A 57,671-nucleotide genomic window follows, 5' to 3' on the forward strand; every position below is an offset into this window, starting at 1 on the left:
GCGGACGCGGCGGCCGAGGGGCGCCGGCGGCCGGGGGTGTTGGAGGAGCGGCGGCGTCGGGTCGGTGCGGTGGCGACGGACGCGGCGGCGGAAGGGCATCGCCGGCAAGAGGCCGCGGCCGAGCAGCGCCGACAGGACGAAGAGGCCGCGGCGGAGGAACAGCGCCGGCAGGAAACAGCGGCGGCTGCGCAGGCCCAGGGGCAGCCGGAGGTGAGGCAGCGTCGAAGAGGGCTGCGGCGCCTGGCCGATGCCGGCGGACAGCTCAGGAGGGTCGCCGGAAAGATGAGACAGCTCCTCGCCACGTCGTCCAAGACCGACAAGGCCAAGAAGATCCTCGACCCGCCCGACACGGTGGCCAACCGCATCAACGCGCCCACGGAGGGCGGCGTCCGGACGCAGGCGCAGGCCACGGGCGACACCGGTCAGGTGGAGGCCACCGCGATCGTCGCCCAGGTCGACACCGGGATCAACGCGGTGACCGATGTCCTGGGGGTGGTCAACGACGCGCGCGCCCTGAACACCGCGCGCAAGGGCCGCAAGGGCGTGGGCCCGGAGTCGCACAAGCCCAGGAAGGACATGAACGGGAAGCCGCTCGGCGTGGTGCAGAACGTCGGCATGGTCGCCGGCGATGCCACAGGCATGGCCAACGCCGCGGTGAGGAACGCCGGCCACCTGGGCGGGGTGTCCGCTCTCGGGGAGGCCACCGGCGTCTTCAGCATTTTCTATTCCACCGTGATAGCCGCCCGTGACTCCACCGTCCTCTGGAAGACCTACAACAAGAACCGCGCACTCAAGGGTCTGGTCCAGGGGCCCTCCGGCGACGCGTCAGGGTACGAGGGCCAACTCCAGCACGTACACGACCGGTTGGGGGAGGTGCAGCGGCGGACGGCCGGGGCGGGGCCCGCGCGGGAGCAGGAGGGCGGCGAGTCGGACGTCGTCGCGGCGGAAGTGGGCACGGCCGCCGCGGAACTCGGGGCGGGCGTCCTTGAGGTCAACCAGCTACTGCACGCCGAACTGGCCCAGATCATCCAGTACGCACGGCACAAACAGCACACCAAGATGGGCAAGCGCATCGCCAGTCTCGGCGGAAACACCGTGCGTACCGCGGGCGGTGGCCTCGCGATCGCCGCCGCCGCGGGGGCGATCGCCGGCCCGGCGGCACCTGCCGTGGCCGGCGTGGCAGCGGCCCTCCTGCTCAGTGGCGCCCTCTACAAGGGGGCCAGGGCGGGCAGCAACCGGTATGTCGCCGCACGGCACCCCGACCGGTGGGCCAGGCCCACGCCGGCTCAGGCCGAGGCCGGGACGGAGCGGCCAGACGCAGCCGCAGCGGCGTCCGCGCCCGCACCGGCCGAGCGCCGCGACGCGTTGAAGGAGTTCTTCAAGGTGACGAAATCCGTCCAACAGGGCGAGCGTCACTACATGGCGCAGAAACTGTACGCGCTCGCGGCCGGCCCGGACGTCCCCGCGAGCAGGAACGCCCCCGACGGCGTCCGTGAATCGGCACGCGCACTGCTCGGGGTCCTCAAAGCCGGCCCGTCCCAGCACAGGAAGACGCCGGAGGAGTGGGCGTCATCGCTCAACGACCCCGCACAGCAGAGCGCGTGGGAGAAGGAGATAGCCAACCAGCTCTCCTCGGCCTGAACGGCACGCACGAAGAGAGGGGCTGCCCCGCCTCCCCGGGGGTCCGGCCGCCGTGCTGAGGGAAGCTACTTTCCGGCAGGGCATCGTTCGCCCCTGCGGCCCCGACGCGACGGCAATCCCGGCCGCCGGCGGCTGCGTGTCGCTGCGCGTACGCCCAGCGACCAGGGCCAGGGCTACATCGGGGTGGGCTGCTGCGGGGAGCGGAGGACCAGCAGGGTGATCTCGCTGGGGGCGAAGACGCGGAACGGCGGGCCCCAGAAGCCGGTGCCCCGGCTGGTGTAGAGCAGGGTGCGGGGGCCGTGGTGGGTCAGGCCGGCGAGGGCGGGCTGGTCGAGGCGGACCAGGTGGTGGAAGGGCCAGATCTGGCCGCCGTGGGTGTGGCCGGAGAGCTGGAGGTCGATGCCGCCCGCCACGGCCTGGTCGATGAACTTGGGCTGGTGGGCCAGGAGGAGGACGGGGAGGTCGCCATCGACGCCGTCCAGGGCTCCGTCGAGGTGGGCGCGGTGGCCTGCCAGGCCGGAGGACTCCGCGGTGACGTCGTCCACGCCGGCGACCACGAGGGTGTCGCCGCCGCGTTCGAGCAGCAGATGGCGGTTGCGCAGCGGTTCCCAGCCCAGTTCGTCCATCAGGTCGACCCAGCCCTGGGCCTCGCTGTAGTACTCGTGGTTGCCCGTCACATAGACCCGGGCCCGGGTCGCCCGCACGGTGGCGAGCGGGGCGGCCTGCGCGCGGCGGCGTTCGGCTGTGCCGTCCGCGATGTCACCGGTGTGGCAGACCAGGTCGGCCTCCAGGGTGTTCACCGTCTCGCACACCCGCTGCGACCAGCGGGCGCGGTCGAGCGGCCCGTAGTGGGTGTCGGTGATGAGGGCGACACGCAGGCCGTCCAACCCGGCTCCCAGGCGCGGCAGTTGTACGTCGAGTCGGCGCACGCGCGGTACGCGGCGGGCCTCGGCGTACCCCCAGGCGAGCAGGACGGCGGTCACGCCGAGGACGGCCCACGTGACGATGCGCGCCCTGTCCTGGCTCTCGCCGACACCGGTCAGGGTCAGGGCGAGCCGCAGCAGGGTGCCGAGCAGGACGGACCAGGTGAACAGGATCCAGCCGGCTCCCAGCAGGGTGTCACCGACGATCGCCGCCCGGTCCTGCTGGCGGCGGCCGTGCCCGCGGGCCATGGCGAGCGGCATGGTGACGAGGCCGAGGACGAGCAGGGTGGTGCCGGTCAGGGCGACGGGCAGCGGCCAGTGCTGTCCGGTGTACAGGAGCACCCAGCACGGCACCGCCCACAGCAGGACGGGGGCGATCAGGGGGAGGTAGCGCATCAGGCGGTGCAGTGGGCTCTGCCGCGGGGCCCGCGCTTCCCTGTCGGCTGGGCGGGTGTTGCTGGTGTCCGTCACGCTTGCCCTCCTTGACCAGAACCGGGCTTGACCGGGCTGCCGTCCCGTCCCGCGCACTGTATCCGGTGCCCCTCGGACGGCCGAACGTGGCGTTCACGGTCGCGACCCGACGTTCGACTTCCTGGGTGAAGAACGTTGCGGGCGCCTGGAGTTCGGGACGCCGGTGACGCTCCGTACGGCCGTACGGCCGCACGGCCACGCGGCCGTACGGCCATCCGGCCGTACGGTTCCTGAGACCTGTCAGGAACGCGGGTCCAGTCCGTCGACGACCGTTGACTTGCCTATAAGGAAAGTCAAAGCTAGCTTTCCTTATAGGCAAGTCGAACGGGGAACGGGAGAGCGGTGACGTGAGCACGCACATGGATGCCGAACAGGCGTGGCGGGACCTGCAGCGCGTCCGCGTGCCGCAGGAGCGGGTGTACGACGAGGTCGAGCGGTCCGCCACGGGCGGCTCGGGAAGCCTCTGGGCCACGGCCGCGCTCATGTGGCTCTTCCTGGCCGGGCTGGGCCTGGACCTGCCCGGCTGGGCCGTCGGGCCGGTCATGGCCGCGTACGTCGCACTGCTGGGCGCGCTGGCCGTGCTCGACCACCGCCGGAGCCGGGTACGCCTGCACCGCACCCGGTACACCCGGCGGATGTTCGCCACCTTCGTCGCGGGGGCGGTGGTGACCGGCGGGACGGCCCTGCTGTCCGGCCGGCTCGTCGACTCGCTGGAGCCGATGCCCGCAGGTCTGATCCAGGCCACGGTCTCGGCCACGGTGTTCGTGCTGTTCGTCGGGCCGACGAGCCGCTGGGCGGCCGGGTCGGCGCGAAGCCGCGGCACGCGGGTGGCAGCTACCGAAGCCAGCGGAGCTACCGGAGCCAACGGCGCGGGAGCGGGCCGATGAGCATCCCCGCCGGCTTCGACGAGCTGATCCATCCCGCCACCCGGCTGTCGGTGGTCGCGCTGCTCGCCGCCACCGAATGGGCGGACTTCGCGTTCGTCCGCGACAGCCTCTCGCTCAGCGACTCCGCGCTCTCCAAACAGCTGCACACCCTGGAGGAGGCCGGATACCTGGAGCTCCACAAGGAGGGCGGCGGCCGCAAGCGGCGTACCCGGGTGCGGCTGACGGACCGCGGTCGCGACGCCTTCGAAGGGCATGTCGCGGCCCTCCGCGCGATCGTCGAGGGCGCCGGTGCCGGGGCGGCTGCCGAGACACCGCCACGGCAGCGACAGGACTCGGGGGCAGGACGATGACGCCGAAGGCCGCAAAGGCAACAAAGGATACAAAGGCCACATACGCCGAGCCCGTCGTCTCGGCGCGGGACGTGACGATGACGTACGGAGACGTGGACGTCCTCCAGGGCGTCGATCTGGACATCCATCGCGGCGAGATCTTCGCGCTCCTCGGGCCCAACGGCGCCGGGAAGACCACGACCGTCGAGATCCTGGAGGGCTTCCGGCGGCGTTCCGCCGGTGAGGTGAGCGTCCTCGGCGCGGACCCGGAGCGCGGTGACGACGCCTGGCGGGCCCGGATCGGGCTGGTCCTGCAGTCCTGGCGCGACCACCGCCGCTGGCGGGTCGCCGAACTGCTCACGCACTTCGCCACCTACTATCCCGACCCGCGCGACCCGGCCGAACTGCTCGCCCTGGTCGGCCTGACCGCCCAGGGCGGCCGGCAGGTGGAGCGGCTGTCCGGTGGCCAACGCCGGCGGCTGGACGTCGCGCTCGGCATCGTCGGCCGCCCCGAACTCCTCTTCCTCGACGAGCCGACCACCGGCTTCGACCCTGAGGCGCGACGCGAGTTCCATGTACTGGTCGAACGGCTCGCCCGGGAAGAAGGCGTGACCGTTCTGCTCACCACGCACGACCTGGCCGAGGCCGAACGGCTCGCCGACCGGATCGCCATGCTGGTCGGCGGCCGGATCAGGGCCTGCGGCACGCCCGCGGAACTCGCCCGGCAGGCCGCCGCCCGGGCCGAGGTCCGCTGGACGGCCGACGACGGGACGATCCACCGCGAACGCACCGCGGACCCCTCCCAGCTGGTCTGGGAACTTCACCGGCACGCGGACGGCCCGATCGCCGGCCTGGAAGTACGCCGCCCGACGCTGGAGGACACCTACCTGCACATGCTGCACCGGGAGACCGACGGCACCGACGGCACTGGCGGCATTGACGAGACCAACGGCACCGACGGCACCGACGACACGGCGCGGGCCGCGTGAAAGGGACACCCATGACGAACGTCTGGCGTGCCGGGCTCCAGCGCGGCCGCATCGAACTGCGGCACCTCCTGCGCAGCCCCAAGGAGATGTCCGGCCATCTGACCAACGTGGTCGTAGCCCTCGTGATCGCCGTCTACGTCACCGGCGATGTGCCCGGCACCCATGTCCCGACGGCACATCTCGTGCTCGCGGGCTTCGCCGCCTACCTCCTGTTCCAGATCGGGCTGGTCAACCTCCCGCAGATACTCGTGACCGAACGGGAGGAGGGCACCCTGCTGCGGCTGCGCGCCACCCCCGGCGGGATACCGGCCTACCTCGTCGCCAAGAGCATGCTGGTGGTCGTCATGGCGGCCGGCACCCTGGCCCTGCTCCTGGCTGTCGCGGCGCTGCTGGTGGACGGGCCCCTGCCGCACGGGCCCGGCGGCTGGCTGACACTGCTGTGGGTCACCACGCTCGGACTGCTCGCCGTCGTACCGCTGGGCGCGGCCGTCGGCGCCGTGCTGCCCAACCCGCGCGAGGCGCTGGCGCTGATCATGCTGCCGACGATGGCGCTCCTGTTCACCTCCGGAACGGTCTTCCCGAGCACCTCGCTGCCCGTGCCGGTCCAGCAGGTGGCCGCCGTCTTCCCGCTCAAGTGGATGGCACAGGGCCTGCGTTCGGCGCTGCTCCCCGACACGGCACGGACCGCCGAGGCGGCCGGTTCCTGGGAACTGCCCATGGTCGCCCTGGTCCTCACCGCCTGGGCGGTCCTCGGGTTCCTCCTCGCGGTGCCCCTGCTGCGCCGCGCCGCCCGCCGCGAGTCCGGCTCCCGTCTGTCCGCCCGCCACCGCAAGGCGGCACAGAGCGGCGCGCTGCCCGCGTAGGCGCCCCGGCAGGGCTAGCCCGCCTTCTCGAAATGCGGGCGGAGGTTCGCGGCGAGCACGCGGTCCAGCAGGCGATCGGGCAGGACGCGGGCGAGCCGGGTGAGGGCCGCCGTGTCGCGGCCGACGGTGTAGCGGGTGCGGGGCCTGCGGTCGGTGACCGCCCGGGCGATCACCAGGGCGGCCTTCTCCGCGGAGACCCCGGCGTCGGTGAACGCGTCGATCTGCTTGACGACCGCCCGCATCAGAGGGCCGTACCTCCGCCGGTGCTCCGCGCTCATGTCCGTCGTCAGTTCGCCGGCCTTGGCGAGGCCGCGTCGGCGCATCTGCGTGCGTACTCCGCCGGGCTGCACGACGACCACCCGCACACCCTCGGAGGCGAGTTCGCGGCGCAGGGAGTCGCTGATGGCCTCCAGGGCGAACTTCGATGTCGAGTAGGCCCCGGAGGCGGGCAGGGAGACCTTGCCCAGGACCGCGCTGATGTTCACCACCCGTCCGGAACCGGCCAGCAGGGCGGGCAGCAGCGCCTGCGTGACCGCGATCTGACCGAAGACGTTGACCTCGAACACCCACCGCCAGTCGGCGAGCGGGAGAGCTTCCACCGGCGCATTCGCGGCGACGCCGGCGTTGTTCACCAGGGCCCGAAGCGGTCGGCCCGCCGGGTCGGAGGCGACGCGGCGGAGAGCGTCGCTCGTATGTGTCCGACCGAGCCGCTCCACCAGATGCGTCCACTCTCGATCCGTACACGGGTACCGACCAGGGCATCCGTCGACGGTAGGACCCGTGGTACCCACCTTCGCGGCGCGCCCGACCACCGCACAGTCGTCGGCACTCGTGACCAGGCCTCGGGCGCCGTCCGACGACGCCCGAGGCCCATACCCGACACCAGGGGAGTCAGACCCCGGCCGAACTCTTCGTGTCCGTCGACGTGCCGGTCGAAGTGCCCGTCGACGTGCCGGTCGGTGTGTCCGCAGAAGCAGCCGCCGCGGATCCGGCGGGAGCGGAAGCGGGAGCGGGCGCCGGCGCCGGACCGCCCTCGCTGAGCCCGTACCGTCCGTGGAACGCGCGCAGGAACCCGGGCGCGTACCAGGCCGAGCGGCCGAGCAGACGCATCGCGGCGGGTACGAGGACACCGCGGACGGCGATGGCGTCGAGGAGGACGGCGAGTCCGCTGCCGAGGCCGAACATCTGCATGAAGCTGAGCTTGGCCGTGCCGAAGGCGAAGAAGCTCACCGCGAGCAGGCAGGCCGCCGCGCTGACGATGCGCCCGGTGTGACCGAGACCGTTGACCACCGCGGACTCGTTGTCCTCGCCCTGGTCGTGGAGCTCCTTGATGCGGCTGGTGACGAAGACCTCGTAGTCCATCGAGAGGCCGAAGGCGATGCAGAACATCAGCACGGTCATCGACACCTCCATCGGCTGCGCGGTGAAGCCGAGCGGCGAGGAGAGGTTGCCGTCCTGGAAGATCCAGGTCATCACGCCCAGCGTGGCCGCCAGGCTGATCATGTTGAGGACCAGCGCGCGCACCGGCTGCACGATGCTGCCGGTGAACAGGAAGAGCAGCAGGAAGGTGGTGAGGACGACCAGGGCCACCGCGAGGGGGAGCCGGTCGGCGACGGACTGCTTGGCGTCGACGAGTGCGGCGTCCGTGCCGCCGACCAGGGGATGTGTGCCGGCGGGCGGGGCGAGCGAGCGCACCTGCCCGACCAGGTCCTGGGCGTCGTCCGACTTCGGTGTCAGGCTGCTCACCACACTGATCCGCTGTGCGTCGGGCCGGCCGAGCGCGGAGTCGGCGGGGCCGCTCACGACGGACTCACCCTTGCTGTAGGTTCCCGCACTGGTCTCGACCCGCACCACACCGTCGAGCGCGGCCAGTCGACCCGCGTACGAGGCCAACGGGCCCTTGTCCACGGGCTGGTCGATGGCGATCTGCAGGGCCGAGTCCTCGCTGCCGCCGAAGTTCTGACGCAGTTGCTGCGAGACCTGGCGGCTCTGGGCGTCCTTGGGCAGCACGCGTTCGTCCGGTGTGCCGAAGGTGATGTTCAGCAGCGGGCTCGCCGCGAACAGCAGGACGGCGAGGACGGGCAGCGCGGTGAGAGCGGGCCGCCGCATGACGGTACGGGCCAGCCGTCCCCACAGCGGCGTACGGGCGTCGGAGCGACGCGACTTCGCCCACGGCAGTTGCCCGCTGTTGACCCGGTGCCCCAGCACCTTGAGCAGGGCGGGCATCACGAACAGGGTGCTGAGGGCGGCGATGGCGACCACCCCGACCCCGGCGAAACCGAACGAGCGCAGGAAGTACTGCGGGAACACCAGCAGCGCCGCCAGGGCCGCCGCGACCGTCGCGGCGGAGAAGGCGACCGTGCGGCCCGCCGTGTGCACCGTGCGCCGGACGGCGTCGTCCACGCTCGCCCCGGCGGCGAGTTGCTCCCGGAAGCGGCTGACCATCAGAAGGGCGTAGTCGATGCCCAGTCCGAGGCCCAGGGCGGTGGTGAGGTTGGTCGCGGTGTCGGCGACGTCGGTGACACTGCCGAGCAGGAAGAGCTGGGCGAACGAGCCCATGATGGCGATGATCGCGATGATCAGCGGCAGCAGGGCCGAGACCACGCTGCCGAAGACGAACAAAAGCAGCAGCAGGGTCAGCGGTATGGCGATCGCCTCGGCGAGGATCAGGTCGTCGACCACCTGCTTCGACAGACCGGCGCCGACGGCGGCGCCTCCTCCGGCCTGGACGGTGAGCGTGTCCTTGTAGGTGCCGCTGAAGGTGTCGATGACCTCCTTGGCGTTCTCCCGCTGCTCCGTCGGGTCGCCTCGCACATGGGCGAGCACCATGGCCTCGCGGCCGTCCTCCGAACGCAGGTCGGGGCTGTTCGTCTCCCAGTACGAGACGACGTTGCTGAGCCGCTCGTCCTTCTTGAGGTCGGCCGCCAGGTCCCGGCCGCTCTCCTGGGCGGCGGGGGTGTCGATACGGCCGTCGGGGGAGCGGACCAGCAGGACGAGGTTGACCTCGCCGCCGAACTTCTCGTCGATGACGTTCGCCGCTCGGGTGGACGGGGAGGCGGGGTCGTCGAAGCCGCCGCCCTTCAGCTTGTCGAAGGCGCCTGCGCCCACCGCGCCCATGAGGGCCACGGCCAGGGCGGCGACGACCAGGACGAGCCGAGATCGGCGGATCGCCAATTCGGCCATGCGTTCGAACACGGAATGTCTCCTTCGAGGTTCTTCGGTGAAAGGCGAGGAGTGTCGGCCGGACCGCAGTCGACCGAAGTCGACGGAAGTCGGCACAATGCGCCGCAGAGCCCTTCGCCCCGTCGCAGGGGGCGCGGTTCCGCACTCTTCGTCGCCGAGAACGACGCTAGTGAGACAGGCAGGTTTTTGGCAGGGGGAGATTTACCTGACAGTGTCAGATTTTCCTGACAGGTTTTCCTGACGCGGTTACGTCCTCGGTCGCTTCCAGGGTGATACGCAGCAGGTCCAGCTTCTCCGCGTCGCTGCTTCCGGTGGCCGCCGTGTAAGTGACCATGCGCAGATCGGCGTTGGGGACCACGAGGACGTCGGAGTCGAGCCGGATCTCCCCGACGCGCGGATGCTGGACGGTCTTGCGGCTGCTGGAGTGCAGGGTGGCGGCGGTCTCCGTGTCCCAGTGCCGGGCGAACGCGTCGGAGAGGGCGCGCGACTCCTGCACCAGCCGGTCCAGTTGGACGTCCTGGGGATAACGGGACACGGCGTCCTTCAGGTCGGCGACGATCATCGCCTCGAAGGCCTGTCCGGCCTCGTGCCGGAGCGGGGGCATCGCCGCGTGCGCGGCGCCGTCACCGAAGACCGCACGCGCCAAGTTCCCTTCACTAGGGGGGAGTTGGGAGGCGTCGCCGAGCAGGGCGCTCCACAGGGTGTTCCACCACACCAGGGACCAGTCGGCGGCGAACACGCCGACCGGGACGGACCCCAGGCGCGCGGCGAGCCGCTGGATCCCCGCGGGGACATGGGTACTGACGGTCCCGTCCCGGGGCGGCAGGAGCCCGGCGCCGCGGTACAGCTGGTCGCGCTCGGCGACGGAGAGCTGCAGGGCCCGGGCGATGGCGCCGACGATCTGAGCCGAGGGATTTCTCGCGCGTCCCTGTTCCAGGCGCAGGACGTAGTCGACGGACAGCCCCGCCAGCTGTGCGAGCTCCTCGCGGCGCAGCCCGGGGGCACGGCGGCCGGCCGTCACCGTCAGGCCGGCGTCGGCCGGGGACAGGCGGTCGCGCCAGGCGCGCAGCAGCGTGGCGAAGTCATGACGGGAGGAGGCCATGGCGTCATTCTCGCCGCGGGCCGCCGGATGAGCCTGGGTACTGCCAGTCCCAGGCAGTGGGCGGCAGGGCCGGTCCTGTTCCGGTCCTGTTCCGAGGCGCGAGGCGCCCGCCCGCCATGGCTGTGTCACCGGCCCTCGCGGTGCCGGCCGCGACGGCAGGGGGGCGCGCGGCGCCCGCCGGTCTCAGCCCAGCTCGGTCGGCATGACCGTCAGTTCCGCGATGTTGACCCGGGCCGGTACCGCCACCGAGTACGTGATGGCGTCGGCCACGTCCTCGGCGGTGATGGCTGTGATGGCCGACCGCATCTCGTCGAGCCCGGCCCGGGTGGCCTCGTGTGCCATGTCGGCGCCGAGCCCGGTGACGGCGAAGGCGGGGTCGACGGACCGGACCCGTACGCCGCGAGGCCCCAGCGAGGCGCGCAGATTGCGGGTCAGCTGGGTGACCGCCGCCTTGGTCGCGCCGTAGACCGGGTAGTCGACGAAGACCACCTCCGCCGCGATCGAGCCGAGGTTCACCAGATCCGCGGGCCGGCCGGCCTCCGCCGCGTCGAGCAGGTCCGCGACGAAGGCCCGGCCGGTCGCGAGCAGGCCCCGCAGGTTCACGTCGATCATCCGGTCCCACTCGGTCGTGTCCGCCACGTCGAACGGCGCTCCGAGCATCACCCCCGCGTTGGCGACGACCAGGTCGGGCCTGCCCAGCGCGGCACGGATCTGCGCCGCGGCGGCGTCCAGCGCGGCGGGATCGGTGACATCCACCGAGAGCGCCAGGACGTCGGCGGAGTGCTGCTTCCGCAGGGTCGCGGCGAGGTCGTCCAGCGGACCGGGCCGCCTGCCGAGCAGGGCGACCGCCGCTCCCGCGGCGGCGAAACGGTGTGCGGTCGCGGCGCCGATCCCGGCACCGGCCCCGGTGATCACCGCGATCCGGCCGGCCAGCGGACCCGCGGGCGCGCCGGCAACGGACAGGGAGGGGTCGTTCGAGGCGAGGTTGCTCGAAGCGAGGTTGCGCGAGGCGTCGTCTGTCATGGGAACGATCGTGTGCGCCGAGCCGGAGGCGGGCCAGGGCGGTCTCATCCTGGGTGCGCCACACCCAGGTAACCGGCTCCGTGCGCGCCTATCGTTGCGGCATGGACAGTGGCAATCCCTTGGGAGAGTTCCTCCGCGCCCGGCGAGAGACGACCGATCCGTCCCGGGCCGGACAGCCCTGGTCGGGCCGGCGCAGGACGCCGGGTCTGCGCCGGGAGGAGGTCGCCCAGTTGTCCGGAGTCAGCACCGACTACTACGCCCGGCTGGAACAGGGACGGGAGAAACACCCTTCCGCGCAGGTGGTGGACTCCCTGGCCCGCGCCCTCGGACTGAATCCCGAGGAAACGGCGCACCTGCACCAGCTGGCACGAACCGCGCACGGCCCCGTCCGACGTGGCGGCCGCGTACCCGCCGGCCGTGTCCCCGTCGGGCCGAGACTGCTGCGCCTCATGGACGGCTGGCACCACACACCCGCGCTGATCATCGACCGCAGACTGGATGTGCTGGCGGGCAACCGCCTCGGAAGCGCGCTCTTCGCCACGATGCTGGACCGGGACGAGACCAACCTGGTCCGGTTCACCTTCCTCGACCCGCACGCCCGGGACTTCTACCCCGACTGGGAGCGGGTCGCCCGGTCCGCTCTCGCGGCCCTGCGCGCGGGCAGCGGCGACCTGCTGAACGACCCACGGCTCACCGACCTCGTCGGCGAACTGTCTTTGAAGAGCTCGGAGTTCCGCGCGCTGTGGGCCCGGCACGACGTACGGGGCAAGGGTCATGAGGCCAAGTCCTTCAACCACCCCGAGGTCGGCGAACTGACCCTGACCTACGACTCGTTCACCGTGGACAGTGCGACGGACCAGCAGCTCGTCGTGTACCAGGCCGAACCCGGCAGCACCTCCCAGCAGGCCCTCGCACTGCTCACCACGGTGGCCGCCGAGCTGCCCGGCCCGGACCTCGCGGCCGTCCCCCGGGTGGGTGCGACGGACCCTGCCTGAGCTGCGCCCGCGGCCCTAGCGTCGAGGCATGACCGATGAGAACGACACACGAGCGATCGCGGAACTGCACAACCGGTGGGTGTTCGGATGGGAGCGCGACGAGGGGGACGCGCCGTTCGACTTCCGGCACGCCTTCGGTGAGTTCTACGACTTCAGCTCCTCGGACCTCCGCCTCTACGACGACTTCGACCCCGAGCAGCGCGTGGCGACGACGGCTGCCGGATACGGCTCGATCTGGGAGCCCGCCTTCCGCGAGATGGTCGCCGCACATCATGTCGTCGACGACGGCCCGCACGTCGTGACCGGCCACGAACTGGCCGCGTCCACCCTGACGTTCGTGGCGCGGATCACCATGCCCGACGGCGCCACGGACATCCGCACCACGACCTCGCTGGTCTGGCGCAGGACGCCGGACGGCTGGCGGATCGTCCGCGAGCACAACTCGACCAAGGTGCTGCCCGCCGGAGACCTCGACGGCGTGCTGCGGGTCGGCCCGTAGTACGGCCGTAGGGGGCACCAAGGGGCCGTAGTGCGGCCGTGGTGCGCTCGTAGTGCGTGGGCACCAGGACAGGCGCCTGTCCGGTCCGGGTGCACCAGGAGGAGACGGCGGCCGGGGACGATGCCCGGCAGCGGCGCCGGAGGGAAGTGTGGGGGACGCGTGGATCCCACGCGACCCCACCCCTCCCTCCGGTGTCTGGAGTGATCAACAGGTGATGACAAGAACGTCCCTGCCCGAAGCCGCGCCACCCCCGGTCCGCCTCGGCAGAGTGTCGATCGGTGCCCTCGGCATCCTGGCCCTCGCCCTCGGCGCCCTGCAGTCGGTGGTGGAGCCCGCGCTCCCGCTGCTGCAACGCGAGCTGGGGGTCAGCCCCGCCGAAGGAGCACTGGTCGGCAACACGTTACTGATCACGGGTGCGGTCGTCGCACCCGTCGCGGGCAAACTCGGCGACCGCTACGGCGGGAAGCGGGTACTGGTCGCGCTGACGGCCGTGGTCTCGGCCGGTGGCCTGCTCGCCGCGCTGGCGCCGAACCTACCGGTGCTGTTGCTCGGTCAGGTGCTGCAGGGCGTGATGGTGGGGGCGCTGCCCCTTTCCTTCATCCTGGTGCGCACCCACCTTCCGCCGCAGGAGTCGCAGGTGGCGATCGGCGCGGTCGTCGCACTGTTCACGGGCGGCGGCATGGTGGGCATGCTGTTCGCCGGACCGATCTCCGAAAGCCTGTCCTGGCACTGGATGTTCGCGCTCCCGACGCTCGCGATCGCCGCGACGACGGTGGCCGTGAGCCGGTTGCTGCCGCACGATCCGCCGGCCCGGTCGGAGAACGGGATCGACTGGCCCGGTGTGGTGCTGCTCAGCGGCACACTGCTCGCGTTCATGCTCGGGCTCGTGACGGTGACGAGGGACGGCGGTCTGCCGCCCCTCGCGGTCGGTGCCGTGGCGGTGGTCGTGGCCGCCCTCGCGGCCGGCTGGGTCGCCGTCGAGCGCCGGGCACCCTCGCCGATGGTCGATCTGCGCATGCTGGCGAAGCCCGCGATGTGGCACGCCTGCGTACTCACCTTCGTCATGTCCACCAGTTCCGGGATGGTGCTCTTCCTGCTCCCGCAACTGTTCGCCGTTTCAGGCGACGGCTACGGCTTCGGAGCCGGCACCACCGGCATCGGACTGTTCCTGCTGCCCGGCGCCGTCGCCGGAGCGGTGAGCGATTCGGTCGGCGGGATCGCGGTGCGCCGTTTCGGCTCGCGTGCCGTGGTCGTCGCCGGCTCTGCCGTCACGGCGGTCACGATGATCGCCCTGGCCTGGCTGCACGGCGCGGAATGGCAGCTCGTCCTCGCGAAGGTGCTGACCGCGTTCGCCGCGGGCGTCGGCACCACGGCCCTGCTCGCCGGTACCGCCACCGCCGTCGCGACCAAGGACATCGGCATCGCCACCGGCCTGCTCGTGGTGACCCGCGTGATCGGTGTCGCGCTGGGCGCCCAGGTGGCCGGCGCGCTGCTCGACGCCGGGACGGGGTCGACGACAGGCCTGCCGGCCGAATCGGCCTTCGCCACGGGGTTCGCCGTCGCCGGCCTCGTCGCCGCGCTGTCGCTGCTCGTCGTCCGTCTCACGAAGAAGGGAGCCCAGGCATGACACCGACCACTCCGCCGATGGACGTGAGGACCACCGGGAAGCGCAACGTCCTGATCTCCGGAGCCAGTATCGCCGGACCCGCGCTGGCGTACTGGCTGCACCGCTCCGGATGGGCGGTCACCGTGGTGGAGAAGGCCGGCGCCCCGCGCACCGGCGGCTACCCGATCGACATCCGCGGCACCGCGATCGAGGTGGTCCGGCGCATGGGGATACTGCCGCGGCTGCGGGAAGCGCACATCGACTCGCGCCGCTGCACCTTCCTCGACGCCGACGGCCGCGAGGTGACGTCGGTCAGCCCGAGCGCCGTGGCCGGCAGCGTCGAGGGCCAGGACCTGGAGGTGCGCCGCGGGGATCTGGCCGCCCTGCTCCACGGGCTGGTCCGCGACGACGTGGAGTTCCTGTTCGACGACTCCATAGACACCCTCGACGGCGTCGACACCCCCGACCAGCACGGAGAGTACGGACACGGTGTCGACGTCACCTTCCGCAGTGGCCGACGGCGTACGTTCGACCTCGTGGTCGGCGCCGACGGCATGCACTCGCACACCCGGGAGTTGGTGTTCGGCCCCGAGGAACAGTTCCACCGCCATCTCGGCTACTGCTTCGCCCTGTTCACCCTGCCGAACACCTTCGGGCTCTCCCGGGAACTCGTGCTGTGGAACACCCCGGGCAGAGCGGCGGCCCTCTACGCCGTCGGGGGCGACGACGAACTGCACGCCTTCCTCACCTTCCACCGGCCGAAACCGCCGTTCGACGTCCTGCGGGACCCCGACGCCCAGCGGGAACTGGTCGCCACGACCTTCGCGGGCGCGGGATGGAAGGTCCCTGACATCGTCGACGCCCTGCGCGACGCCGACGACCTGTTCTTCGACACGGCCGGTCAGATCCGTATGCCCCACTGGTCCAGAGGCCGCGTCGCGCTCGTCGGCGACGCCGCGTACGCGCCCTCGTTCCTCACCGGGCAGGGATCGAGCCTCGCGCTGGTCGGCGCCTACACCCTGGCCCACGCCCTGGCCACGCACCGGGATCACAGCGCGGCCTTCGCCGCCCACGAACGCGGGACCCGCCCGTTCGTGGCCATGAACCAGGCCCTGGTCGGCGAGGGCACGGCCACACTCTTCCCCACCACGGCACGGGCGTTGGAGCGACGCGACGCCATGCTGCGCGACCTCGTCACCCTTCCCTCGCCACCGGCCCGCCCGGCCCATTCGGCCCTTACGCTGCCCGAGTTCGGTCGGTAGACGCGCGAACCGCCCGCCCCCGGCAGCCGGTCACGACAGGCCGTCGGGGGTGGCGTGGGCCAGGCCCGTCCGGTAGGCGATGACGACGAGCTGGGCCCGGTCGCGGGCCTCCAGCTTCGTCATGGCGCGCTGCACATGGGCGCGTACCGTGAAGGGGCTGAGGAACATCCGCTCGGCGATCTCCTGGTTGGACAGACCGGTCGCGACCAGCGCCACCATCTCGCGTTCGCGCGGGGTGAGCACGGCGAGCTGTTCGGCGCGCTGGGGCACGGGGTCGTCCGGCGTGGCCAGGAAGCGGGCCACCAGGGAACGGGTCGCGGCGGGGGACAGCAGAGTGTCGCCGGCCGCGATCGTCCGCACGGCGTCCAGCAGGTCCTCGGCCCCGATGCCCTTGCCGATGAAACCGCCGGCCCCCGCGCGCAGCGCCTGAGCGACGTACTCGTCGGTCTCGTACGTGGTGAGGATCAGGATGCGGCTGCTCCGCAGGTCCGGGTCCGCGCAGATCTCCGAGGTGGCGGTGAGACCGTCCACCTCGGGCATACGGATGTCCATGATCACCACGTCGGGGCGCAGCTCCCGGGTGAGTCGCACCGCCTCCCTGCCGTCGCCCGCCTCGCCGACCACGGTGATGTCGTCGGCGCTGTCGAGAAGCATCCGGAAGGCACCGCGGAGCAGGGCCTGATCGTCGGCCAGCAGCACCCTGAGCGTCATGGAGTGTCTCCGGTGTCCTTGGCGGGCGGCAGGGGCAGCCGGGCGGAGACGAGGAAGCCGCCCTCCGCGCGCCTGCCCGCGAGGAGGTGGCCCCCGACCGCGGTGGCCCGTTCGCGCATCCCGATCAGCCCGAAGCCGGACGGCGGACGGTCCGCGGCCGCGGACGCACCCGGTACCGCGCGCGTGCCTCCTCCGTCGTCGGCGACCGTGACGGTCACGTGGTCGCGGTTCCAGACGAGCCGCACCCGGGCGCTGCGGGTACCGGAGTGTTTGGTCACGTTGGTCAGGGCCTCCTGGAGGATGCGGTAGGCGGTGAGGTCGACGCCCGGCGGCAGCGGCCTGGCCGTGCCGTCCTGGTGCACCGACACCTCAAGTCCCGCGCGGTGGAAGGACTCGACGAGCGAGGGAAGCCGGGACAGCCCGGGCGCCGGTTCGGCGGGTGCGGCCTTGTCCCCGGACTGCCGCAACAGGCCGACCGTGGCCCGCAGTTCGTCGAGCGCGTGCCCGGTGGTCTCGACCAACTCCCCGAGGCTTCTACGGGTCTGCTCCGGGCGCGTGTCGAAGAGGTGGGCGGCGACCGTGGCCTGCGCGTTGGCCAGGGTGATCTGATGGGCCACCAGGTCGTGCAGCTCGCGGGCGATACGCACCCGTTCCTCGGCCACTCTCCGGCGCGCCTCGGTGTCCCGGCTCTCCTCGGCCCGCCTGGCCCGCTCCTCCACGGCCGCCAGGTAGGCCCGGCGGTTGCGCACCGAGTGCCCGAGCACGCCGGCCACCAGCGGGGACGCCGACACCACTGCTATCCGGCTCGCGTCCTGCCACGAGAGGTCCCCGGTCAAGGGGATGGAAGCCACCAGCAGTACGGCGGCACTGAGCGACACGGCGCCCGCCGCGCGCTGTTCGGTGCGCGCGGCGAGCGTGTAGGAGTAGGCGGTGATCAGGGCGGGGGCCACGATGAGCGGGCTCAGCAGGAGGCCCAGGGGCTGGACCAGGACGCCGGCCGCGGTCGTGGCCGCCAGGGCGGCCAGGGGCGCCCGGTGTCGCATGGGCAGTACGGCACAGGACACCACGGCGACGAAGTGGGCGGCGACGGACGGCGCCGACAGCGTGTCGTCGACCTGGATCACGCCGCCGAGCAGACAGAGCACGAACGCCGTCGCCGTGACCGCTGCCTCCCGCCACCACATGCCGTGTGATCGCGGGCCGGCGCCCCTTGCGTCCGTCATGGCCGGTTCAGCGCCGGCCGACGGGGAGATGCGGCACCGCCGCACCCGGTCCGGTCGTGGCGGCCGGGGCATGCCCGCTCAGTGCCTCACCCTCGATGTCCACGTTCGGCAGCACACGGTTCAGGATACGGGGCAGCCACCAGGCACGGTGGCCGAGCAGTGCGAGGACCGCGGGGGCGATCGCCATCCGGACCACGAAGGCGTCGAAGGCCACGGCGGCGGCCAGCCCCACGCCCATCGTCTGGATGGTCGGGCTGCTCATCCCGACGAAACCGCCGAACACACTGATCATGATGATCGCCGCCGCGGCCACCACACGTCCGCTGTGCCGGAAGCCGCTGACGATCGCGTCGCCGGGGGAGGCGCCATGGACGTAGGCCTCCCGCATCCGGGTGAGGAGGAAGACCTCGTAGTCCATCGCGAGGCCGAACACGATGCCGATGATGAGGATCGGCATCAGCGACATCACCGGTCCGGTCTGCTCGATACCGAGCAGGTCGGCCGCCCAGCCCCACTGGAAGACGGCGACGAGGACACCGAAGGCGGCCCCCACCGACAGCAGGAAGCCGAGGGCGGCCTTGACGGGGACCAGGAGCGAGCGGAAGACCACCATCAGCAGCAGGACCGCCAGGCCGATGACCACGGCCAGATAGGGGAGGAGGGCATCCGACATGGCTTCGGAGATGTCGATGTTCAGCGCGGTGGTGCCGGTCACCAGGACAGTGGCGCCTGTGTCGGCCTCGACACCGGAGACCGTGTCCCGGATCGCCTGCACCAGGTCCTTGGTCTCGCCGCTGTTCGGCGCGGTCCGCGGGACGGCGGTCAGGACGGCCGTGTCCTTGGTCCTGCTGAGCACCGGATCACCGACCGACGCGACCCCGTCCACTCCTCGTACGGTCCTGACGACCAGGTCCGTGGCGGCGCGGGCGTCGGTGGCCTCCGAGGTGTCCACGACCACGGTCAGCGGCCCGTTGAAGCCGGGGCCGAAGCCTTCCGACAGCAGGTCGTAGGCGCGCCGCTCAGTGGTCTCCACCGACTTGGACTCGTCGCCGGGCAGGCCGAGTTCGAGACTCAGCGCCGGCAGGGCGACCGCCCCGAGGCCGAGTACGGCGGTCAGCAGCACGGCTCCCGGCCGGCGCAGCACGAACCGCGCCCAGCGGGTACCGATCCCGGGCCGGCCGGCCGCGGGGGCCACCCGGTGCACGCGCTCGCTGCCCGGCCCGTCGGCCCTGCGGACGGCGCGGGACAGCACCCGTCGGCCGAAGAAGCCGAACAGCGCGGGGACCAGGGTCAGCGCGACGAGTACGGCGAGGGCCACGGCGCCCGCGCCGCCCAAGCCCATCTTGGTGAGTTCGGGGATGCCGACGACGCCCAGTCCGACCAGCGCGATGAAGACGGTGGCGCCGGCGAAGACGACGGCGGATCCGGCCGTGCCCACCGCCCGGCCCGCGGCCTCCTCCGGGTCGCTGCCCCGGGCGCGCTCGTCGCGGAAGCGGGAGGTGATGAAGAGCGCGTAGTCGATGCCGACCGCGAGACCCAGCATCAGCGCCAGGATGGCGACGGTGGACGTCAGGCCCAGCGGCGCCGCCAGCGCGGAGACCAGGCCGAAGGCGATGGCCACACCCACGACGGCGGTCAGCAGCGACAGGCCGGCCGCGACCAGCGAGCCGAGGGCGAGGACGAGCACCACCGCGGCCACCGCCACGCCGACGATCTCCGTCGTACCGCCCGGCTCCTCCTCCGAGTCCAGGGCGGAGCCGCCGATCTCCACGGTCAGCCCCGCGTCCCTGGCCCGGTCCGCCGCGCTTTCGAGCGCGCTCTTCGTGGGCCCGGTCAGGTCGACGGCGTCCGCGGTGTAGGTGACCGTGGAGTAGGCGATGGTGCCGTCCTCGCTGACAGCGCCGGTCTCATAGGGGTCGGAGGCCGACGCGACCTGACCGCCCCCGTCCACCGAGCCGAGGGTGTCCTCGACGGCCGCCCTGTTCCGCTGGGCCGTCACCCGCTGCCCGTCCGGGGCCCGGAACACCAGACGGGCTTCTGCACCCTGGGAGTTGCTCTCGGGGAAGCGCTCGTCCAGCAGGTCGAACGCCTGCTGCGACTCGGTGCCGGGCATGGAGAGGTCTTCCTCCTCCCCGGCCGGCGCCAGGGCGGCGGCGGCCACGGCCAGCACCAGGGCACCCAGCCACAGTCCGCCCACGAGCCGCCGGCGCCGGAAGGCCCACCGTCCGATCCGGTAGAGAAAAGTTGCCACCTGTGATCACTCCAGACACCGCGAGGAAAGGGGAGACGCGTGCGATCGACGCGTCTCCCACACTTCCCTCCGGCGCCCCCGCCGGGCATCGTTCCCCGTCGCCGTCCCCGCCTGGTGCGAACGGACCAGCCACCCCCATGGCCTGGTGCCTACGCACTACAGGCCCTCGGGGTCAGTGGCCGAGCGTGGCCCGCAGCGAGGGCTGGAGGAGCTCCGCGTGGGCTCGTACCATGTCGTCGCACAGGTCCCAGATACGCTCGACCGGCAGGGCTGCGGCGGTGGCGGGATCGGCCATGGCCGCCTGGCGCACGGACCGGGGGTCGTCCTCGACGGCGGCGCGGACCACGAGCTCGTTCATGCTCAGGTAGTTGCGGTTGAGCGCGGCCAACTGTGGTGGCAGCGCACCGACCTTGGTCGGCTGGACACCCAACCCGTCCACCAGGCAGGGCACTTCGACGGTTCCGGTGGCCGGGAGGTTGTCGATCAGGCCGTGGTTGGGGACGTTGCCGTAGACCGTGCGCGGAGTGCCGGTCACGATGCTGTGGATGATCTGCGGGGCGTACTCCATGGTCCCTTCGACCGCCAGGGGCGTACCGGCGGCGAGTGCCCGGCGGGTCTCCTCGTAGGCGGCGACGTTCTCGTCGACGATGCCGAGGTAGGCGCCGACCGGCAGCCGGAGCCTTTCGATCTCGTTGTCGTGGTGCAGGTACCAGGGGACGTACTCGGAGGAGTGCTCGCTCGTCTCGGTCGGGTAGAAACCGAGGCGCCGGTACATGTCCACGCGGACCCGGCGCCGCAACTGCGGGTCCTGCTCGATCAGTTTGTCGAGGAGCGGGTAGAGGTCGGTGCCCTGGTGCTCCAGGCGCAGCACCCACGCCTGGTGGTTGACCCCGGCGGCACGGTAGGTGATCTCCTCGTACGGAACGCCGAGCAGTTCGCCCAGGTCGTGGATGGTCCAGTACACCGAGTGGCACAGGCCCACGACACGGGTCAGACCGGTGGCTCGGGTCAGGTACTGGACGTTCATGGCCATGGGATTGGTGTAGTTCAGCAGCCAGGCGTCCGGGCACAGCTCGGTGATGTCGGCGGCGAGCGACTTCAGCACGGGGAAGGTGCGCAGCGCGCGGAAGATGCCGCCGATCCCCAGGGTGTCGCCGATCGTCTGGCGCAGGCCGTGACGCTGCGGGATCTCGAAGTCGGTCCGGGTGGCCTCGCCCATGCCGACCTGCACGATGTTGATGACGAAGTCGGCGTCCTGCAGAGCCGCGCGGCGATCGAGATGAGCGGTCACCCGAGGGTGGGGGGACCCGCCCCCGGTCCCGGTGAGCCGGTCCGCGATCTGCCGGGCCGCACCCTCGGCGGTGGCGAGGCGTTCGGTGTCGATGTCGTGCAACGCGATGTGGGCGCCCCGCAGTTCGGGGAAGGCCAGCAGGTCGGCCAGCAGGCCCTGGGTGAACACGACACTGCCCGCGCCGATGAACACGATCTTCGGGGTACTGAGAGTCATCAGAGGTTCTTTCCGTTACGGGAGAGGGCGGCGACGGCCTCGTCCCAGGTGGGCTGGGACGGAGTGCCCCCATGGGCGCGGGTGGACAGCGCGCCGCAGGCCGCGGCGAGGGCGAGGGCGTCGGCGGTGGACAGACCCCGCAGCCGGGCGGCGACGAACCCGGCGTCGAAACTGTCGCCGGCCCCGACGGTGTCCACCGGCCTGGCGGGGATGCCGTCCGTGCGCAGCAGGGTGGAGCCGTCGTGGGCGAGGGCTCCGTCCGCGCCGTTCTTGACGATCACATGCGGGTCGTACGCCGCCAGGGCCGCGGCCGCCGCCTCGACGGACTCAGGGGCCGTTGCGGCGGTGACGGCGGCCGAGCCACCGAGGGTGAGCAGTCCGGAGTCGACGAGTTGCTCATGCTGCCCGAAGGCGAGCGGTGCGTCGAGCGGACCTAGGACGACATCGGGGTTGGCGTCCCCGATGACGAGCAGGTCGAAGTCGAAGGTGTGCGGCATACGTCTTCCTGAGAGGCGGGTGCGGAGAGCAGTGCGGTCGGCGGGCAGAGAGCAGCGAGCGGAGAGGGCAGCGGGCAGCCGACAACGGGCGTCAGGGCATGGGGTGTTGATGTGCGAAGTGGGTTGTCGGCCGTTGGCGTCGTCGTCGGTGCCGGCGCCGGCACCGGGCGCGGGTCAGCCCTTGAGGCCGCTCGACGTGATCGACTGGATGAAGGTCTTCTGGGCGAACAGGAAGGCCAGCAGCACGGGCAGTACGGTGATCATGTTGCCCGCCATGACCGCGGACCACCGGGTGTGGTGCTGGCCCTGGAAGGTCGTCAGGCCCAGTTGCAGGGTGTACTGGGTGTCATGGTTGATGGCGATCAACGGCCAGGTCAGGTCGTTCCACGTGGTGAGGAACGTCAGGACGGCCACGGTGCTCAGCGCCGGCCGGGACAGCGGCAGCACGATCCGCCCGAGCACGCCCAGCCGTGAACAGCCGTCGAGCCACGCCGCCTCCTCCAACTCCCTGGGCAGCGACAGGAAGAACTGGCGCAGCAGGAACACCGCGAACGGCGTGACCAGCGAGGGGACGATCAGTGCGCCCAGCGAGTCGATGAGTCCCAGCCGCTTCATGACCAGGAAGGTCGGGATCATGGTCAGCTGGAACGGAATCGCCATCGTGGCCAGCATGAGGGCGAGCAGGAGCCGCGAACCGGCGAACCGCATACGGGCGAAGGCGTAGCCGCCCAGCGAGCCCAGCACCAGGTTGGACGCCACGGCGGTCAGGGACACGATCAGCGAGTTGGCGAACCACCGGGGGAACATCGCGTTGCCGATGACGTACCGGTAGCCGTCCAGGTCGATCCCCGACGGCCACAGCGCGGGCGGGAAGCGGTTGATCTCGGCGTCGCTCATGACGGAACTGAGCAGCAGCCAGAGCAGCGGGACCGCGAAGACCAGACAGAGCGGGGCGAGCAGGAGGTGCCAGGGACTGAACGGCAGCAGTCTGCGGCGCCCGGCCGGCGCGGGGGATGCGGTGGTCATCGTGCGGCTCCTTCGAGGTGCCGGTCCGCGCGGGCCCGGGCGCGCGGGGTCCGATCGGGCGCGAACCGGTCACGCAGGGCCCGCGCCAGCCGGGGCACGGCGGCGAGCAGCAGCAGGGCGAGCGCCAGGGCGTACGCCGCCGCCGCGCCGTAACCCGCCGTGAAGTTCTTGAACGCCTGCTCCCAGATGAAGTAGACGATCACCGTGGTGGACCCCAGCGGGCCGCCCTTCGTCGTGACATAGACCAGGTCGAAGACCTGCAGAGAGGTGATGGCCTGCCACAGCAGCAGGAAGACCATGACGGGTCCGAGCGAGGGCAGGACGACGTGGCGCAGCAGCCGCAGCCGCCCGGCCCCGTCGAGGCGGGCCGCCTCGACGAGGGAGGGCGGGACGTCCTGCAGCGCCGCGAGCAGCACCACCACGCAGAAGCCGGTACCGCTCCACAGGGAGATCGCGAGCAGGGCGGCGAGCGCCTGGCCGGGGTCGTTGAGGAAGCCCTGGGGGGAGATCCCGAACTTGTCCAGGACGGCGTTGGCCGCTCCGAACTCGGGGTCGAGGATGAAGGAGAACAGCACGCCCTGGGCGGCGGCCGAGATGACGAACGGCACGAAGATGAGGGTCCGGTAGAGCCCGACGAGCCGGATGCGCCGGTTCAGGGCGAGGGCGAGCAGCAGCCCGAAGCCGATGCTCAGCGGTACGTACAGCAGCGTGTACACGAGGGTGTTGCGCACCGCCTGGTCGAAGTGGGGGTCCTGTGCGAGCGCCCGGTAGTTGTCCAGGCCGACCCACCGGCTCGGCGTCACGAGATCGTCGGCCTGGAAGGACAGCAGGAGCGACCAGATGACGGGAACGACACTCAGTCCGAGGATGACGAGGACGGAGGGCGCGACGAACGCCCAGGCGGTCGCCGTCTCCTGCCGCAGCCGCCGGCGTGGCGTGTGACGACCCGGCGGGGTGTCGGGGGCCGCACCGCCCTTGCCGAGGAGGGGGCGTGGTCGCGTACGGGCGCTGCGCTTCTCGCCCCGGTCCGGGAGCGTCACAGGGGTGGGCAGGCGGGGCATGACAGGTCCTCTCAACGCGGGATGAGCAGGGCGGCGTTGGCTTCGTCCACGCAGTCGCGCAGGGCCTCGGCGGGGGAGCTGCGGCCGAGGAGCACGGCGGTGATCGCCTGGCCGAGCGACTGCGAGATCTGCGGATACGCCGGATGGACCGGCCGCACCCGCGCCGACTCCAGGGACTTGGTGAACACCCGCAGCCCCGGGGTGTCAGCCTCCTGCTTCTGCCACTGGGACAGCGCCTGTGTGCCCCGGCTGAGGGGCAGGCTGCCGGCCTTGATGTCCCACCGCACGTCGTGGGCGGGCTGCGACAGCCAGGTCACGAAGGTGCGGGCCGCCTCGACGCGGGCCTCGCCGTTGTCGAAGACGGTCCAGGTGTCGGGCCCGGAGATGGTGATGGGTCTGCCGCTGTAACTGGGCAGCGGTACGACGTGGTAGTCGACCTTCGCCTGCCGGATGTCGGGGAGTTGCCAGGGCCCGGTGACGGCCATGCCCATGCGGCCCGAGAGGAAGACCCGGTACATCTGCTCGCTGCCGCTCTTGGCGTCGATGTAGACGCTCCGTGCCTTGACCAGGGCTTCCACCGTCCGCAGGGCCCTGAGACCGGTGTCCTCGAAGCCGACCCTGCGGCCGTCTTGGCTGGTGACGTCACCTCCGAGGTCCCAGATCATCGGCCACAGCCGCCACACGGTGTCCTCGTCGCCCACGCCGGGCCAGCCCGTGCCGAAGACGCCGCGCGCACGATCGGTGAGCTTGGCCGCCGTCTCCGTGAAGTCGTCCCAGCTCCAGCCGGGCCGGGGCAGCGGCAGACCGGCGTCACGGAAGAGCTTCTTGTTGCACACCACCGCCAGTGAGTCGATGAGTGCGGGGGCGGCCCGCACCTGGCCGTTGAGGGTGACCGCCTCGCGGGCCGGCGCCCAGAAGTCCTTCCAGGGGACAGGACCGGAGTGGAACGTGTCCGTCAGGTCCACCACGGAGGGACTGCGGGCGACGTTCGCCAGGTCGGAGCCGAAGATGTAGGCGATGTCCGGGAACGAACCGGAGGCGAGGGCGGCGGTGATCTTCTGCAGCATCGCGTCCGAGAGGACGCCGCCGCCGAGGTCGACCCGGATGCGCGGGTGGGTGCGGTTGAACTCCGCCGTCAGGGCCTCGATCGCGGCCCGGCCGGTGTCGGTCTGTCCGTGCCACACCTCGATCCTGACCCGGCCGTCGGCGTCGACACCGCTGCCCGGTCCCGCGCATGCCGACACGGCTGCCGCCGCGGCGGCGCCTCCCGCCACAGCCGCGCTCCGCCGCAGCACCGTGCGGCGGGACGGTCGTGCGGGAGTGCCGCTCGGACGAGGTGCTGCGGCCATAGGAGCCCCCAGGAGTACGTGCGTGAGGCGGTTACGGGACGTTGTTGCGGGGCGCCACGACACGGCCGGCGGTGCGGGTGGGCGAGGTGACGCGGGTCGGTGGGTGACGCGGGCCGCTACCCGGCAGTGCGGGCGGTAGCGGCACGACTGGCAGTACCGGCATGAATGGCATGACCGGCAGCGCGGGCTGCCCGAAGTGCGGAGCGCGAGTGCGCGATGCGCAGGGCACAGACACGCGGCGCGTGGCGCGCGGGGTGGCGCCGGGGCGATCAGCGCCTACGGTGTCGCACGCGCGGAGAGGCCGAGTCCTGGCACCCGGCCGCACTCACTCGGTCGCCGAACGAGGTCGTTCGGTGGGGGAGGGGGAGGAACATGATGAGCTCCAGAGACCGGGGGGTACGTCCCCGCCTCGGAATCCGCCGCTGTGCGGCCGTCCTGGCGACTTTGTCCGGGCTCACGGTGCGTGGACCGTCTACCGGCTGGGCGTCCCTCTCGCGCCAGGTGCTCGGCTGGCGTTGGATGGAGTAAAGCGACCTGGTCCGGGCGTGTCAAGAGCCCTTGGGCAGACCTTTATCGAGCGTGACGGGTGCCGCCGTCCCAGGTCGCGCCGGGGGACGCGCTTGCTCCCGGGTGCGTACGGCGGGGATCAGCTCCGGCCGAGCAGGCGGTGGAGGGACGCCTTGAAACTGCCCACGAACGCGTCACGGGTCGCGTCGTCGAGGAGGTCCAGGGACAGGTAGGGGTTGAGATCCTCCAGCTCGACCAGCAGCAGTCCGCCGTCCGGAGCGCGGCAGGCGTCGACGCGCTGGATTCCGTGGTCGATGTCGTTCCAGTCGATGAAACGCGCCGCGAAGTCCAGGTCGGCGGGCGTGGGTTCGTAGCGTTCGAGGTGCCAGCGCCGGTCGGGGCTGGGCGCGTACAGGGCGTACTGGAAGGTGTGGTCGACGTAGTAGAACGACACCTCGTACCGGAAGTCGACGCGCGGCTGGACGAGGACACCGGGGCCGTCGTCGTACGCCAGGTCCCGCAGCCGTTCCGGAGGGACGAACTCCAGGCCTATCGAGTCCGCGCCGAGCTTCGGCTTCACCACGTACTCGGCCGCTCGCGTGAGCAGCCCGAGATCTTCCGGCCGGTCGACGGTCGGGATCACGGGAAAGCCCTGGGCGGTGAGGTCGACGAGGTACTGCTTGCCGGCCTGGTCGCCCTTGCCCGTCAGCTGGGTGCAGACCGGTATGCCGCGCCCCGTCGCCCGGTCACGGAAGGCGTCGTACGCGGCCTGGTGGTGCAGGACGGGCCCGCTGTTGCGGACCACGACCGCGTCGAAGCCGGGGGAGTCCACCAGCGCGGGCGCGTCGAGCGGGTGGCACAGCGCGAGATCGAAGTCCTCGCGGAGCCGGGAGGTCAGGAAGATGTCCTCGTCGCAGTACCGGCGGCCCTTGGCGGGGTAGGCCAGATCGGTCACGAACAGCAGTCTGGACCGGTCGGCGGCCATGGACACTCCTGGTGGTTCGGTCCGGTGCTTCGGTCTCTGACCTCCCATTACACACCGGACGATTCCACTCGCCGGACGGCGGGTTCCGGTGCGGAGGGGGTGCGGGCGGGGTGTGGACGGGCTTCCGGGCCGTCTGGCCACGGGTGGGGCGGAGTTGGCCGGATGCGGACTACGCGAGCCGTTGACTAGAAAGCGCTTACCGAATACGTTCCGGTTCATCAGCGTGACCTGCGTCCGGCACCTCGAACGTGCGTTGCGCCTTGCGGTTCTGCCCGGCAAGAAGCTCCGCCCCGGACGGTGATTCCGGCCCCACCCGGAAGCGCCGGCCCGGACGCCACCACGAACGTGCTGACATCCGGCGACCGGTCGGACCTCTCTTCCCCCATGGAGGTCCGCCCGGCCACCGGACACGCGTGTGCCGGGCGGCGGGTGGTCGCTTCCAGGCCCGGTTCGCCCCGCGGCCAGGTTGAGCCCGCGGCCTCGGTTGTCCTGCGGCCCGGTTGCCTTCAGGTCCAAGCGGTCGAGACGGCTGGTCGCTCAGGTGCGTCAGGTCGAAGGGTCACTCGGCGGCCGGTGACCAGGGTCCATGTGTCCCCGCTCTGACGCCGCCGCGGACCTGGGTGGCCGCTCACCGTGCTGCGCCGCCCCGCAGCGGGACGGTACGCGGCCTGCCTCAGACATCCAGGCATCCGCGCCCTGCTTGCCGTGCTGGACCGGAGCGCTGCTGCCGGAGACGGGAGCGTGGAGCGGGTCGAGCCGTCCGCCGCAACTCGGCGCGGTCCTGGCGTAGTCGACCGGGCACACGCAAAGACGAGTACTATCGCGTTCTGAAAGGAACGCGATAGTGTCGCGTTCGGTTCGATGCCGGCCTCAAGTGCCCCACCGCATCGACGAGTTGACGAGTCTCCGAGGAGTCCCATGGCTACCCTGCTCTCCCCCCTCCTGGACCTGCTGACGCTTCAGGGCACGGTCACCGAGACCGAACCTGTCGCCGCCCGACTACGTCGCCTGCGCATCGAGGGCGAGGCCCTGTCCGGGCTGACCGTCCGCCCCGGACAGCAGGTGAAGATCTTGGTCGGCGACGGACTGACTCAGCGCACGTACTCGATCTGGCGCTACGACCCGGAGGGCGCCGTCGAGTTGTGCGTACTGGATCACCCTGGGGGTGGCCCCGGAGCACGGTGGGGGAGCGGGGCCGCAGTCGGCGACCGGGTCCGCATGCGCAAGCCGGAAGGGACGTTCACGCTGCGGCCCGACGCCGCGCACCACGTGTTCGTCGGGGAGGAGACGGCGTCGGTCGCCTTCGGCGCGATGCTGGGCGCGCTGCCTGACGGGGCGCGAATCTCCGGCTGCATCGAGACGGAGACGGCTGCCGACCGGCTCCCCCTGCCGTACTCGGACCGCCTCAACTGGATCATCAGGAGTGGCACTTCGCTGCCGGATGCGGTGCGACGCCTCGCCCCTGAGCCAGGCGGGATCGCGTACGTCGCCGGGGAGGCGCGGACCGTGCAGCATGTGCGGCAGGTGCTCGTGCGAGAGGCCGGCTGGGACCGACGGGCGGTGCTCACCAAGCCGTTCTGGGCACCGGGCAAGCGCGGGCTGGAGTAGGGCGGCATGTCGACTGGATGGGCACTGCGGTCCAGGAACTGAGCGAGACCCGGGCGGTCGGATGCCGTGTCGGCTCATGTTTCGTACCAGCCCAGCGCTCCCGCGCGGTCGGAGGGGTCGAACGACTGGTGGAGCCCCACGAGCGCGGTGACCAGGCGAGGGTCCCAGCCGGGCGTCAACACCCGGTAGTCGTCAGCCAGACCGCGGAAGACGAGGTGTGCCCGGCCCGCGCCGTCGCGCCAGATGACACGGCGGGGAGGCCCGAACCCGCCGTCGCCCTCGCCCAAAAGGGAGGTGATCCCCCACAGCAGGCTGACCGGCAGTCCCGCCGGCCACCACAGCGCCCACCACACCAGGCGGCCCCGATAGCCCCGCAGGGCAGGACCCACGGCCGGCTCCACGGTCCACCGCGTCCGGCCGAACCGGAGAAGGCGGCGACGCCGCAACGTGATCCGCCCGAGCAACATGCCGGACGGGTCCTCGACACGGTAGACGGCGGGATGCCCGTTCACGCGCGGGCCCAGGGGCCGCTCGGTGGTCACCCGGGCCGGCGGGGCCTGCCCGTCAGGGACGATGTGGAAGGCGCGGACGGAGCGATACCGGTCCGGGGCAGGGGCGTCGGCATCACGGCAGAGCCGAACAGCCCCGCCTTGCTCGTCCTGTTCACCCCCGCTGACGACGGCCGGCGGAAACACCGCGTACCGCATCTCATAAGTCATTCGCCCCTGGGTCACGCTCTCCCTCTCCCCGCTCCATCAGTCCAGCGGCGATGCTCTCACCATGGTGCTGGGGAGCAGCGCGGGGGTTCTCTCACCGCCGCTCGGCGGGTGCGCGAATCGGGTTCCCCCTACGACCCGACTTGGTGCACGAAGGGAAAGTGCACCAGGTCGAGCCGTCACCGGTCGGCAGAGTAGGAGGCAGGCGCGGCTGTGGCGCAGGTCAGAGAGGGTTCACCGCCACGAATGAACTGTCCTGGCGGAAGAGGTCGGTGCCGTCCGACGGGTCCACGCGCAGCTGGTAGCTGTAGTGGCGCAGGTAGCGGCCGGGATAGTTGTACGACTCCAGCCGCACCGAGCCACTGGCGCTGCCCGTACGGACGATGAACGTCGCGTCCCTGGCGAACGTGGACGAGCCGTCGTTCGCGTCGAAGCGGGCCCGGAAGTCCCAGTGCCGCAGGTAGTTGCCCGCCGCGTTGCGGAAGGAGTAGCCGTTCCCGTCGGCGAGACCCGTCACGACGGTGAACGTGGACGCCAGCTTCTCCGCGGCCGTGCTGGACGCGGTCACCACGGGGAGGTTGAGCAGCGCGGACTGGTCCTGCCAGTAACGGGTGGTGTAGTTGCCCGACCGGATCGAGCGGGTCACCCCCGTCGGCAGGCTCACCCCGCCGGAGACCGTCTCCTTGAGCACGGTGAAGTGGCGCGCGGTGCCGGAGATGCCCGGCAGGGCCCGGGGCGCGCTCCAGGTGGCGAAGCTGTCGTAGCTGTCGCTGTAGTAGTAACTGCCGTCGCCGTACCCGTCGAAGAAGATCCGCCACGCGCCGTTGTCGAGCTGGATCAGCGCTGCGCCCTCACGGGTGCCGCCCCAGCCCGCCCAGTTCCCGGTCCGGCTGATGGTGTACGGCCCGGTGAGCGCGCCGGCCGTGGCGTACTCGATGTACTTCGACGTCTCGTTCTTCGTGAAGGCGTGGTAGGTCGAGCCGGTCCTCACCACGAACGTGTCGATGTGGTTGGCGCCGATGCCGGACAGCGCGACCGGTGAACTCCATGCCGTGAGCGCCGAGTTGGTCGCCCTCAGGCGGTACGGGGTGAAGATCCACTCGTCGTCGGCGGTCGAGCAGGACACCAGGATGTTCACGCTGCCGTCGCTGTCGACGAACCACTCCGGCGCCCAGGCGCGCGACAGGTTGGTGATGGGGACCGGGTAGTCGTACAGGAACGTCCAGTTGCTCCGGTCCGAGCTGCGGGCGAAGCCGATGGTGGTGCTGGTGTCCTGCCAGGTGTGGGTCGTGTAGGTGATGTAGTAGTAGCCGTCGGTGTGCTTGAGGATGCTGGCGTCACGGATGCGGCCCGCGGGCGGGGTGTACGCGGAGGCCCTGAGGAGCCGGAAGTCCGTCGCGTCGTCCGACTGGTAGACGTTCACGGTGCCGTCGTTGCTGTTGAGGAACGGCACGATGGTGTAGCGGGTGGCGGAGCCGCTGGGCGGCGCGGCCGCCGCGGCCGGACCGAGCAGGCCGGGCAGCCCGCCCACGGCGAGGGCCGAGACCGGCACGGCGGCCATGGCCCGCAGCAGGTTCCGGCGCGAGGGGGCGAAGGGCCGGGGCGAACCGGTCGCCTCCGGCACGGGGGTGGATCCGCTGAGTCCGGCGGGTCTGTCTGGCGTGATCATGTGCGGCTCTCCTAGGGGACGCGTGCCTGCCGGCTGGTCGAGCAGGCTGGTCGATGCGGGGTGGTTCAGAACCTGGCGCCGATCGGTGTGCCGTCCCGGGGGACCAGGAAGTCGCGGGCGGGCGGCAGCGAGCCGTCGGACGTACGCGGGCCGGTGACGGCGCCCGTGTCCGTGCTCACGACCGACGACTCACCCCAAGTACCGCCGAGGTCCCAGGAGTTGCCCGAGGACGTGGTCGTCGGGCCGAGGGCGGCGGCCCGCGAGTCCGCGACGGAGAGGTTGGCGGTGAGGACCGCCGTCCCGCCCGAGCCGTCCGCGTCGAAGCCCGTGCCCGCGTTGCGGAACGTCGTGTTGCGGCTCAGGGCGAGCGCGCCGGGATTGCCGTTGTCGGTGACGCCGTGCGCCGCGTTCCGGTACGCGACCGAGTTGCGCAGCGTGTGGGCCACCGCGGGGGCCGGACTCCCGCCGCCCAGCTTGAAGCCGTTGCCGTCACCGGCGAAGTCGGGGAAGTCCCAGCGGTTGTAGCCGTTGCCGTACGCGATCGTGTTCTCCACCACGACCGGCGAGGTGAACTTCCAGGCGTCGTACCCGTCGTCCACGTTGTTCCAAAGCCGCGCGCCCCGCACGACGTTGCCGGTCCCGCCGCCCTCCTTGATGGCCAGCCCGTCGGCGCTCTCGCCGTTCTTGCGCGGGTCGCGGTTGCCGTAACTGTCCAGGTTCAGGATCTGGTTGCCCGCGGAGGCGCCCTGGAGCTGGAAGCCGGACTCGTAGTTGTCGTGCGTGGTGAGCCGGGAGAACACGTTGTTGGTGCAGCCGTCGCAGTAGTAGCCGTACGGCCCGTTGACGATCTCCAGACCGGAGACCTTCCAGTACGAGGCCTCCTGGTGGATGGCGCCACGCTCGGCGCGCGGGATGCTGCCGCCGACCGGGGTGTGACTGGCCGGCAGCCGTTCGCCGTCGATGACGACCCGTTCGCCCTGGTAGGCGCCAAGGGAGATCGGCTGGGACGCCGTTCCCGAGGTGGTGACGGTGATGTTGTCGGTCAGGGGGTAGGTGCCGCCGCGTACGGCGATGACGTCACCCGGTTTCGCCCTGTCGACGGCCTGCTGGATGGTCCGCAGCGGTTGTCCGAGGGTGCCCGCGGCGGAGTCGTTCCCGTCGACCGCCACCACGATGGTCGTCGCGGCCGATGAGGCCGACGCAGCCGGTACGGCTGGTGCGGCCGTCGCCGGGGTCGCCGCCGTCGTCAGCACGGCACTCAGCACTGTCCCTGTGAGCATGCCCGCAGTGCGCACGGGGCCTCCTTGTCTGCCGATCCGTACGTTGTCGCGGATCAGTGGTCGCCCGCACCGGGTTGGTTGCCGGGGCACACGCACGCCGTGGCCTGTCGGTATCCGGTGATCGCCATCGATGTTGTCGATATATCGAACGAGGTTCGGTGAGCCGGTCAGAACGTAGAGCGCGGTCGTGACCACGTCAATAACTTGGACGCACTCGGCGCACTCGGCGCACTCAGCGCACGCGGCGCACTCGACGCGCCGGCCGCGCGCGGTCCGCTTGTCGCCCGCAGGCCGGCACCGGGTTTGGCGCGGCGGCCTCCGGCTACCCGGACCATGTGTCAGTAACTGAGCTTCAGGACCTAGTTCGTTTCCTTGAGGGCCGTTTCGCCTGTGCGCAGGCCTGCACCGAGTGCGCGAGGGCGTGTGCCCTGCGTGCGGGCCTCGCCGACATCGACGGTCCCGAGGACCAGCAACTGATCCGGCGCAAAGGCATTCTCTGCACGGAGGTCTGCGACGCGACGTGCCGTCTCCTGGCGGAGCAGGCCACGCAGTCCGAGGACGTGCTGCGCTCCCAGGTCGAGTGGTGCCGCACCGTCTGCCTCGAAACCGCCCACGTCTTCGACCTCGGCCCCGGTTCCGAGGAGGGCGCCCAGGCCTGCCGCGACTGCGCCCGTGCCTGCGCGGAATTCCTCACCCGGCTGAGGTGACCACCCGGCTGTGGTGACGCACCCAGCCGCGGTGGCCCGCCCGGCCCTGTCGCCGGCATTCCCTATTTCTGGAACACGTTCTACGGTGTGCGCCGTCAGGTCCGGGCGCCCGCGGCAGCGGGCCGGGGAACCAGGGAGGCGCCGTGCATCTCGAATACACGCCGGAGCAGCAGCGGTTGCGCACCGAACTGCGCGCCTATTTCACCGAACTCGTACCGGACGACGTGCACACCCGGTACGGCGACCCGGCCGCGCAGAAGCGCTTCTACCGTGACACCATCCGCCGGCTGGGTTCCGACGGCTGGCTCGGCGTGGGCTGGCCGAAGGAGTACGGCGGACGCGGTCTGACGCCGATGGAGCAGTTCATCTTCTTCGACGAGGCCGCCCAGGCAGGCGTACCGCTGCCGCTGATGGCGCTGAACACGGTCGGTCCGACGATCATGAAGTTCGGCACGGACGAGCAGAAGGCGTACTTCCTGCCGAGGATCCTCTCGGGCGAGATCGACTTCGCGATCGGCTACAGCGAGCCCGACGCGGGCACGGACCTGGCCGCCCTGAAGACGAGGGCGGTCAGGCAGGGCGACGAGGAGAGCGGCGAGTACACGGTCGACGGGCAGAAGATCTGGACGACGAACGGCGACACGGCCGACTGGGTCTGGCTCGCCGTCCGCACCGACCCCGACGCCCCGCCGCACAAGGGCATCACGATGCTCCTCGTGCCGACCTCCGACCCCGGCTACTCCTGCACCCTCATCAACACCCTCGCCTCGCACGACACCACTGCCAGCTACTACGAGAACATCCGCGTCCCCGCCTCCCGCCGCGTCGGTGAGGAGAACAAGGGCTGGCGGCTGATCACCAACCAGCTCAACCATGAACGCGTCACGCTCGCCGCCCACGGCACCATGGCCATCCGCGCCCTGCACGACGTACAGCGCTGGGCCATGGAGACCAAACTCGCCGACGGCCGCCGGGTCGCCGACCTGCCCTGGGTGCGCCGGACCCTCGCCCGGACCCACATCAGGCTCGACGCGATGAAGCTCCTCAACTGGCAGATGGTGAACGCCGTCCAGGAAGGCACCCTCACTCCGCAGGACGCCTCCGCGGTCAAGGTGTACGGGTCCGAGGCCCGCCGCGACGCGTACGCCTGGCTCATGGAGGTGGTCGCCGTCGCGGGCGTCCTCAAGGAGGGGTCGGCGGGCGCGGTCCTCCACGGCGACCTGGAGCGCGGCTACCGCTCGGCCGTCATCTTCACCTTCGGCGGCGGCAACAACGAGATCCAGCGGGAGATCATCTCGTGGATAGGCCTGGGAATGCCGAGGGTACGGCGCTAGCCGATCATCGGCGGCCAGGCCGTCGGTCGGGTCCGTGTACTCGCGGAAGCCGCGCAGCAGAACCGGCGCGGGGGTGTCCGGGCCGTCAGATGGAGGTGCCGACGAGGAATTCGTCCTGGGCCTCGCGGACGCGCGCGGTGACGTCGTCAGCGGCGAGCGGCCGGGGCGCGGTGGCGAACAGCGCGGCCAGACCGTCGACGCCCCCGTCGGCGTGGGGCCGCCACTTCGTCACCCAGTCGTCGAGCACCCCGGCCAGCTCCGGGCGCCGCTCGATCGCGTAGCCCGTCAGCGCCTGGGTCCAGTCCTGGCTGCGGCGGGCGTCCCGGGCGAACTCGGTGCACAACTCTGCCAGGAACCGGTCCCCGTTGGCCTCGGCCAGCTGCCCGAACACCTCGTCGACCAGGGTGTCCACCGCGGGTTTGACCACGAGATTGAGTCCGGCGAAGGCCTCACCCCAGTCGTACGCGATCAGGAGGTGTTCCAGGGTCTGCCGCAGCGGCTGCCACGCGGGACCGTCCTCCCAGGCCCGGCGGGCTGTGGCGGTCCGCGCCAGGTCGTCGGCATGCGCGTCGGCCAGCACCCTGGTCCAGTAGGCGATCCGCTGGATCCGGCGCATCTCGTCGGCGGCCTGGAAATGGGCACAGTTGGTGATGTACGACGAGGGCGCCATCTGCCCGACGTACAGGCCGACCATCTGCAGTACGTGCAGCGGGAAGCGCAAGGGGACGAACAGCGTCCGTAACGTGTCCACCCAGCCGGGGTCCAGCGCCGTCGCGGAGTCGTTCTCCTCGTACCGGTCGACGAGCGCGTCCAGGTAGATCTCGCGGTCGTGCTGGAGCGCGACATAGTCGCGGTAGGTCAGCTTGGCGGGGTCGCGGAAACCCTCCCAGTCATCCACCTGAAGGGGCGATCCCTCCCGGTGCGCGAGGTACCACTGGTTCAGCGTCCACTCGGGGTCCATCTCGAACGGGACCGGATCGCGCCGGAAGTGGTAGTGGAACCTGCCGGTGACCACCTCGTACGGTGTCGGCCGGCGCCGGACGTCGCCGAACATGCTCCACGTCTTCTGCTGCCGCCTGGTCGATGCGTTCGACGCGTTCGATGCACTGGTCACGGCTCAGTCCTGCCTCTCCAGGTACCAGACCAACTGCTCCTCGGTCTGCTTGAGGCGCCCGGCGAACGCCGCCAGCGCGGGCTCCAGTTCGCTCAGCCGGAACGCCCGGCCCAGCTCCTCCTCCAGGCTCACGCGGGTCAGCACGCACCGCCGGGGCACGCTGATCCGCACGTAACCGCCCTGATCGTCCACGACCACCTCGGCGTCGGGATTGTCCCGCTCGATCGCGGCGGCCACCGCCTCCGCGAGGTCCCCGTCGATGCCCCGGATCACGGGTCCCACCAGCTTCTCGGCGACGGCGACGGCGGCGGTGACGGCGGCGGCGTCCGCGTCCGCGTCCGCGTAGGTATGGGTGCCTGTGTCAGGTGCGGTCATCGTCTCGTCCTCACGTCTCTCGGCAGCGGTGGTGGTGCGCCTCGCCGTCCTGTGGGATCCCGATCCGCACCGCACCCGCGTCGGTGGCCCGGACCGGATAGCGGTAGAGCCGGCATCCGGACGGGTTGACGCCCGCGCCGGAACCCAGGTCGAACTCCCAGCCGTGCCCCGAGCAGGTCAGGGTGCCCTCCTCCTCGTCCCACTTGCCGTACGCCAGCGGGAAATCCTGGTGCGGGCACACCCCTTGGTACGCGGCGAAGGACCCGTCGACGTGGTGCACGACGAGTACCCGTTCACCTGCCACCTCGGCCTCCACGAGATCGCCCTCCCACAACCCCTCGGCCTCCGGCACGTCGAACCAGCGCACCGGAGCCTCGCTCATGACGCGTACCCCACGACCACCACGTCCAGTGGCTTCACACCCGCGCTCACCACCGTGGCGTCGTCGGGCAGCGTCCTCCCGTCGTGCCGGACCGCAGCGGCCGGTCCCGTGCCGCCACCCGGTGGTCGACCACATGGTGGGCCACCTTGTCGGCGACCACGGTCATCGGGTCCCCGTCGTCCACCGGTACCAGCAGCACCACCAAGTCCCCCTCGAACAGGGCCTGCAGAGGAAACAGCGCCATCGCCGAGCCTTCCCTTCCGTACCCTTGCGTGCCCCTCGGTTCCCGTCCGTCTCCCTCGGTACCGCAGCCGTCGGACCCGGTGTCAGCCGTGGGTGGCGGTGCGGTCGCGCGGCGCGGCATGCGCCCAGGCGTAGTCGGTGGCGTCCCGGCCCATCTCCTCGGGCGACAGCCCCATGTAGGCCAGCGCGCCCTCCATCGTCGGCGGCTGGATCTGCCCGCCGAGGAACCGGTCGATGATGGTGGTGTGCCCCTGGAACCGCCGGGGAGCCTGTTCGAAGACCCACTGGCAGGGCGCGGAGCAGAAGACGTACCGGCGCCCGTCCCGGTCGAGGACCCTCGGCAGCGGGCTGGCGAGTTTGCCCGCCCGGTACCCGGCGGGCGCCACCACCGGGACGTGACACAGGTTGCAGATCATCGGGAACGTCTCGGGCAGGGTGGCCTCCGGACGCCCTTCCCTGAGGTTGGTGGCGATGACGTCCCAGTGCCCGCCGAAGTTGTCGTGCCAGCCCGGGTACTTCTCTTCGAGCCAGTCCCGCTCCTCGGGAGCGACACCCGCGTCGGGGTTCCACCAGACGGTCGGGCGCCAGTACCAGATGCCGAGCTGCAGGGCGTGGTGGTACCAGTCGAGTTCCGGCAGGAAGTGCTCGTCCCAGTACCAGGGCTTCTCCAGGCCGAAGTCGCGGAACTGGTCCAGGAACTGCTTGCAGATCCACTCCCGCATGAACTCCTTGAACGAGTGGCCGCGGTGCTCCAGCGGTGTGTAGTAGTCCATCGACAGCCCGGTCAGCAGCGCGAAGAGCCGCCACGACCGCCAGAACATGTGGTCCACCAGTTGCTGGGCGACATCCTTGCGGCCGTGCTCCACCAGGAGCTTGATCGTCGGTTCCCCCTGCTGGGAGTGCCGGGCCTCGTCGGTCTGGATCGAGGAGATCAGCGCTCCGAAGTCCACGTCCCCGACCTTCACTGGCGTCCGCGGCCATCCCGAGGAACTGCAGGTTGGTGAACCCGGTCTCGAAGGTGAAGGTCAGCTGGACGGCCGTGGACACCGCGTCGTTCGCGGTGAACATGTCGTCGAACAGGCTGCGGGCGGCGACCGCGCCCCACTCGTTCGTGTGCAGGGCCTTGTGCGCCCAGTCGGCCCGCGGCTCCTTGGCCAGCAGCCCGTACGGGAAGTAGGTCTGGATCTGGCCGTGGCGCATCTCGTCGAGGGTGCCGAAGGTCGCCATGTTCCGCCATGCCGCCGCACGCCCGAACCGGCCCATCCGGGACTCCGCGAGACTCGCCAGGTACTCCGGGATCGCGATCACGCCGTAGTGCGCGATGATCGCCGACTTCCAGCCCGGGTCCAGCTGTTCGTACACCTTCGACCGCCCGATGACGGCGTTGACCGCGTATACACCGGCGTCCTTGCCGTACTGGTTGTGCACGTACTCCGGGTACGTGACCTTGTACGGCTCGTCCCACACCCACCACGCCTCGGCCGGCAGCCCGAAGCCGTCGGACAGCTCGGCCGGCCAGGCCTCCTCCTCCTTGACGTAGGACAGGGACCAGTTCATGTCACGGGTGAGGTCGTACCACTCGGAACGGGCAAGACGCGGCATGTGCCGTCTCCCTTCCTACGGAGCGCCGGCTCGTACCACCGGCCTGTGCCGATCGGTGACGTCTCTTCATGGCTATCACCACGACGGTGCCCGCGCCATATGCAAGCCGCTCGGCACATACGGCAGTTACGGTGAACACATGGGCGTGGAGCACACAGGTGTGGAGCCCACAGGCGTGCAGCACACGTGCGTAAAGCACACGGGAGACCCGGGTCTCTTCGGCCGGGACTGCGCTGCTGCTGTGGGGTCCACCGCGCCGAGATCGACTCCTATCTGCACGTCCTGCGCCGCTCCGGCTTCCGGCTCACGGACGCGCAGACCGCCCGTCCACCCGCCGCTGGTCCCGGCACGGGCCCTGTTGTGGCGCTGGGTGGCGCAGACCGCGTACGCCTCACTGCCGCCCCACGCCCATGAGTTGTAGGGAAGATCCGTACGGTCGCCCTACGCGGTGAGCCGTCGGCTACGCCCCACAGGCACCGTGCTGCGCTGCGTTCCCGCACGTCTGCGCTGGCAACTGCCGCCCAAACACATTATCCGCGCCATGTCACGGCTCGGCCCCGGCTCGCGCCCGGCACCGTACAAAGTCGGACCATAGCTCGTCATACTGGGCGGGCCAGGGGAGGGCGGGTCCGGACGACGGGGGCGATCGCGGCAGATGGGGGAGACCAGGCTCATCCAGGGCCGGTACCGATTGCTCGACCTGATCGGTCGAGGCGGCATGGGCGAGGTGTGGCGGGCCCGGGACGAGTCGCTGGGCAGGCAGGTCGCCGTCAAGTGCCTCAAACCGCTGGGTCATCATCACGAGAACGCGTTCACGCGGGTCCTGCGGGAGCGGTTCCGGCGCGAGGCGCGGGTGGCGGCGGCCCTCCAGCACCGCGGGGTGACCGTCGTGCACGACTTCGGGGAGTCCGACGGCGTCCTGTTCCTGGTGATGGAGTTGCTCGACGGACGCAATCTGAGCCAGCTGCTGGAGGACAACCGGCAGCATCCGCTGCCGGTCGGGGACGTCGTGGACGTCGCCGAACAGGTCGCCGCGGCCCTCGCCTACACGCATCAGCAGGGCATCGTGCACCGTGATCTGAAGCCCGCCAACATCATGCGGCTGGGCGACGGGACGGTGAAGATCTGCGACTTCGGTATCGCCCGCCTCGGCCACGACATCGGCTTCACCTCGCGACTGACCGGCACAGGCATCGCGATGGGCACCCCGCACTACATGTCCCCCGAGCAGATCGGCGGCACCGAGGTCGACCGGCGCAGCGACCTCTACTCCTTCGGCTGCGTGCTGTACGAGATCGCCACCGGGGCCCCGCCGTTCGACCTCGACGACGCGTGGGCGGTCCTGGTCGGACACCGCGACACACCACCCGAGCCGCCGCGAAGCCACCGGCCCGAACTCCCCGAGTTCCTGGACCGGATCATCCTCGACCTGCTGGCCAAGGACCCCGAACGGCGACCGCACGACGCCCGCGAACTGGGACAGCGGATCGGCGCCGGCCGCACCACACCCGCGTACGTGCCGACCATGGTGTCCGCGCCGCTCCGACCCGAGGCGGTGAAGTGGCCCGAAGTACGGGAGTGGCCCGAGGTACGGGAGTGGCCCGAGGTACGGGAGTGGCCGGAGGCGGCGGGACGCCCCGAGCCGGTGGAGCGGCCTGTCTCGCGCGAGGCCCGTCTGCCGTCCTGGACCCGCGGCATGACCACCGGCCACAAGGCGACCGGAACCGCCGCGGGACTGCGCGCCACCCCGCCGGACGCAGCAGCGGGCCTCACCGGCGACTGGATCGCCCGCACCGACACCCGCGGCGCCCCGGACCCGGTGCCCGCCGAACGTCCCACCCCGTCGCCTGAGTTGCTCACCGCACTCACCGGCCGCCACAACGCCGGGCTGAGCCTCGGTCGGCTGAGCCGCTGGTCGGAGGCGGGCGAGGTGCACCGCGCCGTCGCCGCCGAACGCGAGCACGCCCTGGGCCCCGACCACCCCGACACCCTGGCCAGTCGCTACGAGGTCGGCTTCACCCTCAGCCGCACGGGCCGCCCCGCCGACGCGCTGCGCGAGTACACGCACGTGGCCCGCACCAGGGAGCACGTGCTCGGCCCCGAGCACCCGGACACCCTGGCGGCCCGCCAGGAAATGGCTTACGTACTGGGTCAGTTGGGGCGTCACTTCGAGGCGCACCAGGTCTATACGGGTGTGCTCGCCACCCGGGAGCGCGCGATGGGCCCCGACCACCCGGACACCCTGCGCTGCCGCCACAACCTCGCCTTCAACCTCAGCAGGCTCGGGCGCCTCGAGGACTCGTACCGGATGGCGAGCGAGGTGGCCGAGGCCCGCGCCCGCGTGCTCGGCGCGAACCATCCCGACACCCTCGTCACCCGGTACGAAGTCGCCTACGCGCTCGGCCAGTTGGGGCGCTGGACCGAAGCGCTGGGCACCTACCAGGAGGTCGCCGCGGCCCGGGCGCAGGCGCTCGGACCCGACCATCCGGACACGCTCGCCGCCCGCTACGAGGTCGGCATCAGCCTCGGCAGGCTCGGGCACAGCGCGCAGGCCCTGGAGCTGTACCGGGGACTCATCGACGACCGGACCCGCGTGCACGGGCCCGCCCATCCCGAGACCCTGCGCGCCCGGCACGGCCTCGGCGTCAACCTCGGGCGGCTCGGCCGGTGGGAGGAGGCGCTCGCCGAGTCCCGTGACGTGTGCGCCATCCGGGAGCGGGTCCTCGGGCCCGACCACCCGGACACCCTGGTGAGCCGACGCGAGGTCGCCGTCGGGCTCGGCTGGCTCGGCCGGTGGGGAGACGCGCTCGCGGAGTACCGGCAGGTGGCCGGGGCCCGTGAGCGGGTGCTCGGCGCCGACCATCCCGATGCCCTGGCCAGCCGCAACGACGAGGCCCACTGCCTGGAGCAGCTGGGGCGGGCGGGGGAGGCGGCGGAACTGTACCGGAGGGTGGCCGCGTTGCGGCAGCAGCGGGCCTCCGGGGCGTACTGAGGCACCGGGCCGTCTGCTGCTGCCCGTGTGCCGCACCGGGGACGAGTTCGTCGACCGCGCTCCCGGCCGGTCCCCCGAAGCGCCGCACTGGACGCGCGCCCCGGGCGCGGGGCCGTCGTGTTCGACGCGCAGGACTTCCCCACCGACCGGTACATCCTCCAAGGCCTGGCGGAGAAACGCGGCCTGACGGCACGTCAGGTCAGTTCCCCGATGGACACCGCGCTCGGCCTCGACCAACTCGGCGCCGCCCTCGACGACGACGTGGCCCTCGTCGTCCTGTCCCTGGTCCACTACCGCTCCGGCGCGCTGCTCGACATGGCGGCCGTCAACGAACTGGCCCGCGCCCACGGGGCCCTCGTGCTGTGGGACCTGTCGCACGCCGTGGGCAGCGTCCCCGTCGACCTGAGCGGCACGGGCAGCGACCTCGCCGTCGGCTGCACGTACAAGTACCTGAACGGCGGCCCGGGAGCACCGGCCTTCCTGTACGTCCGCCGGGAGCTCCAGTCCACGCTGCGACAGCCCGTCTGGGGCTGGTACGGGCAGCGGGACCAGTTCCACTTCGGCGACGCGTACGAGCCGGTGGACGGCGTCGAACGGTTCCTGGCCGGTACACCGCCCGTCCTGTCCATGGCCGCCGTCGAGCCGGCCCTCGACGTGATCGAACAGGCCGGTGTCCGCCGTGTCCGTGCCAAGGCCCTGGCCCTCGGGGACTTCGCCGTACGGCTGGCCGACGCCTGGCTCACCGAACACGGCGTCCGGCTGGCATCCCCACGCGGCCCCGAGCAGCGTGGCTCCCACATCTCCCTCACGCACCCCGAGGCCTGGCGGGTGTGCCGTGCGCTCGCCGCGGAGGCCGCAGTGGTGTGCGACTACCGCGTTCCCGACCGGCTGAGAATCGGCATGCCGCCGCTGTACACCCGCTTCACCGAGGTGTGGGACGCGATGGACCGGCTGCGGGACGTGCTGGCCGACCGCCGCTACGAGCGCTACCCGCGGACGCCGGCCCGGGTCACCTGAGCGGACCTGCCCGGGCCTGCCCGCACCTCTGTCCTCTGTCCTCGGAACACCGTCGCGGGACACACCGTCACGTCCACCGCCCGAGAACCGTCATGCCATCGACCGAGAAAGGGCCGCGACCCCACGATGTCCGCGCCTCCCCCTCCCGTGCCCGCCCCCGCACCGAGCGACACGGCCCCACCGCCCCCTGCCGCGCGGTGGCCGGTACCCGCCTGGGCGGCGGCGGGCGTGGTGCTGACGGGGCTGTACCTGCTCAGCATGGACGCCACCATCCTGAACGTCGCCGTTCCCGATCTGCAGCGCGATCTGGGGCCCAGCATGGCCCAGATCCAGTGGATCATCGACGGCTTCCCGCTGGTCGTCGCGGGTGCCGTCATGGCCGGTGGAGTCCTGTCCGACCGGTGGGGCCACCGCCGGTCGTTCATCACCGGCGCGCTGGTGTGCTGTGTCGCGTCCGTCTTCGGCGCCACGGCGTCCGAACCGGGCGTGGTGATCGCCGCACGTGCCGGGATGGGAGCCGGCGCCGCCGTCGTCCTGCCGGCCGGCATGTCGGTACTCATCACCAGCCTGTACGTCACCCCCGAGCGGCGGCGACGGGCGTTCACCGCCTGGACCATGGCGGTGGCGGTGGGCGGTCTGTCCGGGCCCGTCGTGGGCGGCGCGCTGGTCGAACTGTTCTCCTGGCGGGCCGGTTTCTGGGCGAACGTACCGCTGGCCGCCGGCGTGGCGGTCGCGGCCTGGTTCTTCGTGCCCGAGTCCGGCCGCACACGTAAGGGGCGCGTCGACGCGCCGGGCTGCCTGCTGTCGTCCGGGGCGCTGCTCTGCGTGCTGTGGGGGCTGATCGAGGCCCCGGCGCACGGCTGGACGAGCGGCCCCGTACTCGCGGCCTACGCCGTCGCCGTGGCGCTGGCGCTCGCGTTCCGTACCCAGCAGCGCCGTACGCCGGCACCGCTCCTGGACCGCGATCTGCGCGGCGACCGGCGCGTACGGTGCGCCCTCGTGTCGAGCGTCGTCATGTGCATGGCCGCGTTCGGGATGCTGTTCCTGATCAGCCTGTATCTGCAGACCATGCTCGGCTGCACGCCCTGGGAGGCCGGCCTGCGAACCCTGCCGATGACCGTCAGCATGCTCCCCGGTGCCGTGTGCGCCCTGTACCTGCTCCAGCGTTCGCCGGTGCGGCCCGCGCTGATCGGAGGGCTGACCGCCCTCACCTCGGGGCTGCTCCTGCTGACCACCGTCAGCGCCGCCTCCGGATACGGGCTGATCGCCGCGGTGCAGTCGCTGTGCGGGCTGGGCGCGGGCCTGCTGGCCACCGTGGTGAACGAGATCGTCATGACAGCGGCGGGCGAACGGCGCGCCGGAGTGGGCTCGGCCCTGCACGACGCCTCCCGCGAGGTCGGCTCCGCGCTCGGCATCGCGGTGCTCGGCTCGGTACTGATGACGGCGTTCCGCGACCGGCTGCCCGCCGCACCGGCCGCCGGCGGAGAACTGCCCGCCCCAGGCGATTCGGTGACGGGCCTGAACGCCCTGACGCGCATCGCCGACCTGCCGGGTCCGGCCCAGGAAGCGGTCCGCGAGGCCTTCGCCCACGCGCTGTCCACCGCCGCCGCGGTCGCCGCCGGCGTCACCCTGACCACCGCGGCCGTCATGTGGTGGGGCCTGGGACCCGCCGCCGCCCGGACCCGGCCGGAACCCTCCGACAGCGCACAGGAACCCTCCGGGTCCGCGCAGTTGGCCCCCAGTCCGGAAGCGGGGTGAAGCCGGATGGACGACATCACGAACAGCACGCCGGCCCCGGACGACGTCTACGACGTGCTGGTGGCCGGGTACGGCCCGACCGGTGTGACGGCGGCGAACCTCCTCGGCGCCACAGGCCTGCGCGTCGCAGTGATCGAACGCGACGCGGCCGTCCACCCACGGGCCCGCGCCCTGGTCACCGACGAGGAGGTGCTGCGCGTATGGCAGCGCACCGGCCTGGCCGAGCGCGTCCTGGAGCAGACACTGCCCGACAAGCCCATCGAATTCGTCGACGACCGCGGGCAGCTGATCGCCAGCGGTGAACTCATCCCGCGGGGCAGCGGCTATCCACCCCAGGTGTTCTTCCACCAGCCGGCGGTGGAGGGGATCCTGCGCGAAGGCGTGGCCCGCTTCCCGAACGTCGAGGTCCTGCTCGACCACGAGTGTCTGCGGGTGCGCCAGGACGTCGACGGGGTGGACGTCACGGTCACCCACGTCCGGCAAGGCGGCGTACGTCACCTGCGGGCCTCGTACGTCATCGCCGCCGACGGCGGGAGCAGCACCGTCCGCCAGAGTCTGGGACTCGGCTACGCGGGACGGACCTACGCCACCCCCTGGGTCATCATCGACGCCGAGGTGGTGAAGCCCTGGCCCGGGCGGGAGCGGTTCCAGTTCCGGTGCGACCCCTACCGGCCCGCCGTCGACTGCCCGTTCCCTCCGCACCACCACCGGTGGGAGTTCCCCGTCCTGCCGGACGACGACATCCGCCATCTCACCAGCGACGACGGCGTGTTCGCCCTGCTCGCCCGCTACGGCGTCACCCGGCGCCACGTCCGCGTCCAGCGGGTCATCGCCTACCGGCACCACGTCCGCTCCGCCGAACGCTGGCGAGAGGGACGCGTCTTCCTCGCCGGCGACGCCGCGCACGCCATGCCGCCCTGGCTCGGCCAGGGCATGGCCGCCGGTGTGCGCGACGCGGCCAACCTGTGCTGGAAACTCGCCGCCGTCCTCCGCGGCGAACTGCCCGAGGAGATCCTCGACAGCTACGAGGCCGAGAGGCGGCCGCATGTGCGGCGCACGGCGCAACGGGCCACGTTCATCGGGAGGATGGTCACCGAGCGCCGCCCCGCCCTGGCCCGGCTGCGCAACCCGCTCCTCAAGACGGTCACCGGCCGGCCCGCGCTGTACCGCATGATGCACGAGGCCACCGCGATCCCGGCCCCGCGCTACCCCTCCGGGCTCCAGGCCGCGCCGCGCACCCGGGCGTCCGGCCTGCTGATCCCGCAACCGTGGGTGATCGACCCGTCGGGCGAGCGGGTACGGCTGGACGACGTGCTGGGCCGGGGCTGGGCGCTGCTGCACGCCCGTACCCCGGCCGAGCCGCAACCGGCCTGGGACCGGCTCAAGGCGCCGTGCTGGACCGTGACACCCGCCCAATCCGCCCCCGCCGCGCACACCGTCGTCGACTGCGACGCCGTCCTGCTGCCCTGGATGGCCGCGCACCGCGCAGCCGCCGTCGCCCTGCGCCCGGACGCCTTCGTCTACGCGACCCTCCCCGCCCCCGGCCGGCTCCCCGGTCCGCCGGGCGCCTGACCTCAGGAGCACCCATGGCCTCGCCCGACACCGACGAACCCCGCCTCGACTTCGCCGGTTCCAGCACGCCGTACATCGACTACCAGAGCATCGACGTCCTGCTCTCACTCCAGCAGCCGCTGTCCGACGCGCCCGCCGAACCGACCTTCTACGTGCTCGGGCAGGTCAAGGAGCTGCTGTTCAAGCTGCTGTACGGCGAACTGGTCGCGGTACGCGCACTCCTGGACGCCGACGACGTACCCGGCGCGGTATGGACACTGCGCCGCACCCACCGGGTGGTCGCACTGCTCACCGGCACCTGGGACGTACTGAGCACACTGGCGCCCACCGAGTTCAACGCCTTCCGGGAGCATCTCGGATCCGCCTCGGGCTTCCAGTCGTACATGTACCGGATGCTGGAGTACGTCCTCGGCAACAAGGACGCGCGCCTGGCCCGTCCGCACCGGCATGTGCCGAAGGTGCGCGACCAGGTCGAGGAAGCCCTGCGCGCGCCCAGCGTGTACGACGCCGCGCTCGCACTTCTGGCCCGCCGGGGAGCGTTCCTCCCGCCGGAGGTGCTCGGCCGGGACCTCGCACAGCCCCACACCCCCCACGAGGCGGTGGAACGCGCCTGGGCCGACGTGTACGACGCCGGGCCCGAGGACGAGATGTTCCGGCTGGCCGAAGCACTGATGGACATCGCGGAGGGCTTCGGCCGCTGGCGCGCGCTGCATCTGCTGACGGTCGAGCGGATCATCGGCACCAAGACCGGGACCGGGGGCACGACCGGCGTGAACTGGCTGCGCAGGGCGGCCGAGCACCGCCACTTCCCCGAACTGTGGACCGTCCGCAGCGGACTCTGACTCGGGGGCTCCGCCCCCGAACCCCCGGTCCTCGAACGCCGGACGGGCTACACCTCCAGCCCAGTTGCCGACCTGTCGCGATGCCGGGCCCCGCCCCACCAACGGAGTCACACCCATGCACCCCACGTGGACCATCGAGCACATCCCCGACCAGCGCGGCCGTGTCGCCGTCGTCACCGGTGCCAGCAGCGGTCTCGGCTTCGAGACCGCCAAGGCCCTGGCCCGCCGCGGCGCCACGGTCGTGCTGGCCGTACGCGACCTCGGCCGGGGCCGGGCCGCCGCCGCCAGAATCACCCGATCCGCCGTCGACACCGACCTGACCGTCCAGGAGTGCGACCTCGCATCCCTCGGCTCCGTCCGCACCGCGGCCGAGGAGATCCACGCACGGCACCCGCGCATCGATCTCCTCATCAACAACGGCGGAGTGATGTGCACACCCAACGGCGTGACCCGCGACGGCTTCGAGACCCAGTTCGGCATCAACCACCTGGGGCACTTCGCCCTGACGGGACTCCTCCTCGAACCCCTCCTCGCCACCCCCGGCTCACGCGTGGTCACCGTCACCAGCCTCGCCCACCGGTACACCCGCATCCACCTCAACGACCTGCAGTGGAGGCACCGCCGCTACAACCGGTCCGCCGCCTACGGGCAGTCCAAACTGGCCAACCTCATGTTCACCTACGAACTCCAGCGACGGCTCACCGACAAGAACGCGGACACCCTCGCCGTCGCCGCCCATCCCGGCAGCGCCCGGACAGCGATCATGCGCCACCTTCCCCGTCCGCTGCGCACCGCCACCCAGGCGTTCGGCCCCCTGCTCGCCCAGCCGCCCGCACAGGGCGCCCTGCCCATGCTGCGCGCCGCGACCGACCCCGCCGTGCGGGGGTGGCCAGTTCTACGGACCCGACGGCTTCCAGCAAGCCATGGGCGCACCCGTGGTCGTGACCTCCGGGGGGCAGTCCTACGACACCGCCGTCCAGCACCGGCTCTGGACACTGTCCGACTCACTCACACGAGTCGTCTACGGCATCTGAGCGCGCGGGGCGCCCGGGCCGGGGGACCTCGCCCCACATGGGTGTCCGCCGGGTGCGTGTGGGGGTGGTCGGTGTGGATCTTTGCGTGTTACCTAGGGGGATGGGTGCTCACGAGGGATACCGGGAACACGACGTCGTCATCGTCGGCGGAGGACACAACGGGCTGGTGGCCGCCGCCTACCTGGCCCGCGCGGGAAAGTCCGTGCTCGTGCTGGAGCGGCTGGGGAACACCGGCGGCGCCGCCGTGTCGACACGGCCGTTCGCCGGTGTCGACGCCCGGCTGTCGCGCTACTCCTATCTGGTCAGTCTGCTGCCCCGGAAGATCGTCCGGGATCTGGGCCTCGACTTCCGGGTCCGCGGCCGCAACGTGTCCTCGTACACCCCCACCGAGCGGGGCGGCCGGCCCGCCGGACTGCTCGTCGGGGGCGGCGAGCGGCGCACCCGGGAGGCCTTCGCCAAGCTCACCGGCTCAGGCAGCGAGTACCAGGCCTGGCAACGCTTCTACGGCATGACCGGCCGCCTCGCCAAGAAGGTCTTCCCCACCCTCACCGAACCCCTCCCCACCCGCGACGAGCTGCGCCGCCGCATCGACGACGAGGACGCCTGGCGCATCCTCTTCGAGGAGCCCCTCGGGATCGCCGTCGAGGACACCTTCGCCGACGACCTCGTCCGCGGAGTCGTCCTCACCGACGCCCTCATCGGCACCTTCGCCGACGCCCACGACCCGACCCTGCGGCAGAACCGCTGCTTCCTCTACCACGTGATCGGCGGCGGCACCGGAGCCTGGGACGTCCCGGTCGGCGGCATGGGCGCGCTCACCCACGCCCTGGCCACCGCCGCGCGCAACGCCGGCGCGGTCCTCGCGACCGGCCACGAGGCGCTCCGGGTGGAGACCGACGGACACGCCGCCGAGGTCACCTACCGGACCGCGGACGGCGAGGGAACCGTCGCCGCCCGGCACGTGCTCGTCAACGCCTCCCCGCAGGAACTCGCGCGGCTGACCGGCGACGAGCCGCCCGCCCCCGCCGAAGGCGCCCAGCTCAAGGTCAACATGCTGCTGAAGCGGCTGCCCCGACTGCGCGACACCTCCGTCGACCCGCGCGAGGCCTTCGCCGGAACCTTCCACATCGCCGAGGGCTACGAGCAGTTGGCGACCGCGCACGCCCAGGCCTCGACCGGTGTACTGCCCGAGGCACCGCCCTCCGAGATCTACTGCCACTCGCTGACCGATCCCACGATCCTGGGCCCCGACCTGGTCCAGCAGGGCTACCACACGCTCACCCTCTTCGGACTCCACACACCCGCCCGGCTCTTCGCCCACGACAACGACGGCGTACGCCGGGAACTGCTGAAGTCGACCCTGGCGCAACTGGACGCACACCTCGTCGAACCGATCGTCGACTGCCTGGCGACCGACGGGGACGGCCGCCTGTGCATCGAGGCCAAGTCCCCCCTCGACCTGGAACGTGACCTCAGGCTCCCCGGCGGCAACATCTTCCACCGCGACCTCGCCTTCCCCCACACCCAGGAGGACACCGGCCGCTGGGGCGTGGAGACCACCCACGCCAACATCCTCCTCTGCGGCGCGGGCGCGGTACGGGGCGGAGGCGTGAGCGGAGTACCCGGCCACAACGCGGCGATGGCCCTCCTGGAAGCCCCGTAGGGGCTTTTTCGGGGGCGCGGGGAACGGCGCGAGCACCGCCCCCACAGCCCCGCACACGCCCCGGCCGCCGGTGACCGCCGGTGCTGGAACGGCGACCGCGGCCTGTCGCGGGTGACCCGGGGTGGCATCCCTCGGGCGCGCTCAGTCCGAGGACGCCACCCACCCCACGGCCGTGATCCGCGCCGAGTCCGCAGGCCGGGCCTCGTCGAACAGGACCCGGTCGCCGTCGAGGACCCGCAGCGCGTCCACATACGCGCCCCGCCCCACATACAGCCGGTCCGTCGCATACCGCCAGCGCAGGACGAGCCGTGCGGCCGACGGCAGATCCGCGTCGACCGCGTGCCAGGTCCGGCCGGACCAACCCGTCACCGACCCGGCGGGATGTTCGGCCGGGTCGTCCCCGTGGCGAACGGTCGTGAAAGGCACCGCCCGCCACGACTCGCCGCCGTCCGTAGAGGACTCCAGGAAGAGCGCGTCCGCCTGCGGTTCGGTGTCCCACCACAGGGCGCACCGCAGCCGCCCGCCGGCGCCCACGTCCAGCGCGGGCAGCGTCAGCGTCGCGGAGGCCGCCGTCGCCATGCCGGAGAACCAGGCCGTACGCCCCCGCGCGGGCCGGACCGGAACGGCGCGGGCCAGGTGATTGGCGGCGGCGACACGGGGAGCGGACCCGGAACGCCAACTGCGCACCGGATGAACGGAGTTGCCGAGGAGGACGAGGAAGGAGTCGGTCGTCGGGTCGAGGACGAGCGAGGTACCCGTGAAGCCGGTGTGACCCGCGGTGCGCGGAGTGGCCATCGCGCCCATGTACCAGTGCTGGTAGAGCTCGAAACCGAGACCGTGCTCGTCGCCGGGGAAGGCCGTGTTGAAGTCGGTGAACATCAGCTCCACGGACTCGGGCGCCAGGATGCGCGCCTTGCCGTACACCCCGCCGTTGAGCAGGGTCCGGCCGAGAACCGCGAGGTCCCAGGCGCTGGAGAAGACACCGGCGTGCCCCGCGACACCGCCCAGGCTGTACGCGTTCTCGTCGTGCACCTCACCCCACACGAGGCCCCGGTCGAGCCCGGACCACGGCTTGCGGGCGTCCTCCGTGGCGGCGATCCCCGGCTTCCAGGAGGGCGGCGGGTTGTAGCGGGTGCGACGCATCCCGAGCGGAGCGGTGATCTCGGTGCGGAGCAGGACGTCCAGCGCACGACCGGTGATCTTCTCCAGGACCAACTGCAGGGAGATCAGATTGAGGTCCGAGTAGAGGTACGTGGTGCCCGGCGGGTTGAGCGGCGCTTCCTTCCAGATGAGCTGGAGCTTCTCCTCGTACGTCGGCGCGCTGTAGAGCGGGATCCAGGCGCGGAACCCCGAGGTGTGGGTGAGCAGTTGGCGGATCGTGATGTCCTGCTTGCCCGCCCCGCCGAAGTCGGGGAGGTACGAGGCGACCCTGCCCTCCAGCTCCAGCGTGCCGCGCTCGATCTGCTGCACGGCGAGGATCGACGTGAACAGCTTCGACACCGAAGCCAGGTCGAAGACCGTGTCCTCGGCCATCGCGATCTGCCGCTCCGCGGGGAACTCCACGCCCGTGTCGGTCTTCTCGTCGTACGCCGCGTAGCGCACCGCCTTGCCGATCGGCTCGTGCAGGGCGACCGTACCGCCACGGCCCGCGAGCAGCACGGCACCGGCGTACCAGGGGTACTTGGGGGAGGGGGCGAGGAACGACTCGGCATCGGTGACCAGTTGACGCAGGGGAGCGGGGAGCAGACCGGCGCGTTCGGCTGAGCCGCGGCGCAGGGTCGGGTGCCGGTGGCCGGCTGCGTCGCTCCCGGCCGTGCCGGACGCCGCCGAGGCGGCGGGCAGGGGCGCCAGGATCAGCGCGCCTCCCAGCGCCGTGAGTCCGCGACCCACTTGACGGCGGGTCGGCCCGCCGCCCGCTCTGTCCTCCATCGATGACATCGACGTCATTGAAGAGCCTCCCGTCACGCCGCCTGAAAGTATCTTTCCGCCCGCACTGTGTCCGGTGAAACTTTTGTGTCAGAGGTGGACGGTGTCAACGGTGCCGACCCGGTCCGCCCGCGGGTCAAAAAACTGACGGGTCATCAGAGAAGGTCTTCCCTCGTCCGGAGGACTGCGGCATCCTGCGCCCATGCAGACGGAGCTGAGCAAGAAACTGGGAGTCGAGCACGCCCTCTTCGGCTTCACGCCGTTCCCCGCCGTCGCCGCTGCCATCAGCCGGGCCGGTGGACTCGGTGTCCTCGGTGCGGTCCGCTACGCCGACCCCGACGAACTCAAACGGGACCTCGACTGGATCGAGACACACGTCGACGGCATGCCGTACGGGCTCGATGTCGTCATGCCCGCCAAGAAGGTCGAGGGCGTCACCGAGGCCGATGTCGAGGCGATGATCCCCGAGGGGCACCGGCAGTACGTCAGGGACACCCTGGCCAAGTACGCGGTGCCCGAACTCGACGAGGGCGAGGCCTCCGGCTGGCGCATCACCGGCTGGATGGAACAGGTCGCCCGCACCCAGCTGGACGTCGCCTTCGACTATCCGATCAAGCTGCTGGCCAACGCGCTCGGCTCACCGCCCGCCGACGTCATCGAGCGCGCCCACGAGAAGGGCGTGCTGGTGGCCGCCCTCGCGGGCAGTGCCCGGCACGCGCGCAAGCACGCCGATGCGGGCATCGACATCGTCGTCGCCCAGGGCTACGAGGGCGGCGGCCACACCGGTGAGATCGCCTCCATGGTGCTCACCCCCGAGGTCGTCGAAGCCGTCGCACCCCTGCCCGTGCTCGCCGCGGGCGGCATCGGCAGCGGACAGCAGATGGCTGCCGCCCTCACCCTCGGCGCCCAGGGTGTGTGGCTCGGCTCCATATGGCTGACCACCACAGAGGCCGATATGCACTCGCGTGCCTTGACGCGAAAACTCCTCGCCGCGGGGTCCGGCGACACGGTCCGCTCGCGCGCGCTGACCGGAAAACCCGCACGGCAGCTGCGTACCGAGTGGACCGACGCCTGGGACGACCCGAACGGACCCGGCACGCTCCCCATGCCCCTGCAGGGACTCCTGGTCGCCGAGGCGGTCTCACGGATCCAGAAGCACGAGGTGGAACCGCTGCTCGGCACCCCCGTGGGACAGATCGTCGGCCGCATGAACAGCGAACGCGGCGTCCAGGAGGTCGTCGACGACCTCACCCGCGGCTTCGAGGAGGCCGTGGACCGACTCGACCGCATCGCCGGAAGGAGCCACGCGTGAGCCAGCCCCCCAACGGCTTCTGGTCCCAGGCCACCGCCGACCCCGAACGTGTCGTGCTCGTCGCGACCGACGGCGAGGAGTGGACCGCCGGCCGGCTGCACGCCGAAGCCAACCGCCTGGTCCACGGACTGCGCGCCGCCGGACTCGAACGCGGCGACTCCTTCGCCGTCGTCCTGCCCAACGGCGTCGAGTTCCTCACCGCCCACCTGGCCGCCTCACAGGCCGGCTTCTACCTCGTGCCCGTCAACCATCACCTCGTCGGGCCCGAGATCGCCTGGATCGTCGCCGACTCCGGGGCCAAGGCGCTCATCGCGCACGAGCGGTTCGGCGACGCGGCGCGCCACGCGGCCGACGAGGCGAAGCTCCCCGCGGACCGGCGGTACGCGGTCGGCGCGGTCGACGGCTTCAGGCCGTACGGTGACCTCCTCGACGGACAGCCCGGGGCCGTACCCGGGGACCGGACGCTCGGCTGGGTCATGAACTACACCTCCGGCACCACGGGGCGTCCGCGCGGCATACGCCGCCCGCTGCCCGGCAAGCTCCCCGAGGAGACGTACCTCGGCGGCTTCCTCGGCATCTTCGGCATCAAGCCGTTCGACGGCAATGTGCATCTGGTGTGCTCGCCGCTCTACCACACGGCGGTCCTGCAGTTCGCGGGCGCGTCCCTGCACATCGGGCACCGGCTGGTGCTGATGGACAAGTGGACGCCCGAGGAGATGCTCCGGCTCATCGACACCTATCAGTGCACCCACACCCATATGGTGCCGACCCAGTTCCACCGCCTGCTCGCGTTGCCGCAACACACCAAGGACGCGTACGACGTGTCGTCCATGCGGCACGCCATCCATGGGGCCGCCCCGTGTCCGGACCATGTGAAACGGGCCATGATCGAGTGGTGGGGCCACAGCGTCGAGGAGTACTACGCGGCCAGTGAGGGCGGCGGGGCGTTCGCCACCGCCGAGGACTGGCTGAAGAAACCCGGCACGGTCGGCAAGGCGTGGCCCATCAGTGACCTCGCCGTCTTCGACGACGACGGGAACAGGGTGCCGCCCGGCGAACTCGGCACCGTCTACATGAAGATGAGCACCGGAGGATTCTCGTACCACAAGGACGAGACCAAGACGCGGAAGAACCGCATAGGGGACTTCTTCACCGTCGGTGACCTGGGGTACCTCGACGAGGACGGCTATCTCTTCCTCCGCGACCGCAAGATCGACATGATCATCTCGGGCGGGGTCAACATCTATCCCGCCGAGATCGAGGCCGCGCTGCTCACCCACCCCGCCGTCGCCGACGCGGCCGCCTTCGGGATCCCGCACGACGACTGGGGCGAAGCGGTGAAGGCGGTCGTCGAACCCGCTCCCGGCTTCGAACCGGGCGAGGCGCTGGCCGCGCGGATCCTCGACCACTGCCGGGAACAACTGGCCGGGTACAAACGGCCCGCGAGCGTCGACTTCATCGAGGCGATGCCACGCGACCCCAACGGGAAGCTGTACAAACGACGGCTTCGGGACCCGTACTGGGAGGGGCGTACGCGACCGGTGTGAGGTTTCGGGCCACATGTGCTGCGGTGCCATGTGGTTCTGGCCCACACAGGTGCTTTCCGGTCCACGCACGTGCTCCGTCCACACATGTGCTCCGGTCCTGTGTGGTCCCATGCCATGAGGGACCGTCCGCGTCGCCCGTTCCGGAGGCCGTGTCGCCGCGCTTGACCTGCGACCTGGACGGAACCAGGATCAAGTCCCATGACGCCTGGACACGGCAGCACGGTTGACGGGGTGCTGCGACGCAGCGCCCGGCGCACCCCGGCCCGCGTCGCGGTCACCTACCGCGAACGCACCTGGACCTACGCCGAACTCGACGACGCCGTCTCCCGCGCGGCCGAGGTACTGCGCTCCTCGGCACTCGCCCCGGGAGACCGCGTCGGCGCCTACGGCCACAACTCCGACGCGTACCTCATCGGCTTCCTGGCCTGTGCCCGCGCCGGACTCGTCCATGTGCCGGTGAACCAGAACCTCACCGGCGACGATCTCGCGTACATCGTCGGCCAGTCGGGCAGCACCCTGGTCCTGGCCGACCCGGACCTCGCGGGCCGGCTCCCCGACGGTGTCCGGGTGCTGCCGCTGCGCGACGCCGAGGACTCGCTGCTCGCCCGGCTGGAGTCGACGCCTCCCTACGACGGCCCCGAGCCCCGCACCGAGGACCTGGTGCAGCTGCTCTACACCTCGGGCACGACGGCACTGCCCAAGGGCGCGATGTTGACCCACCGCGCGCTGGTGCACGAGTACCTGAGCGCGATCACCGCCCTCGACCTGAGCGCGGGCGATCTGCCCGTGCACTCGCTGCCGCTCTACCACTCGGCGCAGATGCATGTGTTCCTGCTGCCCTACCTCGCGGTCGGCGCCTCCAACACGATCCTCGACGCACCCGACGGGGACCAGTTGTTCGACCTCGTCGAAGCGGGCCGTGCGGACAGCCTCTTCGCGCCGCCCACCGTGTGGATCGGCCTGTCGAACCGCCCCGACTTCGCGGACCGCGACCTGAGCGGACTGCGCAAGGCCTACTACGGGGCATCGATCATGCCGGTCCCCGTACTGGAACGGCTGCGGGCCCGGCTGCCGAAACTGGCCTTCTACAACTGCTTCGGCCAGAGCGAGATAGGCCCGCTGTCCATGGTCCTCGGGCCGCACGAGCACCGGAAGAAGCGGCTGGACTCCTGCGGGCGTCCGGTGCTCTTCGTGGACGCGCGGGTGGTCGACGAGGACGGCAAGGACGTGCCCGACGGCACCTCAGGTGAGGTCGTCTACCGGTCACCGCAGCTCTGCGAGGGTTATTGGGACAAGCCCGAGGAGACGGCGGAGGCATTCCGGGACGGCTGGTTCCACTCCGGTGACCTCGTGGTGCGGGACGCCGAGGGCTACTTCACCGTCGTCGACCGGGTGAAGGACGTCATCAACTCCGGAGGCGTGCTGGTCGCCTCACGCCAGGTCGAGGACGCGCTCTACACCCACCCCGAGGTGGCCGAGGCCGCCGTGATCGGGCTGCCCGACGAGCGGTGGATCGAGGCGGTCACCGCGGTCGTCGTCCCCCGTGGAGAGGTCACGGAGGAGGAACTGGTCGCCCACGCGCGCGAGAAGCTCGCCCACTTCAAGGCCCCGAAGCGAGTGGTGTTCGTGGACGAGCTGCCGCGCAACGCGAGCGGGAAGATCCTCAAGCGGGAACTGCGGGACCGGTTCGGGGAGGGCTCCTCGGCGGCCGGCCCCGGGAACCTTGACCCACGGGTGACTGAATCTTTGCCGGGCGAACCCACCCCCGGCTGAACTGAATCCGCCGGTGGGCCGTACCAGTTACGTTACGGCGGTCCGACCACCCGAGCCTGGTCCGCCCAGCCACCACCGGGTTTCGCACGGAAGGACCTTCGGGTTGTCTAGCACCACGAACTCTCACCCCTCGCCGGACCTGGACCGGACACCCCCGAAGGAACCCGAGCTGCCCGAGACGGCGCCCGAGACGGCGCCCGAGGCGGACAGCACGCCCACCCAGGCGGCGCCGGACGCCGACACCGCCGCCGACGAGAACGCGCCCGTCGGGGCCGACGCAGCCGCCGGCGCGGATCAGGACGCGTCCGCCGACGTCACCACCGATGCGGACGCCTCCCTCGGTGCCGAGGAGACGGCCGAGGCGCCTCCGGCCGTCCGTGGCTGGCGTGCCAAGCACCCCGGTGCCGCCCGGAGCGTGACCTGCACGGTCACCTCTCTCGCCGCCGTGCTCGTGCTCTTCGCGCTCCTCATGCCGAACGAGCCCGACCGCTTCCGGCCGGCCGTGTTCCTCCGGCTGCCGGTGGAGGCGATCTTCGGCGCTGCCGTCCTCATGGTCCTGCCGAAGACGCTGAGACTGATCACGGCCGTCCTCGCCGGTCTGAGCCTGGGCGCGATGACCGTCCTGAACCTCCTCGACCTCGGCTTCAACGAATTCCTCGGACGCGGCTTCAACGTCGTACTCGACTGGGTCCTGTTCGACGACGCCCGGACGTACCTCGAGGACTCGATGGGCAAGGCCGGCGCGGTCGGAGTCGTCATCGCGGTCATCGCGCTCGTCATCGCCGTGTTCGCGCTGATGGCCCTCTCCGTCGTCCGGCTCGCCAACCTGCTGGCCCGGCACAGCGGCCGTGCGACCCGCGCCACGCTGGTCGCCGGCACGGTCTGGGTGGCGTGCTCGGCGCTCGGCGTGCAGTTCGCGGGGGTGCAGTTCGCGGCGCGCAGCACCGCGGGGGCCGTCCAGAACCGGGTGGACCGGGTGCAGGCGACCCTCAAGGACGAGGCGGAGTTCGCCAAGATCGCCAAGAAGGACGCCTTCGCGAAGACACCGCCGGACCAGCTCGTCCCCGATCTGCGCGGCAAGGACGTCATCTTCGCGTTCATCGAGAGTTACGGCCGCAGCGCCATCGAGGACCCGGTCACGGCGCCCGGCGTCGACGCCACGCTCGACGACAAGACGGCGGCGCTGACAAAGGCCGGGTACGCGGCCAGGAGCGGCTGGCTCACCTCGGCCACGTACGGCGGCAGCAGCTGGCTCGGCCACTCCACCTTCCTGTCCGGGCTGTGGATCAGCAACCAGGCCCGCTACCGCACCGTCACCGCGGGCGAGCACCTGACGCTCACCGGCGCCTTCCAGCGCACCGGTGACTGGCGGACCGTCGGCATCATGCCGGGCGTCCAGAAGAACTGGCCGGAAGGGAAGTTCTACGGCCTCGACAACGTCTACGACTCACGGGAACTCGGCTACAAAGGCCCCAAGTTCAGCTGGTCGACCATGCCCGACCAGTACGCCCTGAGCGCCTACCAGCGCCTAGAGCACGGCAAGAAGCGTGACAAGCCGCTGATGTCGGAGATCATCCTGACCTCCAGCCACCAGCCCTGGGCGCCGATCCCGAAGACGATACCCTGGGACGAGGTCGGCGACGGCTCGGTCTACGAGGACATCCAGAAGGACGGCAAGAAGGCCTCGGACGTCTTCTACGACTCGACCAAGGTCAAGGAGGAGTACGGCAGGTCCATCGAGTACTCCGTGACCAGCCTCATCGACTACGTGGTCAAGTACGGCGACAAGAACACCGTGCTGGTCTTCCTGGGCGACCACCAGCCCCTGGCCAGGGTCAGCGGCGACGATGCCGACAGGGACGTGCCGATCTCGATCGTCGCCCACGACAAGTCCGTACTCGACAAGATCGACGGATGGAACTGGACCGAGGGCCTCAAGCCCGACGACACGGCCCCGGTCTGGCGGATGGACTCCTTCCGCGACCGCTTCCTGACGGCGTACGGCTCGACACCCCACCCCTAGTCCGGACCAGTAATCCGGCCCAGGAACACCGGGTGGGGCGAGAGGGCCTATCGGGGGCGCAGGTCCACGATGCGCCTGATCTTGCCCACCGACCGTTCCAGGGACTCCGGTTCGACGATCTCGACCCGCGCCGAGACGCCGATGCCGTCCTTCACGGCCGCCGCGATGGCGCGCGCGGCGGCCTCGCGGATCTCCGGGGTGGCGCCCGCGCGCGCCTCGGCCCGGACGGTGAGCGAGTCGAGGCGGCCCTCGCGGGTCAGCCGCAGCTGGAAGTGCGGGGCCACGCCCGGTG

At 71.3% G+C, this 57,671-nt stretch carries 45 protein-coding genes and 4 pseudogenes (1 of these 49 running past the window's edge); 24 read left to right on the forward strand and 25 right to left on the reverse strand.

The window, feature by feature from the left end; all coding sequences use genetic code 11:
* Positions 1 to 1,641: pseudogene (locus IE278_RS27485) on the forward strand (hypothetical protein); the annotation flags it as partial.
* A gap of 173 nt (positions 1,642 to 1,814) precedes the next feature.
* Here IE278_RS27485 and IE278_RS27490 read toward each other — a convergent pair.
* Complete coding sequence (locus IE278_RS27490; RefSeq protein ID WP_189775964.1) at positions 1,815 to 3,035, reverse strand: metallophosphoesterase; 1,221 nt, start codon at positions 3,033 to 3,035, stop codon at positions 1,815 to 1,817.
* A 359-nt stretch (positions 3,036 to 3,394) separates the two neighbouring features.
* On the opposite strand from IE278_RS27490, the gene IE278_RS27495 reads away from it, so the two are divergent.
* The 4 genes from IE278_RS27495 to IE278_RS27510 all read left to right on the forward strand — a co-directional run bounded on the left by IE278_RS27495 (position 3,395) and on the right by IE278_RS27510 (position 6,103).
* Entirely contained in the window at positions 3,395 to 3,922 is a 528-nt protein-coding gene (locus tag IE278_RS27495; RefSeq protein WP_189776072.1) for a hypothetical protein, read from the forward strand.
* Positions 3,919 to 4,272 (forward strand): transcriptional regulator, encoded by a 354-nt coding sequence (locus IE278_RS27500; protein ID WP_189775965.1) that lies wholly within the window; start codon positions 3,919 to 3,921, stop codon positions 4,270 to 4,272. Before IE278_RS27495 ends, IE278_RS27500 begins: the two co-directional genes overlap by 4 nt.
* A 77-nt stretch (positions 4,273 to 4,349) precedes the next feature.
* Positions 4,350 to 5,240, forward strand: coding sequence for an ABC transporter ATP-binding protein (locus tag IE278_RS27505; protein WP_189775966.1), 891 nt, complete (start codon positions 4,350 to 4,352; stop codon positions 5,238 to 5,240).
* A gap of 11 nt (positions 5,241 to 5,251) precedes the next feature.
* Positions 5,252 to 6,103: an ABC transporter permease gene (locus tag IE278_RS27510; RefSeq protein ID WP_189775967.1), complete on the forward strand. Its 852-nt coding sequence runs from the start codon at positions 5,252 to 5,254 to the stop codon at positions 6,101 to 6,103.
* Positions 6,104 to 6,117: 14 nt separating this feature from the next.
* Here the strand turns inward: IE278_RS27510 and IE278_RS27515 are convergent, their stop codons facing one another.
* From IE278_RS27515 to IE278_RS27530, 4 genes are all read right to left on the reverse strand, one after another.
* Positions 6,118 to 6,819 carry an SDR family NAD(P)-dependent oxidoreductase gene (locus IE278_RS27515; protein WP_213089744.1) on the reverse strand — a complete coding sequence of 234 codons (702 nt, stop codon included), beginning with the start codon at positions 6,817 to 6,819 and terminating at the stop codon, positions 6,118 to 6,120.
* A 175-nt stretch (positions 6,820 to 6,994) separates the two neighbouring features.
* Positions 6,995 to 9,298, reverse strand: a complete 2,304-nt coding sequence (locus IE278_RS27520) for an MMPL family transporter (RefSeq protein WP_189775968.1) — start codon at positions 9,296 to 9,298, stop codon at positions 6,995 to 6,997.
* A gap of 202 nt (positions 9,299 to 9,500) precedes the next feature.
* Positions 9,501 to 10,388 (reverse strand): helix-turn-helix domain-containing protein, encoded by an 888-nt coding sequence (locus tag IE278_RS27525; RefSeq protein WP_189775969.1) that lies wholly within the window; start codon positions 10,386 to 10,388, stop codon positions 9,501 to 9,503.
* Between the two features lie 183 nt (positions 10,389 to 10,571).
* Positions 10,572 to 11,411 carry an SDR family oxidoreductase gene (locus IE278_RS27530; protein ID WP_189775970.1) on the reverse strand — a complete coding sequence of 280 codons (840 nt, stop codon included), beginning with the start codon at positions 11,409 to 11,411 and terminating at the stop codon, positions 10,572 to 10,574.
* Positions 11,412 to 11,512: 101 nt separating this feature from the next.
* Here IE278_RS27530 and IE278_RS27535 point away from each other — a divergent pair, with 101 nt between their 5' ends.
* From IE278_RS27535 to IE278_RS27550, 4 genes are all read left to right on the forward strand, one after another.
* Positions 11,513 to 12,406: a helix-turn-helix transcriptional regulator gene (locus tag IE278_RS27535; protein ID WP_189775971.1), complete on the forward strand. Its 894-nt coding sequence runs from the start codon at positions 11,513 to 11,515 to the stop codon at positions 12,404 to 12,406.
* A 28-nt stretch (positions 12,407 to 12,434) separates the two neighbouring features.
* Positions 12,435 to 12,905, forward strand: a complete 471-nt coding sequence (locus tag IE278_RS27540; protein ID WP_189775972.1) for a nuclear transport factor 2 family protein — start codon at positions 12,435 to 12,437, stop codon at positions 12,903 to 12,905.
* A 214-nt stretch (positions 12,906 to 13,119) separates the two neighbouring features.
* Positions 13,120 to 14,532 (forward strand): MFS transporter, encoded by a 1,413-nt coding sequence (locus tag IE278_RS27545; protein ID WP_189775973.1) that lies wholly within the window; start codon positions 13,120 to 13,122, stop codon positions 14,530 to 14,532.
* Positions 14,529 to 15,773, forward strand: a complete 1,245-nt coding sequence (locus IE278_RS27550; protein ID WP_189775974.1) for a Rossmann-fold NAD(P)-binding domain-containing protein — start codon at positions 14,529 to 14,531, stop codon at positions 15,771 to 15,773. Before IE278_RS27545 ends, IE278_RS27550 begins: the two co-directional genes overlap by 4 nt.
* A 30-nt stretch (positions 15,774 to 15,803) precedes the next feature.
* Here IE278_RS27550 and IE278_RS27555 read toward each other — a convergent pair whose 3' ends face one another.
* From IE278_RS27555 to IE278_RS27595, 9 genes are all read right to left on the reverse strand, one after another.
* Positions 15,804 to 16,484, reverse strand: a complete 681-nt coding sequence (locus IE278_RS27555; protein ID WP_189775975.1) for a response regulator transcription factor — start codon at positions 16,482 to 16,484, stop codon at positions 15,804 to 15,806.
* The gene (locus IE278_RS27560) at positions 16,481 to 17,707 is read right to left on the reverse strand and encodes a sensor histidine kinase (RefSeq protein WP_189775976.1); all 1,227 of its coding nucleotides are present in this window, start codon (positions 17,705 to 17,707) and stop codon (positions 16,481 to 16,483) included. The genes IE278_RS27555 and IE278_RS27560 overlap by 4 nt, the downstream gene beginning before the upstream one ends.
* A 7-nt stretch (positions 17,708 to 17,714) precedes the next feature.
* Positions 17,715 to 19,958: an MMPL family transporter gene (locus tag IE278_RS27565; protein ID WP_189775977.1), complete on the reverse strand. Its 2,244-nt coding sequence runs from the start codon at positions 19,956 to 19,958 to the stop codon at positions 17,715 to 17,717.
* Between the two features lie 172 nt (positions 19,959 to 20,130).
* Positions 20,131 to 21,465 carry an alpha-glucosidase/alpha-galactosidase gene (locus IE278_RS27570; protein WP_189775978.1) on the reverse strand — a complete coding sequence of 445 codons (1,335 nt, stop codon included), beginning with the start codon at positions 21,463 to 21,465 and terminating at the stop codon, positions 20,131 to 20,133.
* On the reverse strand, positions 21,465 to 21,962 hold the full coding sequence (locus IE278_RS27575; protein WP_189775979.1) for a PfkB family carbohydrate kinase: 498 nt from the start codon (positions 21,960 to 21,962) through the stop codon (positions 21,465 to 21,467). The genes IE278_RS27570 and IE278_RS27575 overlap by 1 nt, the downstream gene beginning before the upstream one ends.
* Positions 21,963 to 22,136: 174 nt before the next feature.
* Entirely contained in the window at positions 22,137 to 22,988 is an 852-nt protein-coding gene (locus tag IE278_RS27580; protein ID WP_189775980.1) for a carbohydrate ABC transporter permease, read from the reverse strand.
* Positions 22,985 to 24,049, reverse strand: coding sequence for a carbohydrate ABC transporter permease (locus IE278_RS27585; protein ID WP_189775981.1), 1,065 nt, complete (start codon positions 24,047 to 24,049; stop codon positions 22,985 to 22,987). The genes IE278_RS27580 and IE278_RS27585 overlap by 4 nt, the downstream gene beginning before the upstream one ends.
* An 11-nt stretch (positions 24,050 to 24,060) precedes the next feature.
* Positions 24,061 to 25,398 carry an ABC transporter substrate-binding protein gene (locus tag IE278_RS27590; protein WP_189775982.1) on the reverse strand — a complete coding sequence of 446 codons (1,338 nt, stop codon included), beginning with the start codon at positions 25,396 to 25,398 and terminating at the stop codon, positions 24,061 to 24,063.
* A gap of 646 nt (positions 25,399 to 26,044) precedes the next feature.
* Complete coding sequence (locus tag IE278_RS27595; RefSeq protein WP_189775983.1) at positions 26,045 to 26,890, reverse strand: ATP-grasp domain-containing protein; 846 nt, start codon at positions 26,888 to 26,890, stop codon at positions 26,045 to 26,047.
* Positions 26,891 to 27,808: 918 nt separating this feature from the next.
* On the opposite strand from IE278_RS27595, the gene IE278_RS27600 reads away from it, so the two are divergent.
* Positions 27,809 to 28,498 carry a siderophore-interacting protein gene (locus IE278_RS27600; protein WP_189775984.1) on the forward strand — a complete coding sequence of 230 codons (690 nt, stop codon included), beginning with the start codon at positions 27,809 to 27,811 and terminating at the stop codon, positions 28,496 to 28,498.
* Positions 28,499 to 28,572: 74 nt separating this feature from the next.
* Here the strand turns inward: IE278_RS27600 and IE278_RS27605 are convergent, their stop codons facing one another.
* From IE278_RS27605 to IE278_RS27615, 3 genes are all read right to left on the reverse strand, one after another.
* Entirely contained in the window at positions 28,573 to 29,217 is a 645-nt protein-coding gene (locus tag IE278_RS27605; protein WP_189775985.1) for a hypothetical protein, read from the reverse strand.
* Positions 29,218 to 29,437: 220 nt separating this feature from the next.
* A complete protein-coding gene (locus IE278_RS27610) occupies positions 29,438 to 30,775 on the reverse strand; it encodes an AbfB domain-containing protein (RefSeq protein ID WP_246570761.1) in 1,338 nt (445 codons plus the stop codon).
* A gap of 173 nt (positions 30,776 to 30,948) precedes the next feature.
* Positions 30,949 to 32,163: a right-handed parallel beta-helix repeat-containing protein gene (locus IE278_RS27615; protein ID WP_189776074.1), complete on the reverse strand. Its 1,215-nt coding sequence runs from the start codon at positions 32,161 to 32,163 to the stop codon at positions 30,949 to 30,951.
* 335 nt (positions 32,164 to 32,498) lie between these two features.
* On the opposite strand from IE278_RS27615, the gene IE278_RS27620 reads away from it, so the two are divergent.
* A complete protein-coding gene (locus IE278_RS27620) occupies positions 32,499 to 32,870 on the forward strand; it encodes a four-helix bundle copper-binding protein (protein WP_189775987.1) in 372 nt (123 codons plus the stop codon).
* 143 nt (positions 32,871 to 33,013) lie between these two features.
* On the forward strand, positions 33,014 to 34,204 hold the full coding sequence (locus tag IE278_RS27625) for an acyl-CoA dehydrogenase family protein (protein ID WP_189775988.1): 1,191 nt from the start codon (positions 33,014 to 33,016) through the stop codon (positions 34,202 to 34,204).
* Positions 34,205 to 34,289: 85 nt separating this feature from the next.
* Here IE278_RS27625 and IE278_RS27630 read toward each other — a convergent pair whose 3' ends face one another.
* The 6 genes and pseudogenes from IE278_RS27630 to IE278_RS43280 form a co-directional block, all read right to left on the reverse strand.
* Positions 34,290 to 35,318 (reverse strand): ferritin family protein, encoded by a 1,029-nt coding sequence (locus tag IE278_RS27630; protein ID WP_213089745.1) that lies wholly within the window; start codon positions 35,316 to 35,318, stop codon positions 34,290 to 34,292.
* 3 nt (positions 35,319 to 35,321) lie between these two features.
* On the reverse strand, positions 35,322 to 35,693 hold the full coding sequence (locus IE278_RS27635) for an MmoB/DmpM family protein (RefSeq protein ID WP_189775989.1): 372 nt from the start codon (positions 35,691 to 35,693) through the stop codon (positions 35,322 to 35,324).
* 10 nt (positions 35,694 to 35,703) lie between these two features.
* Positions 35,704 to 36,075, reverse strand: coding sequence for a Rieske 2Fe-2S domain-containing protein (locus tag IE278_RS27640; RefSeq protein ID WP_189775990.1), 372 nt, complete (start codon positions 36,073 to 36,075; stop codon positions 35,704 to 35,706).
* Between the two features lie 46 nt (positions 36,076 to 36,121).
* On the reverse strand, positions 36,122 to 36,319 hold the full coding sequence (locus IE278_RS27645; protein WP_213089746.1) for a toluene-4-monooxygenase system B family protein: 198 nt from the start codon (positions 36,317 to 36,319) through the stop codon (positions 36,122 to 36,124).
* A gap of 82 nt (positions 36,320 to 36,401) precedes the next feature.
* Positions 36,402 to 37,268 (reverse strand): ferritin family protein, encoded by an 867-nt coding sequence (locus IE278_RS41855; protein WP_213089747.1) that lies wholly within the window; start codon positions 37,266 to 37,268, stop codon positions 36,402 to 36,404.
* A 70-nt stretch (positions 37,269 to 37,338) separates the two neighbouring features.
* A pseudogene (locus IE278_RS43280) lies at positions 37,339 to 37,920 on the reverse strand (ferritin family protein); the annotation flags it as partial.
* A 165-nt stretch (positions 37,921 to 38,085) separates the two neighbouring features.
* Between IE278_RS43280 and IE278_RS42490 the strand changes: the two are divergent.
* The 8 genes and pseudogenes from IE278_RS42490 to IE278_RS27685 form a co-directional block, all read left to right on the forward strand.
* Positions 38,086 to 38,515 (forward strand): annotated as a pseudogene (locus IE278_RS42490) (oxygenase MpaB family protein); the annotation flags it as partial.
* Between the two features lie 60 nt (positions 38,516 to 38,575).
* The gene (locus tag IE278_RS27655; RefSeq protein ID WP_189775991.1) at positions 38,576 to 40,912 is read left to right on the forward strand and encodes a serine/threonine-protein kinase; all 2,337 of its coding nucleotides are present in this window, start codon (positions 38,576 to 38,578) and stop codon (positions 40,910 to 40,912) included.
* A 117-nt stretch (positions 40,913 to 41,029) separates the two neighbouring features.
* A complete protein-coding gene (locus tag IE278_RS27660; RefSeq protein ID WP_246570743.1) occupies positions 41,030 to 41,929 on the forward strand; it encodes an aminotransferase class V-fold PLP-dependent enzyme in 900 nt (299 codons plus the stop codon).
* Positions 41,930 to 42,055: 126 nt separating this feature from the next.
* Complete coding sequence (locus IE278_RS27665; RefSeq protein WP_189775993.1) at positions 42,056 to 43,687, forward strand: MFS transporter; 1,632 nt, start codon at positions 42,056 to 42,058, stop codon at positions 43,685 to 43,687.
* 6 nt (positions 43,688 to 43,693) lie between these two features.
* Positions 43,694 to 45,259, forward strand: a complete 1,566-nt coding sequence (locus IE278_RS27670) for a bifunctional 3-(3-hydroxy-phenyl)propionate/3-hydroxycinnamic acid hydroxylase (protein WP_189775994.1) — start codon at positions 43,694 to 43,696, stop codon at positions 45,257 to 45,259.
* A 14-nt stretch (positions 45,260 to 45,273) separates the two neighbouring features.
* On the forward strand, positions 45,274 to 46,101 hold the full coding sequence (locus tag IE278_RS27675) for a tryptophan 2,3-dioxygenase (protein WP_189775995.1): 828 nt from the start codon (positions 45,274 to 45,276) through the stop codon (positions 46,099 to 46,101).
* A gap of 115 nt (positions 46,102 to 46,216) precedes the next feature.
* Positions 46,217 to 47,135 (forward strand): annotated as a pseudogene (locus tag IE278_RS27680) (oxidoreductase).
* Between the two features lie 100 nt (positions 47,136 to 47,235).
* Positions 47,236 to 48,798 (forward strand): phytoene desaturase family protein, encoded by a 1,563-nt coding sequence (locus IE278_RS27685; RefSeq protein ID WP_189775996.1) that lies wholly within the window; start codon positions 47,236 to 47,238, stop codon positions 48,796 to 48,798.
* Between the two features lie 141 nt (positions 48,799 to 48,939).
* Here the strand turns inward: IE278_RS27685 and IE278_RS27690 are convergent, their stop codons facing one another.
* Positions 48,940 to 50,745, reverse strand: coding sequence for a serine hydrolase domain-containing protein (locus IE278_RS27690; protein ID WP_373312093.1), 1,806 nt, complete (start codon positions 50,743 to 50,745; stop codon positions 48,940 to 48,942).
* 181 nt (positions 50,746 to 50,926) lie between these two features.
* Here IE278_RS27690 and IE278_RS27695 point away from each other — a divergent pair, with 181 nt between their 5' ends.
* From IE278_RS27695 to IE278_RS27710, 4 genes are all read left to right on the forward strand, one after another.
* Positions 50,927 to 52,036: an NAD(P)H-dependent flavin oxidoreductase gene (locus IE278_RS27695; protein WP_189775997.1), complete on the forward strand. Its 1,110-nt coding sequence runs from the start codon at positions 50,927 to 50,929 to the stop codon at positions 52,034 to 52,036.
* Complete coding sequence (locus tag IE278_RS27700) at positions 52,033 to 53,583, forward strand: acyl-CoA synthetase (RefSeq protein ID WP_189775998.1); 1,551 nt, start codon at positions 52,033 to 52,035, stop codon at positions 53,581 to 53,583. The genes IE278_RS27695 and IE278_RS27700 overlap by 4 nt, the downstream gene beginning before the upstream one ends.
* A gap of 198 nt (positions 53,584 to 53,781) precedes the next feature.
* Positions 53,782 to 55,356, forward strand: coding sequence for an acyl-CoA synthetase (locus tag IE278_RS27705; protein ID WP_189775999.1), 1,575 nt, complete (start codon positions 53,782 to 53,784; stop codon positions 55,354 to 55,356).
* A 103-nt stretch (positions 55,357 to 55,459) separates the two neighbouring features.
* A complete protein-coding gene (locus IE278_RS27710) occupies positions 55,460 to 57,379 on the forward strand; it encodes an alkaline phosphatase family protein (RefSeq protein ID WP_189776000.1) in 1,920 nt (639 codons plus the stop codon).
* 47 nt (positions 57,380 to 57,426) lie between these two features.
* On the opposite strand, the gene paaK is transcribed toward IE278_RS27710, so the two are convergent.
* A protein-coding gene (gene paaK, locus IE278_RS27715) for a phenylacetate--CoA ligase PaaK (RefSeq protein WP_189776001.1) crosses the window boundary here: on the reverse strand, positions 57,427 to 57,671 show its final stretch. Its footprint extends 1,051 nt past the window's final position; only the last 245 of its 1,296 coding nucleotides appear in the window; its start codon lies off the right edge, out of view; it ends in the stop codon at positions 57,427 to 57,429.

This window comes from Streptomyces tauricus (assembly GCF_014650955.1).
GTDB classification, from domain to species: Bacteria; Actinomycetota; Actinomycetes; order Streptomycetales; family Streptomycetaceae; genus Streptomyces; species Streptomyces tauricus.

Coding starts and splice junctions, on each gene's coding strand:
- IE278_RS27550 (WP_189775974.1), top strand. CDS start 14,529: ATGACACCGACCACTCCGCCGATGGACGTGAGGACCACCGGGAAGCGC.
- IE278_RS27530 (WP_189775970.1), bottom strand. CDS start 11,411: ATGACAGACGACGCCTCGCGCAACCTCGCTTCGAGCAACCTCGCCTCG.
- IE278_RS27535 (WP_189775971.1), top strand. CDS start 11,513: ATGGACAGTGGCAATCCCTTGGGAGAGTTCCTCCGCGCCCGGCGAGAG.
- IE278_RS27545 (WP_189775973.1), top strand. CDS start 13,120: ATGACAAGAACGTCCCTGCCCGAAGCCGCGCCACCCCCGGTCCGCCTC.
- IE278_RS27500 (WP_189775965.1), top strand. CDS start 3,919: ATGAGCATCCCCGCCGGCTTCGACGAGCTGATCCATCCCGCCACCCGG.
- IE278_RS27580 (WP_189775980.1), bottom strand. CDS start 22,988: ATGACCACCGCATCCCCCGCGCCGGCCGGGCGCCGCAGACTGCTGCCG.
- IE278_RS27505 (WP_189775966.1), top strand. CDS start 4,350: ATGACGTACGGAGACGTGGACGTCCTCCAGGGCGTCGATCTGGACATC.
- IE278_RS27560 (WP_189775976.1), bottom strand. CDS start 17,707: ATGACGGACGCAAGGGGCGCCGGCCCGCGATCACACGGCATGTGGTGG.
- IE278_RS27685 (WP_189775996.1), top strand. CDS start 47,236: ATGGGTGCTCACGAGGGATACCGGGAACACGACGTCGTCATCGTCGGC.
- IE278_RS27540 (WP_189775972.1), top strand. CDS start 12,435: ATGACCGATGAGAACGACACACGAGCGATCGCGGAACTGCACAACCGG.
- IE278_RS27695 (WP_189775997.1), top strand. CDS start 50,927: ATGCAGACGGAGCTGAGCAAGAAACTGGGAGTCGAGCACGCCCTCTTC.
- IE278_RS27615 (WP_189776074.1), bottom strand. CDS start 32,163: ATGCTCACAGGGACAGTGCTGAGTGCCGTGCTGACGACGGCGGCGACC.
- IE278_RS27595 (WP_189775983.1), bottom strand. CDS start 26,890: ATGGCCGCCGACCGGTCCAGACTGCTGTTCGTGACCGATCTGGCCTAC.
- IE278_RS27670 (WP_189775994.1), top strand. CDS start 43,694: ATGGACGACATCACGAACAGCACGCCGGCCCCGGACGACGTCTACGAC.
- IE278_RS27665 (WP_189775993.1), top strand. CDS start 42,056: ATGTCCGCGCCTCCCCCTCCCGTGCCCGCCCCCGCACCGAGCGACACG.
- IE278_RS27575 (WP_189775979.1), bottom strand. CDS start 21,962: ATGCCGCACACCTTCGACTTCGACCTGCTCGTCATCGGGGACGCCAAC.
- IE278_RS27635 (WP_189775989.1), bottom strand. CDS start 35,693: ATGACCGCACCTGACACAGGCACCCATACCTACGCGGACGCGGACGCG.
- IE278_RS27640 (WP_189775990.1), bottom strand. CDS start 36,075: ATGAGCGAGGCTCCGGTGCGCTGGTTCGACGTGCCGGAGGCCGAGGGG.
- IE278_RS27495 (WP_189776072.1), top strand. CDS start 3,395: ATGGATGCCGAACAGGCGTGGCGGGACCTGCAGCGCGTCCGCGTGCCG.
- IE278_RS27525 (WP_189775969.1), bottom strand. CDS start 10,388: ATGGCCTCCTCCCGTCATGACTTCGCCACGCTGCTGCGCGCCTGGCGC.
- IE278_RS27600 (WP_189775984.1), top strand. CDS start 27,809: ATGGCTACCCTGCTCTCCCCCCTCCTGGACCTGCTGACGCTTCAGGGC.
- IE278_RS27555 (WP_189775975.1), bottom strand. CDS start 16,484: ATGACGCTCAGGGTGCTGCTGGCCGACGATCAGGCCCTGCTCCGCGGT.
- IE278_RS27510 (WP_189775967.1), top strand. CDS start 5,252: ATGACGAACGTCTGGCGTGCCGGGCTCCAGCGCGGCCGCATCGAACTG.
- IE278_RS27675 (WP_189775995.1), top strand. CDS start 45,274: ATGGCCTCGCCCGACACCGACGAACCCCGCCTCGACTTCGCCGGTTCC.
- IE278_RS27690 (WP_373312093.1), bottom strand. CDS start 50,745: ATGACGTCGATGTCATCGATGGAGGACAGAGCGGGCGGCGGGCCGACC.
- IE278_RS27590 (WP_189775982.1), bottom strand. CDS start 25,398: ATGGCCGCAGCACCTCGTCCGAGCGGCACTCCCGCACGACCGTCCCGC.
- IE278_RS27585 (WP_189775981.1), bottom strand. CDS start 24,049: ATGCCCCGCCTGCCCACCCCTGTGACGCTCCCGGACCGGGGCGAGAAG.
- IE278_RS27645 (WP_213089746.1), bottom strand. CDS start 36,319: ATGGCGCTGTTTCCTCTGCAGGCCCTGTTCGAGGGGGACTTGGTGGTG.
- IE278_RS27610 (WP_246570761.1), bottom strand. CDS start 30,775: ATGGCCGCCGTGCCGGTCTCGGCCCTCGCCGTGGGCGGGCTGCCCGGC.
- IE278_RS27655 (WP_189775991.1), top strand. CDS start 38,576: ATGGGGGAGACCAGGCTCATCCAGGGCCGGTACCGATTGCTCGACCTG.
- IE278_RS27605 (WP_189775985.1), bottom strand. CDS start 29,217: ATGACTTATGAGATGCGGTACGCGGTGTTTCCGCCGGCCGTCGTCAGC.
- IE278_RS27705 (WP_189775999.1), top strand. CDS start 53,782: ATGACGCCTGGACACGGCAGCACGGTTGACGGGGTGCTGCGACGCAGC.
- IE278_RS27570 (WP_189775978.1), bottom strand. CDS start 21,465: ATGACTCTCAGTACCCCGAAGATCGTGTTCATCGGCGCGGGCAGTGTC.